Origin of the sequence: Cryobacterium sp. CAN_C2 (genome assembly GCF_015751745.1) — a bacterium.
Taxonomy (GTDB): Bacteria; Actinomycetota; Actinomycetes; order Actinomycetales; family Microbacteriaceae; genus Cryobacterium.
The window spans coordinates 285,995-332,291 of record NZ_JADOUX010000002.1 but is presented as its reverse complement, the minus strand read 5'-3'; the positions used below and the strand labels follow the sequence as shown (position 1 = coordinate 332,291).

Sequence of the window (46,297 nt, the reverse complement as noted above, 5' to 3'; positions counted from 1 at the left end):
GCCTGCGGGCGGTGTGCGGATCGATCGGCCCGTACCCTTCCAATTCGGCCGGCTCGTCGCTTCGACCGAGCAGGGTCAGCACCGGAACGGTCACGTTCACGGTCGCGCCGACACCCGCGCCGAGACCGGTCTCGGTGACGCCGCAAGCGAGCAGGTCAACGGCGACATCCGCCCGCAACTGGGCGAGGGTGCGCGACTCGCCGGGGCCCTGCAGGCTGCGGGCGGTGTCGGTGACGCGGTGGTAGATGGCGAGGAGGTCCTCGCCGGCGGCGCGCATCCACAGCGTGGCCATACCGTCGTTGTCGGGGTAGAGCATGACCGTGCGGTCGGCCAGGCACCGGGCGCGGCGGGTGGTGATGCTGTCGGGGTGGAAGCGTTCGCGGATCTTACGGGCCTTGTCATCGAACTGGGCAGTCGTGAGCTTCTTCGCGTGTAGCAGCAGCACCGCTTCAAGGTCGGTGTGGACGGATGTCGGCACGGAGTCGAGCTGGTCGAGTAGCCTCCGCACATGGCGGAGGGAGATCTGCCCGCGACGGAGGGCGTCGAGGGTGAGCGGGCGGGATTCAACCAGCGCCCGGCTCTGCTGGATCAGGCCGGATGCGGTGCCGGAGGGGATACGCAGCGCGCACGCCATCTCGGCGATGAGCCCCTGCTGGGCGGCGAAGGTGGCATCCCAATCGTGCTCCCGGCCAGGACCGGCCAGGGGACGACCGGTCTCGGCGATACTCGACGTGTAGTTCCAGGCGTCGGCGAGAACCTCCGCCTTGCTCGCTTGCGCCCACGCGATGACCCTCTCGAGATACACCACACGATCAACAAACTGCGCCTGACGGCGCTGCAGCAAATTCCCGTCACCGGCCCAGTCGGCGGCAAGGCCAGCGGCAAGGCCAGCGGCAAGGCCAGCGGCAAGGCCAGCGGCAAGGCCAGCGGCAAGGCCAGCGGCAAGGCCAGCGGCCACGTCGTCCGCCGCGTCGTCGGCCGCGTCGTCAGGAAGGTCATCGGCGAACCCAGGACCCGCCTCTTCGCGGTCGGTGAGCCCCGAATACTGCGCGGCATCAGCCGCGAACTCAGCCGCAAACTCAGCCGCGAGATCAGCGGCGAGATCAGCCGCGTCGTGGTGCCTCCAGTCGGTTTCACACTGGGCCCAAAATGTTTCGAACTCGAGGCGTTCCGCGACCGACACTGGCGAGCATCCGTACGCCGCAACGAACGGATCGACGAAGCCCGGCTCGGGGGTGTCGCCGCTCTGGCTCATGGTTTCATTCTACCAAAACCATGAGCCAGAGTCGAGGGATTCTCAGGTAAATTGCTCTTTTTGGGTGCAGGTGTGTTCGGTAGATGGCCCTGGGAGTGGCGCGACCCGCGGCTCCCGAGCAGGCGCTCGTCGGCGTCATGGCCGATCGCGGCGACCGACACCGACGACGAGCACGACGAGGCTCTGCACGACACCGGCCAGCACGACCCAGCCGAAGCCGATCATGGTCCCCAGTCGACGGTGAGCGCATCTCGATTTCCGAGGACTTTGAGCAGCGTATCCGGTGCGTGGTGGTGGTGCGTGGTCGCGATGGTGTCCGCGTTTGTTTCCGCTCGCGTCTACGCTGACGCGGGCGCAGATGGTGCACTGGCGGTGCTTGCCTGTCTTGAGTCCATCACCCTCACGGGCGGCAATCACTCGCGAGTCATCTGCCCGCGACCGACCCACCGATCCATCGACCGGTACACGCCGAAGACCCGACCGGCGACGGCGTCCCACGCCGACAGGGGTAGCACGCCGCGCAGCACCTTGGACAGGTTCACCGTCCAGGGCAGCAGCAGCTGCGGCGTGCCGGCGAGCATCGCCCGCCAGACCCGGTCAACCACGTATTCCGGGGTCATCAGTGGGGTGAACAACGGCCCCCGGGCTCCCTCGAACATGCCGGTGTCGATGTAGCTCGGGCACACCGTCGTCACCTTGACGTAACCGTGCCCCTGCTGCACGAGTTCGAGCCGCAGCGAATCGCTCCAGCCGATCAGGGCCGCTTTCGAGGCGGCGTAGACGCTCATTCGCGGGTTACTGAGGGTGCCGGCGGCCGACGCGATGTTCACGATGCGTGACTCGCGGTATGCGCTCGCAATCATCGCAGGCAGAAACTCTCGGGTGATGTACATCGGCGCGAGCGCGTTGATCTGCATGGTCGGGCGGGTGTCGGCGCCGTTGTCGTGCTCCCAGAAATACTTGCCACGAATGATTCCGGCATTGTTGATGACAACATCGGGGTCACCGATCTCGGTGCGCACCCGCTGGGCGGTCTGCGCGATCGCGCCGAGATCGGCAATATCAACGACGTAGGGGGCGACCTGCGTGCGCCCGTTGGAGCGTTCATTAAGATTGGCGCTGGTCGCGGCGAGCGCGGCGCTATCCCGATCCCAAAGAATCACGGCTTTCGCCCCCTCTGCGACGCATCGCTCGGCATACAGCCGGCCCATACCCATGGCGGCTCCGGTAATCAATACGCGGGCTCCCGCGACGCTTCGACTCATACCCCCATCATTGCAACATGCGCGCCCCAACGGGTACACGCACGGCGGTCTACGCTCACAACCATGACCTTCCAGACTCTCGCTGTCATCTCGGTGGTGGCGATGCTTGGCCCGCTTCTGGCGACGCCGCCGCGCTGGAACATTCCCGTCGTGATCGGCCAGCTCGTGGCTGGCATTCTAGTCGGCCGGGCCGGCCTGGGCCTGGTTGACTCGACCGATCCCACGCTGACACTGCTAGCGGATGTCGGCTTCGCGTTGATGATGTTCGTGGCCGGCACGCACGTGCCCATGCGCAGCACCGCCATACGGGCGGCCCTGGCGACCGGCCTGTCCCGGGCAGCCGTTGTCGTGATCTCGGCGGCCGGGCTCGGCATCGCCATCGCCCTGTTCTTTGGCACCCAGCACGCCCCGCTCTACATCGTGCTGCTCGCCTCGTCATCGGCCGCGCTCGTGCTGCCGATCCTCGGCTCGTTGCGGTTGCGCGGGCGCGGCGCGCTCGAGCTGACCGCGCAGGTGGCCATCGCCGACATTGCCGCCATTGTCGCGTTGCCGCTCGCGATTGACCCGCCGAATGCCGGGCGGGCCGCGCTCGGTGCCGGCCTGATCGCCCTGCTCGCCGTGGCGCTGTATTTCGTGCTGAACCACCTCGAGCAGAGTGGCGCAAGGTCTCGGCTGCACCGGCTCTCGGAGCGGCGCAAGTTCGCCCTCGAACTGCGCCTTCAGCTGGCGATTCTGTTTGCCCTGTCGGCGGTCGCCGAGTTCGCCCACGTCTCGGTCATGCTCGCCGGATTCTCCTTCGGGCTGGCCGTCGCCGCGGTCGGGGAGCCGCGCCGCCTCGCTCGGCAGCTCTTCGCCCTCGCCGACGGATTTCTGGGGCCGTTGTTCTTCGTCTGGCTCGGCGCCTCGCTGAGTATCGCCGAGCTGTGGGCCAACCCGCAGATGATTCTGCTGGGCTTAGTGCTCGGAGCGGCAACCCTGCTGACGCACGCCACCACGCGGGTCCTCGGCCTGCCGATCTCGCTCGGCCTGCTCTCGGCCGCCCAGCTCGGCATTCCCATCGCGGCCGCGACCATCGGCACCCAACTCGGATTACTGTTGCCCGGCGAGGCGGCCGCGCTCATTCTGGGGGCACTGGTCACGATCGCGGTGACGGCGCTTGCGAGCGGGCGCGTGGCCGCGCAGGAGACATTCGGGCCGCAGTCCGCGAGTTGAACGCTAGAGGAACATCAGCGCAATGCCGATGATGCCGGCCACGACACCCAGGCCGAGCAGCACGAGTCCGGTCAGGCGCAGCCCCTTGCCGTCGAGGTCGGGGTCGTGGGTCCGGCAGCGATCGGGCGTCCGCCGGCGAAACCACAGCACGACGTCGCTGCCGGGGGCGAGCTGATGGGTCTCCTGCGTGGCCGCCGGGCATTCATGAACGTCGCCGAGGTCGTCGAACCAGCGGATGACCGTGCCGGTTGCGGAGGCCGCGATCACGGCATCCGTTTTCACCCAGTGGCCACTGATGCCACGCACGGCCAGGCCGATGACAAAGAGGATGCCGCCGATGATCAAGCCGACAAGCGTGAGAATCTCGCTGAGGATGCCGACGAAGGAGTGCAGATCCACGGTGCCCCTCATGCTCTGTCTCGGCGGCCCGGCGAGTGCGGCCCTCTAGCTCGATCGTATCGTCCGGCTCCGGTTGAGGCTTCCCCCGTAGGCTGATCGCATGAGATTTGGACTATTCGTTCCCCAAGGATGGCGTCACGATCTAGTCGGTATTGACCCCGCCGAGCAGTGGGCCGCGATGAGCGGTCTCGCCGCCCACGCGGATGCCGGCCGTTGGGAGTCGATCTGGGTTTACGACCACTTTCACACCGTGCCGGTACCGAGCGAGCCGGCCACCCACGAGGCGTGGTCGCTGATTTCATCCTTCGCAGCCACCACGACCCGGGTGCGCCTTGGCCAGATGTGCACCTGCATGAGCTACCGCAACCCGGGCTACCTGGCCAAGGTCGCCACAACGGCCGACATCATCTCGGGCGGGCGCATCGAGATGGGCATCGGCGCCGGCTGGTACGAACACGAGTGGCGGGCCTATGGCCACGGGTTTCCCCGAGCGGGCGAGCGCCTCGCCCGCCTCGACGAGGACGTTCAAATCATGAAGCAGGCCTGGCGCGCGGGCACCGCCACCCTCGACGGGATGCATTATCAAATGCACGCATGGTGCCATTTTTCGGCCGCTCCCGTTGCAGCAGGGCGGCATCCCGATCTGGATCGCCGGGGGCGGCGAGAAATTCATGGCCGACTATCGCAGCGGCAGCGCCCAAGGGGTGGGCACCCCGAACAAGTCGTCGAACGCCTGACCGCGATGAAGAAGCGCGGCCTCGGCTATTCGATCCACTACTTTCCCGAGGCGGCCTACGACCGTTCCGGCATCGAGCTGTTCGAGCGCGAAGTTATTCCTGCCCTGAGCTAGCTGTCGCCGGATGGTCGAGCAAAGAAGATTGACGCTGGCAAATTACGGGGAACGATGCATACAGACAACGACGTGCCGGCCTGGTGGCGCGGCCTCGGCCTGCCCGGACTGGTAGACCTGCACACCCATTTCTTACCCGAGCGGATGCTGCGGCGCGTGTGGGCGCACTTCGACGAGATCGAGGCGTTGATCGGTCGGGAGTGGCCGATACAGTATCGCGACGACGAGAATGTGCGGCTGGCGACTATTCGTCGCCTCGGTGTGCGCCGCTTCACCGCGTTGTCCTATGCGCATCGCCCGGGGATGGCGGCATCCCTGACCGATTTCTCGCTCAATCTGGCCGCGGAGCACGCCGATTGCGTGCCGAGCGCCACGTTCTACCCGGAAGAGGGCGTGCTCGACCACGTGCAGTCCGCCCTCGACCGTGGCGCTCGGGTGTTCAAAGTTCACGCGCAGATCGGGGCGTTCGACCTCCGCGAACCCCTACTCGACCCGGTCTGGGGGCTGCTGGCCGACGCCGCGATCCCGGTGGTGATCCATGTCGGTAGCGGGCCGGTCGCACGGCCGGGAATCACCGGACCGGACAATCTTGCGGGAGTATTGGCAAGGCATCCGCTCCTGATGGCCGTCGTCGCTCACCTCGGCGCCCCGGAGTACGGCGAGTTTCTTGATCTCGCCGAGCGCTACCCCTGGGTGCATCTCGACACCACAATGGTGTTCACCGACTTTTTCGAGCAGCTTGCGCCGTTCGACCCCTCTCTGCTGCCACGGCTGGCCGATCTGCCCGACCGGGTGGTGTTGGGCAGCGACTTTCCCAACATCCCGTACCCGTACGCGCACCAGCTGGAGTCGCTCGAACGGCTGCGTGACAGGGAGCCGCGGCTTGACGACGACTGGCTGCGCGCGGTGTGCTGGTACAACGGTCTGCGCCTGATCGGCGAGTAGGGCATCTACCGTGAATCCGCGACCAAACGGCGATTCTCAGCGCTTAAACCCGGTTGGAGCCCTTATTCGTTGCGACAAATCGCAAGAAAACGCCGCGCACTGCCCGATATTCTGAAGGAACGCTTCGGCGTGCACGCCCGCCGCAACCGCGGCACTCACGAGAACGGGAGGTTCCCATGTCGATATCTGTTGAAAAAACACACGTAGCTAACGCTCTGGTCGGAGAGCCCGAGGTTCTCGAAGACGGCGGCACGACCCTCGCTCAGCATGCGTCCTGGCTGAGACTGAAGGCCGCGGCGACCACGCTGCAGGCCCTCCAGTCGCAAGACGGGTCGATTGCTGACGCCCAGCGGCACACGGAGGCCGCGGCATCCGTTTCGCTCATCACCACAGCGATCGTCGAGCTCACGCCGCAGTTCACGCACGATGCCGCGTATCTGGCGGCCGTGGTCCTGGACTTCGACCGCTGGGTGTCCGATGGATTCAGCGTGCCGGACTTCTACGATTCCCTGATGGCCTTTCAGCCGCAGCAACTCCGTGTGAACGGGCTGCGGCACCTGGTGGTGTTCCCGATGTACACCCAGAACGGCAGCGCCAATCGACTGGTCGAAGCCGTGCTGATCGAGGTCATCTGGCCGGAATTCATCGGCGAACTCGAAGCCGGCTATACGAACAAACTGTTCGTGCCGATTCGTTTTCTCGACTTCACCCCCGGCTACGACACCAACTCGGCCGTCTTGTTTCCCGAAACGGTCGCGATGCGCGAGATTCCGACGTTTACATGGGGGGCGATCTTCGCCGACCGCGAAGCCGCCCGTTTTCGTCGGGTGGTGCGCGCGGCCGCCCAGATCACCCGGCTTGAGCTGCCCAACGACGCGGCCCAGCTGCTCGACGACCAGCACCTGACCGAAGAGACCTTCGTGATGTGGGATCTCATTCACGACCGCACGCACATGCGAGGGGATCTGCCGTTCGATCCGTTCATGATCAAGCAGCGCATGCCGTACTTCCTCTATTCGCTCGAGGAGTTGCGCTGCGACCTGACCGCTTTTCGCGAGTCGGTCACGATCGAGCGCAGCGAACTGGCGAGCCCCGAGGCCCGCCGCCACGCCAAACTGGTGCAGTACACGGTCATCTTCGACCGTATCTTTCGGTTCGCGATAACCGGCAACCGGGTGCGCAACTATGACGGCCTCGGCGGTCAGCTGCTGTTCGCCTGGATGCACCAGCACAAAGTGCTGCACTGGACCGACACCCGGCTCACTTTTGATTGGGAAGCCGTGCCCGAGGTTGTCATTGCACTCGGAGCACAGATCGACGAGCTCTACTGGGCGTCGATCGACCGGCCCAAGAAGGCACACTGGCTCGCGGCCTACGAGATGATTGCGAAGACCCTCACGCCGAACCCGGCGTCGAGCTGGGCGCGTGGGCTGCCACTCGAGGTGCTCGCCGGAGCGCCCAAGGGCTACACAGACCAGGTTCTCGACGATGAGTTTCCGTTGTCGATGTTCTTCGAAGCGCTCGAGAAAAAGATGCGAGCGGTCATCGACTCGACGGCCGGCATCACCGGCAGCGCGGTCGACTAATGAGCGTCAGTCCGGCCGTCGCCGGCCGCACCGTGCTGATAGCCGGGGCGACCAGCACGGCCGGTCTGGCCGTCGCCTCATCGCTATCGGATGCCGGTGCGCGCGTCATCGCCGTCGGCTCCAACCTCGCCCGCCTCCAGTCGGTGCTCCAGGTCGCACCCGAAGCGGCGGTCTTCGAGTGCGACCTCGCCGACTTCGACGCGGTAACTGCTCTTGCGGCACAGGTATCGGCGTTGCACGGCCCCATTGACGGGCTGATTCATCTGGTGGGTGGATGGCGCGGCGGCGGCGGTCTCGCCGGCCAGACCGACGAGGACTGGGATTTTTTGCACGCGCACGTGATCTCCACGCTGCGCAACACGACCCGGGCATTCAACGCCGACCTGCTGGCCTCGTCGGCTGGGCGACTCGCAATCGTCTCGAGCGTCTCGGTCGACAACCCCACTGCGGGCGGTGCGAATTACGCCGCGGCGAAGTCCGCGGCCGAGACCTGGGTGCGCGCGATCGGGCACGGGTTTGCGAAAGCCGCCGTACCGGCCGCCGCAGTGATCTTCGTTGTGCGATCGCTCGCAGGGCTTGAAGGCGAGCTGGCTGGGCGTGTGGTGGGGCTGTGGACCGAGGCCGAGGCATCCGCTCATGACGCCCGAGTCGTGCTCGAGCCCGGTCCGGCAGATAATGCGGCCGGAGGCACGCCATCGCGTCGCACGCAGTAGTTGCTGGGGCCCGGCTGACAGGCCCGGCCACCACCACCGGTGAGGTCGGAGCAGGACAGGTATTGACCGGTGATGCGGGAACAAACCGGGACGCGGGAAGCACGTACACGTACCAGTGGAATCGTCTTGATGAGCCCAACACGACGGCTATCTCGATGGATGATCTCGTCGGCGCTGGAACGTCGGCGCTGGAACGTCGGCACAGCTGCCGTCGATCGCGCTAGCGTGAGACTACCGGCGACGAAGGGGCGGCAATGCTCGATATCAGGGGCGTCAACAAGCGCTACGGCATGAGGGAGGTGCTCACCGACGTGAGCTTCACCGTCGCCGACGGCCGCATGACCGGCTTCGTCGGCGCGAATGGCGCCGGCAAGACCACGACGATGCGCATCATTCTCGGTGTGCTCTCTCCCGATTCCGGCACCGTGCTCATCGACGGAGTGCCGGTAACCGCGAGCGACCGCCGCCGGTTCGGCTATATGCCCGAAGAGCGCGGCCTCTACCCAAAGATGAAGGTCGCCGAGCAGCTTGTGTACCTGGCCCGCCTGCATGGGCTGTCGCCGGCATCCGCTCGCCGCAACACCGCCGATCTGCTTGAGCGCCTCGGTCTCGGCGAGCGCGCCCGCGACACCGTCGAGTCCCTCTCGCTCGGCAATCAGCAGCGCGCCCAGATCGCCGCCGCACTCGTGCACGACCCCGAATTTCTCGTGCTCGACGAGCCGTTCTCCGGCCTCGACCCGCTCGCGGTGGAGGTTGTGATGAGCGTGCTCGCCGGCTTCGCGGCGCAGGGCGCACCCGTGCTGTTCTCCTCGCACCAGCTCGACATCGTCGAACGGCTCTGCGACGACCTCGTCATCATCGCCGACGGCGAGATCCGCGCGAACGGCTCCCGCGACGCCCTGCGCGAGCAGCACGGTAGCCCGCGCTTTGAGATTCGCACCGCCGGCGACACCGGCTGGATCCGCACGGTGCCCGGCATCACCGTCATAGACTTCGACGGCGACTTCGCTGTGTTCGAAGCTGAAACGGATACCGCCAGCCAGGACGTTCTGCACCGTGCGGTCGCGCTCGGCGCGGTACACACCTTCAGCCAGCAGAGGCCCACCCTCGCGACCATCTTCAAGGAGGTCACCTCGTGACCAACGCCACCCGCCCGGTGCACACCGCGCCCACCTTCGCCCAGGGCGTCTGGCTGATCTCCAACCGCGAGATTTCGGCACGACTGCGCAGTAGATCCTTTCTCATCGCCACCGGAATTCTGCTGCTCCTGTCCATGGCATCGGTCATCGTCGGCAGCATCGTCAGCCAGAACCCGAGCCTGACCAAGGTCGCGGTGGTGGGCACCGCCCTCGGCGTTGTCGAACAAACCGAAGCCTTCGACATCGTGGAGGCCGACACTGTCGCCGACGCCGAAGCGCTCGTGCGCGCCGGCACGGTCGATGCGGCCGTTGTGCCGTCGACGAATGCCGATTCCCGGCTCGGCATCACGGTGATCGCCCTGGATTCAGCGCCGCGCGAGGTGCTCGGCACGCTCAGTGTGAGCCCAGACCTGAAGATTCTCGACCCAGCCCAACAAGACGGCTTTCTCGCCTACCTCGTTGCCATCGGGTTCGGCATCATCTTTCTCATGTCGGCGACGACCTTCGGCGCGACGATCGCCCAGAGCGTGGTCGAAGAGAAGCAGACCCGCATCGTCGAGATTCTCATGTCGACCATCTCGGTGCGGGCTCTGCTCGCCGGCAAGGTGCTCGGCAACAGCCTGATGGCGTTCGGGCAGATCGTGTCCATCGGCCTGCTCGTGTCCATCGGCCTGGCGGTGACCGGTCAACGGGTGCTGCTGGCCGAAGTCGGCCCGGCCATCGTCTGGTTTGCCGTGTTCTTCGCCTTCGGATTTGTACTGCTCGCCGCACTCTACGCGGCCACGGCGTCGATGGTGTCCCGGCAGGAAGACGTGGGCTCGGCGACCTCGCCGGTGCTGTTCCTCGTGATGATCCCCTACTTTATGGTCGTCTTCTTCAACGACAACCCGTTCGTGCTGGCGATTATGTCGTACGTTCCGTTCTCGGCCCCGGTCGGCATGCCGGTGCGCATCTTCCTCGGCCAGGCCGAATGGTGGGAGCCCGTGCTTTCCCTGGTCGTGCTGGCCCTGTCGACAATGGTGGTGATTGTGATCGGGTCGCGCATCTACTCCAACGCGCTGCTGCGCATGGGCGCCCGCGTCTCGCTGCGCGAGGCCCTGCACCGCTGAGAGTTGCTCCTGCGCACGTCGGGCAGATGACCAGCCGAATGCGGGAGGATAGAGGCGTGACCCAACTCCATGATCTGACTTCTCGCGGTTTCGCCTCCGACAACTACTCCGGAATCCATCCGGAAATTCTGGAGGCCATGGCTGAGGCCAATGGCGCCCACCAGATCGCCTACGGCGAAGACGCCTACACGGCCCGCCTGCAGGAAGTCTTCGTCGAACAGTTCGGTGACGGCGTCGAAGCGTTCCCGGTGTTCAACGGTACCGGCGCCAACGTCACCGGCCTGCAGTCGATGCTGCCACGCTGGGGCGCCGTGATTTGCTCGGCCACCGCGCACATTCACAACGACGAGGGCGGCGCCCCCGAACACGTCGGCGGTTTCAAGCTGCTTCCGATAGCCACCCCCGACGGCAAACTCACCCCCGAACTCATCGACCAGGAGGCCTGGGGCTGGGGCGATGAGCACCGCGCCCAGCCGCTCGTCGTGGCCATCACGCAGACCACCGAGCTCGGCACCGCGTACACGGTCGACGAGGTGCGCGCCATCGCCGATCACGCCCACTCCAAGGGCATGACGCTGCACATGGACGGTGCCCGCATCAGCAACGCGGCCGCGAGCCTCGGGGTGCCGCTACGCGCGTTCACCCGGGATGCCGGCGTCGACGTGCTCAGCTTCGGCGGCACCAAGAACGGCATGATGCTCGGTGAGTGCATCGTGGTACTCAACCCGGCCGCATCCACTGGTTTGAAGTTTCTGCGCAAGTCGAACATGCAGCTCTCCAGCAAGATGCGTTTCGTTTCGGCGCAGCTCATCGCGCTGCTCGACGGCGACCTCTGGCTGCGGAACGCGACCCATTCCAACGCGATGGCCATCCGACTGCGCGGTGCGCTCGAGGGCGAACTCGCTCAAGGCACCATCAGGGGGCTGGCCTTCAGCCAGGCCACGCAGGCCAACGCCATTTTCGCCATCCTCCCCCCCGGCGTCGCCGACCGGTTGCGGGAGTCTTTTCGGTTCTACGATTGGGACGCCTCAAAGAACGAGGTGCGCTGGATGTGCGGCTTCGACACCACCGAAGACGACATCGATCAGTTCGTCGCCGCAATCACCCGAGAGTTGTCATGACCTTGAGGGATCAGCCGTGGCTGGCCTCCTACGCCCCCGGCGTTCCCGGCACGATCGCCGAAACCACCCAAACCCTCACCGACATGATGGAAACCTCGGCTGAGCAGTTTGCGCCGGCAATCGCCCTCGACTTCTTCGGCTCCACAACCACCTACGAGCAGCTCGGCGAGCAGATCTCCCGGGCCGCGAACGGACTGCGCAAGCTCGGCGTGAGCCCGGGCGACCGAGTGGCCCTCGTGCTGCCCAACTGCCCGCAGCACGTCGTCGCGTTCTATGCGGTGCTGCGCCTCGGCGCCATCGTGGTCGAGCACAACCCGCTCTACACGCCGCGGGAACTGCGCCACCAGTTCGAAGACCACGGCGCTCGTGTCGCGATCGTCTGGGACAAGGCCTACGAGGCCGTGCGTGCTTTTCCAAAAGACATGGGGGTGGCGGATGTCGTCACCGTTGACCTCACACGCGCGATGCCGCTCTCGAAACGGCTGGCCCTCAAGCTGCCGATCAAGAAGGCCCAGGAGGCTCGTGCAGCCCTGACCGGCGGGCCGGGAAAGGGTGCGATCACCTGGGAGTCGATCGTGGGAGCCCGGAAGCTGCACCCGTCACACCAACGCCCGCTACTGACCGACACCGCCGTGCTGCAATACACGAGCGGCACGACCGGCACCCCGAAGGGCGCGATTCTCAGCCACTACAACCTGCGCGCCAACGCTGCACAGGGCTCCGCCTGGGTTGCAGGCCTCCGACCAGGTGATGAAACGGTGTACGGCGTACTGCCCATGTTTCATGCCTACGGCCTCACCCTCTGCCTCACTTTCTCGATGAGCATCGGCGCCCGACTCGTGCTGTTTCCCAAGTTCGACGAGAAGCTCGTGCTCGATGCAACCAGGCACGCGCCACCCACCTTTCTGCCGGCGGTGCCGCCAATCTACGACCGCCTGGTCATGGCCGCGGCGAAGAAGAAGGTGAGCCTCGCGGGCATCCGCTTTGCCATCTCTGGCGCCATGAACTTGCCGGTGTTGATTGTGGAACGCTGGGAGAATGCCACCGGCGGACTGCTGGTCGAGGGCTATGGCATGACCGAGGCCTCACCGATCGTGGCCGGTAATCCGATCGGCCCGAGCCGTCGCCCCGGAACGGTCGGTGTGCCGTTTCCGAGCACCGACATTCGCGTGGTCGACCCGGAAGACCCGACGATCGAGCGCGGCTTCGAGGAGGAGGGCGAGCTGCTCGTAGCCGGCCCGCAGATCTTCTCGGGCTATTGGGACCGACCGACCGAGAGCGCCGCGGCGCTGCTACCCGGCGGATGGCTGCGCACCGGCGACATCGTGCGGGTCTCGGCCGATGGTTTCATCACCGTCGTCGACCGCATGAAAGAGCTCATCATCACCGGCGGTTTCAACGTGTCGCCCTCCGAGGTCGAAGAGGCGCTGCTCTCCCACCCCGACATTTCCGATGCGGCCGTAGTCGGGGTACCGAGCGCAAACGGTGGCGAAGACGTGGTCGCCGTCGTGGTACTCACCCCCGGCGCGGAACTAGACGTGAACGCGGTGCGCGAGTACTGCCGCACCCGATTGTCCGCCTACAAGGTGCCACGGCGCATCGTCGAGGTTGACGACCTGCCGCGCTCGTTGCTCGGCAAGGTGCTGCGCCGCGAAGTGCGCAATCGCCTCCAGGGCAAGTAGCTATCCGTGGTCGGGGCAGTAGCTGCTTAATTGCCTCTGATACCCCTCATCGGGAAAGCTAAAACCGCCGACGTTCGGGGCGTCGGTCGTAGGCTCGGGCGTCGGCTGGTCGTGCTCGCTGAGCGCTCCGCACAGCAGCATGGTCGCATTCAGTCCGTTCCCGCTCGTGGTGAGCAGCCCCGAACCCATCTCGCTCCCATTGCACGACACATCGAAGGCGACCTGAATCTGGTCGGTCTGAAAGCCCACGATCGTCGTTCCAACCAGCGGGACCGACGGTTTCGCCGCATCAAAATCAACGTGCGGATGGCCGAGATCGGTCATATCCGTCTGCCCCGTGTCCTCAAACTCCGACAGCAGAAAATTGATCCAGTCAGGAGCGAAATAGTCGCGCGACCGCAACTCGTCGCTCGTGAGGCTCGACGTATAAAGAAGTTCGGTATCGACCTTCGTCTCGGAGCCGTCCGCAGAAACCGTGATCTCCCGGTGGCCGAGTGCCGCGGGCTGAGCCTCCTGCATGCGCTGCCAGACCAGGTGCGCATCCGCGGTGCTGCAGGCTGCGGGCTCGGGAGACGCAACAGCGCCGGTGGGCGTCACCTCGTTGGGAAAGAACGCGCTGCATCCGCTCAGTGACAGCGCAAGCACGGCACCGACAGCGCTCAGCCGAGCGTGGAGCTGACGATGAATAACCGGCGTGCGAGCAACCATGCTGTGTTCCCCCGTTGTATGTCACCCTAGCGGTTGCCCACACCCAGCCGCCAAGATCGGCACGTTTGGCGGAATAGCCCAGCGCCGAATACGTTGAAGCAGATGGGTCAGAGTTGCCCCGCCTATCCGCTCGGCCACTTCTTCCAAAGGACCCGCCATGACTGACGCCCCGCTGACTGCAACTGCGCTGACTGCAACTACGCTGACTGCAACTATTCCGGCCGACCGCCACGCCAACACCCTGTCCCCCCTGCTGCCGAGCCTGGCCGCGCGCTGGAGCCCCCGCGCCTACGACCCGACCGCCGTCATCGACGAGGCGACCCTCACGACGGTGCTCGAAGCGGCTCGTTGGGCCCCCTCGGCGAGTAACATGCAGCCGTCGCGCTTCATCGTTGCCCGCCGCGGATCGGCGAGCTTCGCCACGATCAACGACGCGCTGATGGGGTTCAACAGGGCGTGGGCCGACACGGCATCCGTTTTGATTGTCAGCGTTGCGAAGCTCTCGATCGATGAAACGCGCGAAAACCCGTGGGCGCGCTACGACCTCGGCCAGGCCGTTGCCCACCTCACGATTCAAGCCCAGCACGACGGTCTGCACACTCACCAGATGGGTGGCTTCGACGGGCCGGCGATCGCGGCAGCGTTCAACCTCACCGAGGACCAAGCCGTCGTGACCGTCACCGCACTCGGCGTGCTCGGCAAGCTCGACGACCTCACCCCGGAGCTGCGCGAGCGCGAAGTTGCCCCGCGCACTCGCAAGCCCCTCACGGAGCTGCTGCTCGTCAACGACTGAGCGCAAGATAACAGCGTACGACTATCGAACAGCGAGTGGCCCACGGAGCAACAGGGTCGGAACCAACGAACCGACAATGATCACCGCCGTGAGCCAGGCGAGGTGCACCGAGAGCGGAAACGGCCAGTACATGGTCACGCCCACGCCGGCAAGGGTGACGACGAGGGCCGCGAGGGCCGGCCACCATACGCGCCGCCACGCCACCAACAGGGCGGCGGCGGGTACCCAGTACGCGATTTCGCTTCCAACGCCCATCAGGCGAACCATGTTCGCCGGTGCCTGCAGAAACGGCACTGCGTCGATCCAGGGTCCGAAGAACATTGCCGCGCAGTGAAACACGAGCGCAAGCCCGCTTGCAAACGCCACCGAGGCCCACACCCACCCCACGCGAACCGAACGTAGGCGAAGCAGAGGGCGCCCCACCACGAGCCTAAGAATTGCGACGGCACCGGTGAAAAACAGCAGCCCTCCCCAGAGGAACGGTTGATTCACGACTGTCCTTCCACAGCGGCCGGCCGGTCTTGGTCAATCCGTCCGGGTATTACGGGCGCAGAAGCACCTTGATGGCGCGGCGTTCATCCATCGCGGCGTAGGCCTCGGCGACTTCGCCGAGAGGCAGCTGCAGGTCGAACACCCTTCCCGGGTTGATCTGACCAGAGAGCACCTCGGGCAAAAGCTCCTCCACATAGCTGCGAACGGATGCGACGCCCCCGTTCACGCCGACGTTCGTTCCGAACAGGGTGCGAATCGGCAGTTCGGCGCCGCCGTTGGGCACGCCGACGTAGCCGACCATTCCCCCGGGGCGAGCCGAGCGGATGGCCTGATCCATGGATTCCTGGGTACCGACGCACTCCAGTACGAAATCGGCGCCCACACCGTCGAACAGGGCCTTGACGGCGGCGACGCCCTCGTCACCGCGCTCCTTGATGACATCGGTCGCACCGAATTCGCGGGCCACGGCCTGGCGGTCGGCGTGGCGTGACATGGCAACTATGCGGCTCGCACCGAGGCGCTTGCTCGCCAGAATGGCGCACAGCCCGACGGCTCCATCACCGACAACGACAACGGTGCTGCCCGGCGTCACCCCGGCCGAGACGGCCGCGTGATGTCCCGTGCCCATAACGTCGGCGAGGGTCAGCAGGCTCGGTACGAGGTCGTCATTTGGAACGGTCGGTGTGACAACGAGTGAACCGTCGGCGTGGGGAACGCGCACGCGCTCCCCCTGCGCGCCATCGGCGAATCCTCCGAGCTGGTCCTTCGCTCCCCACCAGCCGCCGTTGAGGCAGGAGGTGCTCACGCCGTTCTGGCAGTTGACGCAGGTTCCGTCACAGTCGTAGAACGGCGCGATGACGAAGTCGCCGACCGTGAGGGTCGACACGTCCGGACCGATGGCTTCGACGATGCCGACGAATTCGTGGCCGATCCGTTGCGGTTCATTGGTCGGTGTGACGCCGCGGTAGGGCCACAGGTCCGACCCGCAGACGCAGGCCGCGACCACGCGAACGATGGCGTCGCCCCCGGTCGAGAGTACGGGTTCGGGAACTTCTTCGAGGCGAACATCCCGTTCACCATAAATCACAGTTGCGAGCATTGTTTGAGCCTAACCGGACGAACCTGAGACCCACCTCCGTGTTCGCCCCACCCGGTAACGGCTACAGCAGCTCGTCTTTCAGCGAGGCCGTCAGCAGCGCCGGAGCGGAGGTGACGGTGAGAGAATTCCCGCCGACGGCCAGCGCGACGAGCACCGTGTCGCCGTCGCGAATGCTCCCGGCGAGCAGCGCCCGCGCGAGGCGGTCGTCGATCTCGCGCTGCATCAGGCGCCGTAGCGGACGTGCGCCGTAGATCGGGTCGTAACCGCGCTCGGCCAGCCACAGGCGGGCATCCGGTGTCACCGCAAGCTCCAGCCGGCGCTCGGCGAGACGCTTCTGCAACCGGTCGACGTCGAGCTCAACGATCTCACCCAGCTCCTCCGTCGTGAGCGAGGAGAACACCACGATGTCGTCGAGCCGGTTGACGAACTCGGGCTTGAAGGCCTGCCGCACGAGTGCCTGAACGGCCTCCTCCTTCTGCTCCACCGACAGGGTGGAATCGACCAGAAACTGCGAACCGAGGTTCGAGGTGAGCACGAGAATGGTGTTGCGAAAGTCCACCGTACGGCCCTGGCCGTCGGTAAGGCGGCCGTCGTCGAGCACCTGCAACAGCACGTCGAACACCTCAGGATGCGCCTTCTCCACCTCGTCGAACAGAATCACCGAGTAGGGGCGACGTCGCACGGCCTCGGTCAGCTGGCCGCCCTGCTCGTAGCCGACATAGCCCGGAGGCGCTCCGACCAGGCGGGACACCGAGAACTTCTCGCCGTACTCGCTCATATCGATGCGCACCATGGCTTTTTCATCGTCGAACAGAAACTCGGCGAGGGCCTTGGCCAGTTCGGTCTTGCCCACTCCGGTCGGGCCGAGAAACAGAAACGATCCGGTCGGCCGGTCGGGGTCAGAGATGCCGGCCCGGCTGCGTCGCACGGCGTCGGCGACCGAACGCACGGCCCGCTTCTGGCCGATCAGACGGTGGCCGAGCTCGTTTTCGAGGTTCAGCAGTTTTTCGGTCTCGCCCTGCAGCAGTCGACCCACCGGAATTCCCGTCCAGGCGGCGACCACGGCGGCAATGTCCTCGCTCGTGACCTGATCGTTGACCATGCGCGGGCCGACGGATTCTTCCTTCTCGGCGTCGGCGAGCGCCCGTTCCATCACCGGAATGTCCCCATAGAGCAGCCGTGAAGCTTTTTCGAGGTTGCCCTCGCGCTGGGCCCGGTCGGATTCGATCCGGGCGGCGTCGAGACGCTCGCGCAGCTCGCCGACCCGGTTGAGCGAGGCCCGCTCAGCGTCCCAGCGCGCCTGCAGCTCCTTCAGGTTGGCCTGCCGCTCATCGAGATCACTGCGCAGTTTCACCAGCCGCGCCTTCGACGCATCGTCCTTTTCCTTCTTCAACGCGAGTTCTTCGAGCTTCAGCCGGTCGACGCTGCGCCGCAGCTCGTCGATCTCGACCGGGGAGGAATCAATCTCCATGCGCAGCCGACTCGCGGCCTCGTCGATGAGGTCGATGGCCTTGTCGGGCAGCTGACGGGCGGTGATATAACGATTCGAGAGGGATGCCGCGGCCACGAGGGCAGAATCGGCGATCGTAACCTTGTGGTGGGCTTCGTAACGTTCTTTGAGCCCGCGCAGAATGGCAACGGTGTCCTCCACCGACGGTTCGTCGACAAGCACCGGCTGAAAGCGACGCTCGAGCGCCGCATCCTTTTCAATGAATTCGCGATACTCGTTGAGGGTTGTGGCACCGATCAGGCGCAGTTCACCGCGCGCGAGCATGGGCTTGAGCATGTTGCTGGCAGCGACGGAGCCTTCACCGCCGCCGGCACCCATCAGAGTGTGCAGTTCGTCAACAAAGGTGATGATCTGACCCTCGGCGTCGTTGATCTCCTTGAGCACGGCCTTGAGCCGCTCCTCGAACTCGCCGCGATACTTGGCGCCGGCCACGAGGGCCGCCAGATCGAGGGAGACCAGCTGCTTGCCCTTGAGGGAGTCGGCCACGTCGCCGGCCACGATGCGTTGGGCCAGGCCCTCCACCACCGCGGTCTTGCCCACGCCGGGTTCACCGATCAGCACCGGGTTGTTCTTGGTGCGCCGGGTGAGCACCTGGCTGATGCGGCGAATCTCGCCATCCCGCCCGATCACCGGGTCGAGCTTGCCGCTGCGGGCGATATCGGTGAGGTTCACCCCATACAGTTCGAGGGCCGTCTTGGCGTCTTGCTGCGGTGGTTGCTGACCGGCTTGCATCGCTGTCTCCTCCAAAGTTGAGCCTTACCGACTCAAGTTTAGTACCAGGTCGCGCAGCGCGCCAGCGGATAACTCCCGGCCACCAAATAGTCGAGAACCGAGCAACTTGTTCAACGAAGCTCGCCCAGCACCGGTCACATGATGCAGTTTGTGTCGTGCATACTGATCGAATTGTCAAACTTCTGCGCGATCACTACGCTCTGAATCAACCCGTCATCGCCGACGCTTTACTCGCCGAGCATGTCTGGAACAGGGTTCACGAGTGAGGTTGAGAAGTTATGGTGCACCAACGCGAAACCATCAGCAGGCTGCCCGCCTACAAGCAGGGCGCCGCTGCCGGCGATTCGCCAGCGTTCAAGCTGTCGTCCAACGAGAACCCGTTCGCGCCGCTTGCCTCGGTCACCGACGCCATCGCATCCGCTCTCGGTGAGATTCACCGGTACCCGAGCATGGCCGTGGCCGAGGTCGCCGACCGCATTGCGGCCCGGTTCGATGTCGCCGCCGAGAACGTGGCCTTCGGCGCCGGCTCGGTCGAGGTACTGTCGCAGCTCATCCACGCGAGCGCCGGGGCCGGCGACGAGGTCATCTTCGCCTGGCGCTCGTTCGAGGCCTACCCGATTCTGGTGCAGGTCGCGGGTGCAACACCCGTGCCGATCGCCCTCACCGGCGATGAGCGCCACGACCTCGACGCCATGGCCGACGCGATCACCGCCCAGACCCGGCTCATTGTGGTCTGCAACCCCAACAACCCGACCGGCGCTTTCGTCACCGCCGATGAACTGCACGCCTTCATGGCGCGGGTGCCCGAAGACGTGCTCGTCATCGTTGACGAGGCCTACCTGCACTTCAACCGCGACGCCGCCTCGGCCGTCGGCATCGACTTCTTTCGCCGTTACCCCAACGTGGCCGTGCTGCACACCTTCTCCAAGGCCTACGGCCTGGCTGGCCTACGCATCGGCTACGCCATCGCGCCCACCGCCGTCGCCGCCAACCTGCGCCGAGTCGCCCTGCCGTTCGGCGTGACCGCGCTCGCCCAGCGCGCCGCCCTCGCCTCACTCGACGCCGAAGCCGAGCTCGCCGTGCGCATCGACGACATCGTGGCCGAACGCACCCGCGTGCTGAGCGTCCTGCGGGAGAGCGGATGGCGCGTCACCGACTCGCAGGCAAACTTCGTCTGGCTGCGCACCGGCGACGACACCGACCGCGTGAATGCCGTCTTCATTGATGAAGGCATCCTCGGCCGCGCTTTTCCCGGCGAAGGACTGCGCGTGACGATCGGAACGACCCAGCAGAACGACCGCTTTCTGGTCGCCGCGGCAGCCGCACTCGCGCCCGCCACCGTCTGACACCCCATACCGTTCGGCCGCATGAGAACACTCGTTCCCGCGCGCGCCGCATCAGAACGTTCCCCAGCAGAGTTCAAAGGAGAATTCCCCAGCATGAAGCACACCACGTCTTTGTCAGCCCTCGCCCTGGTTACCGCGAGCACCTTCGCGCTGAGTGGATGCGCGGCCAGTGAGCCGACAGCGTCCGCTTCAGACGACATGATCACGATCGGCATCAGCCAGATCGTGCAGCACCAGGCGCTCGACGACGCCCGTGAGGGCTTCAAGAAGGCTTTTGTCGACGGCGGCTACGTGGAGGGCACCGACATCACCTTCGACGAGCAGAACGCACAGGGCGAGCAGGCCACCGCGAGCACCATCGCGGCCAAGTTCGCCGCCGACAAGGTCGACCTCGTGCTCGCCATCGCCACGCCCACGGCGCAGGCCGCCGCGCAGACGATCATTGACATTCCGCTGCTGTTCACCGCGGTGACCGAGCCGGAGGAAGCCGGACTGGTGGAGAGTTGGGAGAAGCCGGGCAGCAACGTCACCGGCACCAGCGACCTCAACCCGGTGAAGGAGCAGCTCGAACTGATCCAGGAGATTCTGCCGGACGCCAAGTCGGTCGGCGTCATCTACAGCTCGGGCGAAGTCAACTCCGACGTGCAGGTGGACCTGGCCAAGGAGGCAGCCAAGACCCTCGGCCTCACCATCAAGGAAGCCACCGTCACCAACTCGAGCGAGGTCGCCCAGGCCACCGAGTCGCTCGGCAACGTCGACGCCATCTATATCCCCACCGACAACCGCGTCACCGAGGGCCTCGAAGCCGTTATTCAGTACTCCGAGGCCAACCGGATTCCGCTGTTCGGCGCCGAAAACGGCCAGGTCGAGCGCGGTGCCATCGCCACCTACGGCATCAACTACACCGACCTCGGCTACCAGACCGGCCAGATGGCCATTCGCATCCTCAAAGACGGCGAGAAGCCGGCCGACATGCCGGTCGAGACCCTCGACACGATCGAGTTCATACTCAACCCGGCCGCCGCCAAGCGCATGGGCGTGACCCTCTCCGACGAGCTCATTGCCAAGGCCGACCGGCTCATCGACTAGAGCCGATACGAGCGAAGGAATAACCAGATGAATGCGGCTCTCGAACTCGGCCTGCTCTACGGAATCATGGCGTTGGGTGTCTACCTGACGTTTCGAATCCTCAACTTTCCCGACCTCACCGTCGACGGAAGCTTCACGACCGGGGCCGCAGTGGCCGCGTCGCTTATCATCAACGGAGTGCCAGCTCCCCTCGCCACCCTCGCCGGGGCGGCGTCGGGGGCGGTGGCCGGCTTGGTGACCGGTGTGCTCTACACCAAGGGCCGTATCGACGGCCTGCTCGCCGGTATCCTCACCATGATCGCCCTGTGGTCGATCAACCTGCGCATCATGGGCAAATCCAACCTGCCACTGTTGAGGGAGGACACCCTGATGACGCCGCTGCGTGACGCCGGCCTGCTCGGCGGGGCCTGGAGCATCCTGATCTTCGCTGGCGCCGCTCTCGTCATCAAGTTCGCCATCGACTGGTTCCTCAGCACGGACCTCGGCCTGTCGATTCAGGCGACCGGCAACAACGAGCAGATGATCCGCAGCCTCGGTGTCAATACACACCGCACAACGATTCTCACTCTCGCCATCTCGAACGGGCTCGTCGCCCTGTGCGGCGCGCTCATCGCGCAGTACCAGGGCTTCGCCGACGTCAGCATGGGCATCGGCCTCATTCTGGTCGGCCTCGCCTCGGTCATCGTCGGCCAGGCCGTTTTCGGGCGTCGCAACATCTTTCTCGCCTCGCTCGCCGTCATCGGCGGCGCCGTCATCTACCGCCTGGTGATCTTCTTCGCCCTCGGCGCCGGCCTCAACCCGAACGACATGAAGCTCATCTCGGCACTGCTCGTCGTGGCCGCACTGCTGCTGCCGCGCTGGGGCTTTCTCAAACGCATCCCCTCCCTGCGCCAGATGCGTTCCGCTGCCGCCGTGACAGCCAACTAGGAGTCTCATGCTGCTGATCGAGAACATCACCAAGACCTTCTTTCCCGGCACCGTCAACGAACGCGTCGCACTCAACGATGCGTCACTGCAGTTGAACACCGGCGACTTCGTCACCGTCATCGGCAGCAACGGCGCCGGCAAATCCACCCTGCTCAACATGATCAGCGGCAAGCTGCCGATCGATTCGGGCGACCTGGCGATCGATGGCAGTTCCGTCAAGCGGATGCCCGACTACGCACGCGCCGCCTACGTCGGCCGCGTGTTCCAGGATCCGATGGCCGGCACCGCGCCCGACCTGTCGATCGAGCAGAACCTCGCGCTCGCGCTGCGCCGCGGTCAGCGTCGCGGGCTGTCCTGGGGCGTCACCCACACGCGCCGTGCGTTCTTTCGCGACGAACTTCTCTCGCTCGAACTCGGCCTCGAAAACCGGCTCAAGGCCCGGGTCGGACTGCTCTCCGGCGGCCAACGCCAAGCGCTCTCACTGCTCATGGCGAGCTTCACCCAGCCGCGCATTTTGCTGCTCGACGAGCACACGGCCGCCCTCGACCCGCAGCGGGCCGAACTGGTCACAACGCTCACCGAGAGCATCGTCGAAAAGCACCACCTGACCACCCTCATGGTCACGCACAACATGGGCCAGGCGCTGCGCCTCGGCAACCGGCTCATCATGATGCATGAGGGGCGGATCATTCTCGACGTCGACGCCGAGCGCAAGGCCACGATGAGCGTGCCCGACCTGCTCGCCGAGTTCGCGAAGATCAAGGGCGCCAGCCTCGACGATCGAGCCCTGCTCGGTTAGGCAAAGCTCGGGAACCCAACGATCTCGCGCTACTGCGACAAACTCAACCTGCGGCAAACTCAGCAGAATTTTGTGACTTCCACGAGTGAGTGGCGGCAGTGGGTTGTTCGCGGGGTGTCGAGTTCGGGTGTGTGAGCTGAGGCGCGAATGACTTGCCGTGGCCGTGATCCGTCTCGAGCTGGTGGCGATCGCCGCCCACCAGCTTCTGCGTCACACACCATGAGCCCGCAGCCGTTTAGCCGCCGAGGAACGCGATCGCCGCCCGCTTGAAGGCCCGGGAACTGACGGCGTTGGTGTGGGTGCGGGCCGGCAGCCAGAGCACCTCGGTGTCGGCGGCGAGCGCCGCAAGCTTCGCCGTTCCGGTCGCGAGCACATCGCGGTCTCCGGTGACGAAAAGCATCGGCCGCTTGGGAACGGATGCGCCCGGCTCGAAGCGTTCCCGCTTGGTCGCAGCGACCAGCCGCAGCAGGGCCGGGGTGTTGGCACCCGGGGCGAGCTGCATGAGGGTCATGAGCGAGGCGGTGGACTCGTGGGCGATCGCACTCGAGTCGGCAAGAAACCGGGCGGCCGCGTCGAGGTCGAAGTCGGCGAGGGGGTCCTCGGCGCTCATACCGCCGAGCACCGCACGATTGATCAGATCGGGCCGCTCGGCGGCGACCTCCCAGACCAGGCGCGACCCGAGCGAATACCCGACCAGGTCGACGCCGGAGGCGGGGTTACCGGCGTCGCGGGGCCGGGCGCCGGCCAGCGTGAGCACCTCGAGAACACCGGCACGCAGGCGGCTGGGGGCGTAGGCATCCGTTTCGAGCGGTGCGTGGCTCGTGCCGTGGCCGAGAAGGTCGACGGTGAGCACACGCCGACCGGCGTTGGTCAGGTCTCGCACCCAACCGGTCGCCTCCCAATTGAGGGCGGTTGACGAGGCGAAACCGTGCACGAGCAGCACCGGGGCGCGGCCCGCGTCGAGAGCGGGTTCGTGCTGCTGCCAGCGCAGGGTGGTTGTGGTTGTGGTTGTGGTGAGCATCTCAGTCTTCGTCGAGCACGGCGGAGAGGCGCACGCGGCGTTTCGGCGCGGCCTCCTGCGGCACGGTGCCCACGATGCCAGCGGAATCGTCGGCTACCCGAAAGGTGATCAGCGGGGTGTCGACGAGCACGACATCGCCGGGCTCGCCGTGCAGCGTGAGCACGATGCCGGCGATCGGCGAGGGCAGTTCCACCGACGACTTGGTCGTTTCGACCTCGACGAACGGCTGGTTGCGTTCGACCTGGTCGCCGACGGCGACGAGCCATTCGAGCACGGTCGCCTCGAGCAGTCCCTCACCGAGGTCGGGCAGGGGAAAGGAGATTTCAGCCACGGCGGTACTCCAGTACTCGCTGAACTCCGAAGAGAATTCGATCAATGTTCGGGATGTACTCGTCCTCGAGATCACCCGAGGGGTACGGCACGTCGAAGCCGGTCACGCGTTCGACCGGTGCCCGCAGCACGTCGAAACAACTCTGTGAGACGAGCGCGGCCACCTCGGCACCGAGGCCCGCAGTGTGCGGCCCCTCGTGCACGACGATGGCGCGACGGGTGCGCGACACGGATGCCGCCAGAGCGGCTTCGTCGATCGGCTTCAACCAGCGCAGGTCGAGCACCTCGAGTTCGATGCCGTCTTCCGCGGCCAGCTCCGCGACCTGCAGGCAGCGGGACACCATGGCGCCCCACGCAATCAGGGTCGCATGCTTGCCGGGGCGGACAACCACCGAGCCCTCGAGGGAGGCGCTGCCCGCACCGACCACGTTGTCCGCCAGGTTGACCCCGGCCTTGTTCCAGTAGCGCGCCTTGGGTTCCATGAAGATGACCGGGTCGGGCATCGAGGCGGCGTGCTTGAGTAGGTGATAGGCCTGCTGCGGGCTCGACGGCGACACGACCTTGAGTCCGGGCACGTGCGCGAACAGCGACTCGAGACTTTCGCCGTGGTGTTCCGGCGCCCGAATGCCACCAAAGCTCGGCACGCGCAGCGTTACCGGCATCGGCAAAGTGCCGCGGCTGCGATAGTTCATGCGGGCGAGCTGGGTGATGATTTGGTTCACGGCCGGGTAGGCGAAGCCGTCGAACTGTACCTCCGGGATCGGGTGAAATCCGGCCATGGCCAGGCCGATCGCGGTGCCGAGAATGCCCGACTCCGCCAACGGGGTGTCGAACACGCGGTGCGCGCCGAAGCGCGCCTGCAGCCCGTCGGTGACTCGAAAGACACCGCCGAGCACACCGACGTCTTCACCGAAAACGAGGGCGCGGTCGTCGGCGTCAAGAATCTCACCGAGCGCCCGGTTGATGGCCTGCTGCATCGAGAGTTGCACGAGCGGCATCGGTAGGGTCTCCCGCATGGCTTCGAGGGTGTCAGACATGCTCGGATTCCTCTCTCCACTGGCGCGCCTGGGCGCCGAGCGTCGGGGTTGTTTCTTGAAAGACAAAGTCGAACATTTCGCTGCCGGGTCTACTGCAGAGTGCGACGACGCCGTCGCGGATATCATCGGCGTGCTGCTGCGCCTCGGCATCGACGCCTGCGAAGAAGGCCGCATCGGCCACGCCGCGCGCCGACAGCACCTTACGAAACCGGCTCAACGGGTCTTCGCCGCCGCCGATTTTCTCGTCGTCGAGGGTGCGATAGCGGCCGGGGTCGTCGCTCGTGGAGTGCGGACCGCGCCGGTAGGTCATGGCCTCGACGACGACCGGGCCGAGGCCCGCTCGGGAATGGGCGACGGCGCGCTGCGTGGCAGCGAGAACGGCGAGCACGTCGTTGCCGTCGACCCGCACGGCCGGCATGCCGTAGCCCGCGGCGCGTGCGGCCACCGAACCGCCTGCCACCTGCTGCTCGGTGGGCACCGAGATGGCCCAGCCGTTGTTTTGCACAAAGAAGACGACCGGCGCCTTCACGATCGCGGCGAAGTTCATCGCCTCGTGCACGTCACCCTGCGAGCTCGCGCCATCACCGAGAAACGCCAGGCCCACGCCGAGCCCCGCATAAACGGATGCCCCCGGCCCGTTCAGGGTCTGGCCGTGCGCCCACCCAACCGCGTGCAGAACAGATCCACCCACGACCGCCTGAAAGGGTGCGAAGTGGGTGGCGACGGGATCGTAGAGCCCGCCGTGCCAGATCGCTTTGTGCGTCGACATGTACTCGACCATGTTCACGCCGAGCGTGTAGGCCACGCCCATCTCGCGATAGGTCGGAAAGACGAAGTCCCGGTTCTTGTCAACGGCAGCGCCGGCGCCGACCTGGGCGGCCTCCTGGCCGAGCATCGGCGCGTAGCCGGGAATGAGGCCCTGCCGCTGCCACGCCACGGCGTCGCGGTCAAGCTGGCGCACGTTCGACAGCATCCGGTAGAGGTCGCGCAGCTGTGCTGGGTCGGGTGCGGAGGCATCCGCTTCTAGAAGCTGTGAGACGGGCGGGGGCAGGGTGTCGAGCGTGGCAGCGAGTGCGCGAGGCGCCATGCTGGCTCCTTCCATCGGTGGGCGGGTCACAGCAAATTTAGTGACTTTGCCAAGCGCTTGCCACACTGATTAATTGGAGTGCACATTCTGTGAATATTTGTGTGTATTTTCGGCCAAAAATCATACAGTTAGTACATTCACCGGTCGCGGCAACGCCGACCGGCCGACACGCGCGAAAGGCCACCCACATGGACATCGATTCCCTGGATTCCCGCATCGTCACCCTGTTCTGCGAGCGACCGAAGCTCTCGGTGCTCGAGGCCTCGCGCCGGCTCAAGGTAGCCCGAGCCACGGTGCAGGCCCGCATCGACCGTCTCATGAGGCGCGGGGTGATCAAGTCCTGGGCACCCATACTCAACCCGAACGCGTTCGGCTACCCGGTCACGGCTTACTGTTCACTCACCGTGCGACAGGACGCAGGCCACGCCGTCGTGGTCGCGGCCCTCGCCCGGATTCCCGAGATTCTCGAGTTGCACACGGTCTCGGGCGACAGCGACATGCTTGCCCGGGTCGTCGCCCGGTCGAACGCCGACGTGCAGCGCGTGCTCGATCTGATCGTCGCCACGCAGACGGTTGTGCGCTCCTCGAGCGTGATCGTGTTGCAGACCCACATCGAGGCGCAGGCCCTCGCTCTGCTGCAGGCCACCGCAGCTGCGGCCGACACGGCGGCACCCCCCGTGCCGGCCGTGCCGCCGGTCAGGCTCCCGTGAGACAATGAGGGTTGGTCCCTTGTTCGTACGGAGCTCCCACACCTATGGCCCATTCCCTCAGCACTCACGAGATCGCCCGCATCGTCGGCAGCCGGTCGTTCTCGCGCGGTGAACGATACGCCCGCAACGGGCACGTCACCGCACAGTCCTGGGCCGCGTCGGGAACGCACCTCACCGGTCGGGTCAGTGGCACCGGCCCCGAGCCGTACACCGTGCTCGTCTCGTTCACGCTGAATGCCGCCGGGCAGGCGGTGCGGGCCAGTGGAACCTGCACCTGCCCGATGGGCAGCAACTGCAAACACGTCGCCGCACTGTTGCTGGCCAGCCGCAGTGCCCCCGCTGAGTTGAACGCTGAACGCGCCGCCGCCACTGTGCGCGCGATCGGCGACCGCCGCACCCCCGTGTTCGAATCGACTTTCGTGCCGGCCGCGTACCAGCCGCCCACCCCGGCCTCCGTCACTCCGATCCGCCCACCGGTGCCCGCCTGGCGCGCCGCCCTGGCACCGATCGCCAGGCCGACCGGCGGCGACACGGCCACCAACACGGCCCTCGCGCTGCAGTTCGACCTGCTCGATCCCGCTTACAGCCCCAACCGACGTCAGGGACCCCGCCGTCTCGGCGCACGCCCCATGGTCATGGGCAAGAAAGGCAAGTGGATCCGCGGCTCCCTCACCTGGGACAACCTGTCCTGGACCCCTGGTACCTACAACCGCGGCCACCGCAAGATTCTCAACGCTCTCTATGCTCTCTCGGCCACCGGGCAGCGCTACTACAGCTACACCGACCATTGGCTCTACCTCGACAACTTCGAGAACAAGGCCCTCTGGGATCTGCTGCACGAAGCCCAGCTGATCGGTCTGCCGTTGGTCTGCGCAACGGATGCCCAGAATTCCGTTCTGCTCTCGCCCATGCCGGCCGTGCTCGAGGTCGACATTCGCCGTGACGATGCGGGCCTGCAACTGACCCCGCTACTCGTGCTGAACGAGCAGCTGCACCGCGGCGCCGAATTCGGTTTCATCGGCGACCCGGCGCACGGTGCGTACACCTGGACCAGCCCGGCCGACCCGCTCTCGAGCGGCCAACAGCTCACCCTCGCCCGGCTGAATGCCCCGGTCAGCTCCGAGATTCGCGCTCTCGCAGTCACCGATGGCTTCGACATTCCGGCCGACGACGAGGGCGCCTTCCTCGCCGACTACTATCCGTTCCTGCAGCAGAAACTGTCCGTGACCAGCCACGACGCTTCCTTCGAGCTGCCCAAGACCGCCCGGCCCCAGCTGGCCCTCACGATCACCCACCACACGGATGCCCGCATCACCCTGGCCTGGGAGTGGCAGTACGTAGCGCCCACCGATATAGGCCCGGCGGAGGCATCCGTTGCCGCCCAGGCCGACGCTGCCGACACCGCCGCCACCGACATCGCGGCCACCGCCGTCGCGATCGAACCCGCCGCGGTGCTTTACCACCACCCCCTGCGCCCGACGCCCGGTGACACCCGCTTTCGCGACCTGACCCGGGAGAGCGACATGCTGCACGCGGTCGAACGCGCGGCCGCCTCCTTCGCCACGCTGTGGCAGGCCGCCACTCCAATCAGCTCGGCCCAACTGCTCGAGCACTCCGAACTGCACGGCGCCGTCATGATCACCTTCCTCGGCCAGGCCGTGCCGCTGCTCACGGCGGCTGGCATCGTCGTGCAGGTCTCGGCCGACGCCCCGAGCTACCGAGAAGCCGACGAAGCGCCGGTGATCAGCCTCGCCACCACCGAAAGCACCAATACCCGGGACTGGTTCGACCTCGCCGTCACCGTGACGATCGAGGGCGAAGACATACCCTTCGACGACCTGTTTCGGGCGCTGGCCACCGACCAGGACCTCATGATCCTTGACAGCGGCACGTATTTTAGCCTCGACCGGCCCGAGCTGCAGCAGTTGCGCCGCCTGATCGAAGAGGCGAGGGGCCTGCAGGAGAGCAACGCCGGCTCACTCGGCCTCAGCCGTTTTCAGGCCGACCTCTGGGACGAACTGCAGCTGCTCGGTGTTGTCGCCGAACAGGCCGCCACCTGGCGCAGCGCCGTCGAGGGGTTGTCGGAAGCAGCGCCCATCACCGAACGCCCGCTTCCGCCTGCCGTGCACGCCACCCTGCGCGCCTACCAGCAGACCGGATTCGACTGGCTCAGCTTTCTCTACGACCACCAGCTCGGCGGCGTGCTCGCCGATGATATGGGACTCGGTAAAACGCTCCAGGCGATCGCCCTCATCGCCCACGCACGCGACAGCCAGGACGCCCGGCCCGGCGCCGCCCGCACGCCGTTTCTCGTGGTCGCGCCCACGAGCGTCGTCTCGAACTGGGCCAGCGAGTGCGCCCGTTTCGCGCCCGGCCTCCGCCCTGTCGCCATCACGCAGACCGCCGGCAAGCGCGGCTCCAGTCTGCGTGACGAAATGGGCCAAGCGGATGTCGTGATCACCTCCTACACGCTGTTCCGCCTCGACTTCGAGGAGTACAACGCACACGACTGGGCCGGGCTGCTGCTCGACGAAGCCCAGTTCGTGAAGAACCACCAGAGCAAGGCGCATGTCTGCGCCCGCCGCCTGCGCACCCCGTTCAAGCTCGCCATCACCGGCACGCCGATGGAAAACAACCTGATGGAGCTGTGGTCGCTGCTCTCCATCACCGCGCCCGGCCTGTTCCCCAGCCCCAGCCGCTTCGGCGACTACTACCGCAAGCCCATTGAAACGGATGCCGACACCGACCGGCTCGCGCAGCTGCGCCGCCGCATCCGTCCTTTCATGTTGCGGCGCACCAAGGCCGAGGTGGCCAGCGATCTTCCCGAGAAACAGGAGCAGGTGCTTGAACTCAACCTGCACCCGAAGCACCGCAAGGTGTACGACATGCATCTGGCCCGCGAGCGCCAGAAGGTGCTCGGCCTGATCGAGGACATGAACGCGAACCGGTTTGAGATCTTCCGCTCGCTCACCATGCTGCGCCAGCTCAGCCTCGACGCGAGCCTCTACGACGCGAAATACGACAGTGTGCCGTCGACCAAGCTCGACGCCCTGCTGGAACTGCTCGAAGACACCGTTGCCGAGGGTCATCGCACCCTCATCTTCAGCCAGTTCACGCAGTACCTCGGCAAGGCGCGCGACCGGCTCGACGCCGCCGGCATCAGTTACTCCTACCTCGACGGCAAGACCCGCAACCGGGCCAAGGCGATCAGTGATTTCAAAGAGGGCAACAGCTCCGTCTTTCTCATCAGCCTCAAAGCCGGCGGTTTCGGCCTCAACCTCACCGAGGCCGACTACGTCATTCTGCTCGACCCCTGGTGGAACCCGGCGACCGAGGCGCAGGCCGTCGACCGCGTGCACCGCATCGGCCAAACCAAGAACGTTATGGTCTACCGTCTCGTCTCCAAGGACACCATCGAAGAAAAGGTCATGGCCCTCAAGGCCACGAAGGCCCGCTTGTTCGAAAGTGTCATGACCGATGGCGCTCCGCAGGGCACCGCTCTGACGGCCGCCGACATTCGCGAGCTCCTCGCCTGAGCCGACACCGGACGTTCACCCAGCACCCCTATACTGCACGCGACGGCCTCACCTCGCACGCTGCAGAAACGGTCCCATGTCCACAATCTTCGATCGGGTCGACGCCCGCCTGGCCCGGGCCCTCACCCCGAGCCGCCGCCTCACCCTGCAACGCCCGCGCACCCTCGTACTCGGGTTTCTCAGCCTGCACACGGTGTTTCTGTTCGCCCTGCTGCCCACCATCCTCACCGGCAGGGCGCTCGGCGACCTTCCGCTCTACCGAACCTGGGCCGAACTCGGCCTGGAACACGGAGTCTGGCAGGGCATTGACACCGGGTGGGTGTACCCGATCGGCGCCATGCTGCCGATCGCCTTCGCGGGAGTCGCCGGGCCGCTGCTCTACCAACTGCTCTGGTTTCTTCTGACGACCACGCTCAACGCCGTCGCGGTGGGAGCCCTCACCGATTGGGGACGCCGCCGCAGCGGCTTCAAACCGGCCTGGTACTGGCTGTTCGCGTCGTTCTTGCTGAGCCCGGTCGGCCTGCTGCGCCTCGAAGGCATCACGGCGCCGCTCGTCATCGTCGGGCTCGTGCTACTCGCGCGGCGGCCGGTGGTCGCCGCGGTCATTCTGGCCCTCGCCACCTGGATCAAGGTCTGGCCGGCTGCCGTGTTCCTCGCCGTGGTCACCGCGTCGTCCCGACGACGCACGGTGGTGCTCACCGGGGCGGTCTTCTCGGTCGCGGTGGCGGCATCCGTTTGGCTGCTGGGTGGCCTGCACTATCTCACCGCATTCGTCACCGAACAATCCGACCGCGCCCTGCAACTCGAAGCACCGATCACGACCCCGTGGGTGTGGCTGGCCACGCTCGGCCACCATGGCACGGTCATCTACGAGAACTACTCGATAGCCACCCGCGAGGTCAGCGGCCCCGGCACCGATCTGGTCGCCTCCCTGATGACACCGGTCATGTTCGGCGCCATCGCGGCGATCTTCGTGCTGATGCTCGTTGCACAGCGTCGGCACGTGGATGACACCCAGCTACTGCTGCTCGGTTCCCTGGCCCTGATCAGCGTGTTCATCGTCTTCAACAAGGTCGGGTCGCCGCAATACATGCTCTGGCTGGTGCCGGTGGTCGCGGTCGGTGTCGGCCGCAGCTGGATGATGTGGCGCGTGCCCGGCGTGCTGATGCTGGCCATCTCCGGCCTGACAACACTGATCTTTCCAATTTTCTACCTGCCGCTCATTGACGGCGACCTGTTCCCACTGCTGCTGCTCACGGTGCGCAACGGGCTGCTCGTCGTGCTGTTGGGCTGGTCGGTCAATGACCTCGCTCGATTGGTCTGGGCGGCGCCGCGGCGAGAAGCCCTTCTGATGGCCCGGCGCACACTCCCAGTCGGTCAAGGCAGAATAGACGAGTGACTACGACGACGACCTTCGCCCTCATTCGCCACGGCCAGACCGATTGGAACGCCGCCGCGCGCATTCAGGGCGCCACCGACATTCCGCTCAACGACGTGGGGCGCGGCCAAGCAACGGATGCGGTCGCCCCGCTCTCCCGCTACGACTGGGATTTCATCGTCTCGTCCCCGCTCTGCCGTGCGGCCGAAACCGCCGACCTCATCGGCAAACAGCTCCGGCTCGACTCCGCCCGGCGCATTGCGGGCTTGATCGAGCGCAACTACGGGCCGGCCGAGGGACTCAGTGCCGGCGCCGAGCTCGACGCCCTGCGTTTCCCCGGTGGATTCCGCGGCGCCGAGACCGAGGCGGCTGTGGCCGCGCGCGGCATCGACGCCCTGCGTCAGCTCGCCCGCGAGCATCCCGGAGCCCGCATCATCGTCGTCGCGCACGGCACGCTCATCCGGTTGAGCCTGGCCCACGCTCTCGACCAACGCATCGGCAGCATCAGTAACGCCACGCTCAACCTCGTGCACCACCACCTTGCGCACGCCGATGGTATGACGACGTGGCAGCTCGAGATGCTGAACGGTGAGTCCCTCGTGCGCGTCTGACTCCGCCCAGCTTGCGTTAGCGGCCGGTGGAGACCGTCACGGTGAACTTGGTGTTGCGGCCGACCTGGCGGGTCGAGCCGACGATTCGGGTGAGCATCGGACGGTAGCCGAGGTGCGTATTCCACACCGTCCACAGCTCGCCGCCGGGTGTGAGCACCCGCGCCGCGTCATTGAACAGCTTCTCGGCGAGGCCCGCGTGCACGGACGCCCCGATGTGAAACGGCGGGTTGAGCAGAATCAGGTCAGCCGAGTCATCCGCTTGGCCAGAGAGGCCGTCGGCGCGCACCACGGTGATGCGATCGGCGAGCGCATTGGCGTCGACCGTCGCGCGAGCGGATGCGACGGCCACGGCCGACTGATCGGTCGCGAGCACCTGCAGCAGGGGACGCTGCGCGGCCAGGGCCGAGGCGAGTACGCCGGTGCCGCAGCCCAGGTCAATGGCGCGCTTCGCGTCGGGCTTCATGCGGTCGAGCACCTCGAGCAGTGCGCGCGTGCCGATGTCGATGCTGGTACCGGCGAACACGCCGCCGTGGCCGCGCACGGTCAGGTCAAAGTCCTCGTGGCGTTCGCTGTGCGGCCAGTCGGTCGTTGACGTGGCCAACGGCGAGGAGGCAATCAGCACGCGAGACTTCTGGCGAGCCGGGCGCACATTGAGGGCACCGAAGTGTCGGCGCAGCACCTCGTTCATGCTCACGGTCATGTGCTTGATACGGCCACCGGCGAAAACGATCACGTCGGGGGCGGCGTACGTGGCTATGGCGTCGGCAATCTCGTCGAGCGCTTCCAGGCTTTTCGGCAACTGCAACAACACCACGTGGGCGTCTTTCAGCAGCGCTTCGCCGAGCGGAAGGGAGCGGTAGGCATCCGTCAGGTTAACGCCGGAGGCATTGCTGTCGAGTGCGTATTCGCCCGAGAGCGCGTCCTGGTAGACACGGATGCCGCGGGCATTGTGCAGGGCGGCAGCGCCAAGGGTGAGGGCGCCGTAGCGGTCCTCGAGCACGACAACGCCACCGGAGCGGTAGGCGGCGAGCGCGCCAGCCGCCTCATCGAGAATGAGCCGGTCGCTCGCATCGACGGCGAACAGGTTCTCCGCCTCAATGTCAGGGCGACGGCGCAGACGATCGAAATCGAATTCGTTCACGTTCGGGGCGGCGCCTTTCACCCGCGTGTTCTCTGTGGTTCTGGTGTTCCGCGGCGCGGACTGGCTAAACGCGTCCGATTCGGACATGGTTCCCCCTGAAAGTGGTGCTGGTGCAACCAGTTCGAGCTGTGAAAGCGAAACGTGGAGCTGACTATGGTCTGAGCTGCCGCCAGATGACGACCTGGTTGCTGCGTCTGGTACGAGTGCCCGCCTTCATCGAAATGACGTCGCCGGCCGGGCCAGCCGCGAAAACGCGGCGGCCCGGACGGTTCAGTAATTCGTCGGCGAGCGTTGATTCCAACTCGCGCAGGCGATTTTCGAGCCCGCGCACATGATCCTCGAGTTCGAGGATACGACGAATGCCTTCCAGACTCACGCCTTCGGAGCCCAGTTCCGCAATCTCACGGAGCTTTGCCACGTCGAGCATGGAATAACGGCGGCTCTTGCCGGGGGTGCGTTCCGGGCTGACGAGGCCCAGGCGATCGTATTGGCGCAGGGTTTGCGGGTGCATTCCCGCAAGCTCTGCGGCCGTGGAAATCACGAAAACCCGGGTGGTCTCGTCCATGATTAGCCCTTCGCCCGCGCGATCAGCTCATCGCGCGGGTTCTCCTTGGGCAGGGCTTCGGCGAAAGCGGCGAGCTTCTCTTCCGCATCCTTCGACAGGTGCGAGGGCACCGCGACCTGCACGACCGCGAGCAGGTCGCCCGTGCCCTTGGTCGTGGTGACGCCGCGACCCTTGACCCGCAGCACGCGGCCACCGGGAGTGCCGGGGGCTACTCGCAGTTTGACCGGAGCGCCACCGAGGGTGGGCACCTCGATCGTCGCGCCGAGGCTCGCCTCGACGAAGGTCACCGGCACGGTCACGCGAAGGTTGAGGCCGTCACGTTCAAACACCGGGTGCTTGCGCACGGTGATCGTCAGCACGATATCGCCGGATTCTCCGCCGTCGGGGCTGGGCTGTCCCTTACCGCGCAGACGAATCTTCTGCCCGTCGGCGACTCCGGCCGGAATCTTCACCTTGATCGGACGGCCGTCCTGCGTCTGCAGACTGATCTGGTCGCCCTGGGTGGCCGTGATGAATTCGATGGTCGTGGACGCGATCACGTCACGGCCGCGGGTGGGCGCGCCCGACCCGCGGTAGCCGCCGGTGGGGTTGCCGAAGCCGGCACCGCCACCGCCACCTCTGCCGAACATACCCCCGAGGATATCGTCGAAGCCGCCCTGCTCGAAGGTATAGCTTTGCTGACGGCTTCCGCCGCCGAACATGCCACCGAAAGCGTCCTCGAATCCACCGCTCTGGGCCCGGCCGCCGGGCGCGGCGAACCGCGCCCCGCTGCCCATGGCACGTACGGCGTCATATTCCTTGCGCTGGGCCGCGTCGTTCAGCACCGAGTGCGCCTCGCTGAGTTCCTTGAACTTCGCCTCTGCGGCGGGGTTCCCCGGGTTGGAGTCCGGGTGGTATTTGCGAGCGAGCTTGCGGTACGCCTTCTTCAACTCGGCCGGAGTGACATCTTTCGGCACCCCGAGAACCTTGTAGAAGTCCTTGTCGAACCAGTCTTGGCTAGCCATCGCTCGGTACCTGAACCACGACCTTGGCCGCACGCAGCAGGGTGGAGCCGAGGTAGTACCCCGTCTCCGCGACGTCGCCGACGGTTTCGGTGTCGACGGCCGCACTCGGCTGCTGGAAGATCGCCTCGTGCATTGTCGGGTCGAAGGGGTCTCCGACCGTACCGAACGAGGTCAGGCCGAGGCGCTCAACGCTTGCGCGCAGCTTGGCCGCGATCGTCGCGAAGGCGGAGTCGGGCACGAGGTCGCCGTGCTTCTCAGCACGGTAGATGTCATCGAGTACTGGAATGAGCACCCTAACGATATCCCCGGTCACGCGCTCTTTCTCGATGGCACGGTTGGCTTCGGTGCGCCGACGGTAGTTGGCGTACTCGGCCGTCACGCGCTTGAGGTCGGCGAGGTGTTCGCTCGTCGGCTCCGCCACTTCACGCTCTGCCGCGTCCAGAATGTCCTGAACGGTCAGTTCGTCTTCTTCGATACCGTCCGCCGAATCGTCGGTTCCGGCTTCAGAAGCGGATACCGCGTCGGGCGCTGATTCTGCAGGCGCGGGCGCACCCGACGCGGTGCTGCCGTCTTCGGGCTCCCCCGCGGCGGAAGCATCGTTGTCTGGATGTTTCTTGTCAGCCATAGCTGCGGCCTACTTCTTCTTGTCGTCGTCGTCGTCGACAACCTCGGCGTCGACAACGTCTTCGTCCTTGTTCTCATCGGCAGGAGCCTCACCGGCGCCGGCTTCGTCAGCCCCGGCCGCAGCATCCGCTTGGCTGGACTTGTAGATGGCTTCGCCGAGCTTGCCCTGGCTGTCATTGAGCTTGTCGAACGCGGTCTTCACCGCGTCATCGTCGTCGCCGGCGAGAGCGGACTTGAGGGCGTCGACGTCAGCCTGCACCTCATTCTTCACGTCTTCGGGCAGTTTGTCGACGTTGTCCTTGATCAGCTTCTCGATCGAGTAGGCGAGCTGCTCGGCCGTGTTGCGGGTCTCGGCGACTTCGCGCAGGCGCTTGTCCTCGGCGGCATGCTCTTCACCCTCGCGCACCATGCGCTCGATGTCTTCCTTCGCGAGCGAGGATCCGCCCGTGATGGTCATCGACTGCTCGGTTCCGGTGCCCTTGTCCTTGGCGGACACGTGCACGATGCCGTTGGCGTCGATGTCGAAGGTGACCTCGACCTGCGGAATTCCGCGCGGCGCCGGCGCAATACCGGTGAGCTCGAAGGTTCCGAGGTTCTTGTTGTCGCGGGTGAACTCGCGCTCGCCCTGGAACACCTGAATCGCAACGGATGGCTGGTTGTCATCGGCCGTGGTGAAGGTTTCGCTGCGCTTGGTCGGGATGGCCGTGTTGCGCTCGATCAGGCGGGTCATGATGCCGCCCTTGGTCTCGATGCCAAGGCTCAACGGGGTGACGTCGATGAGCAGAACGTCTTTGCGCTCGCCCTTCAGCACACCGGCCTGGAGCGCGGCGCCGACGGCGACGACCTCGTCAGGGTTGACACCCTTGTTCGGGTCCTTGCCGCCGGTCTCGCTCTTGACGAGCTCGTAGACGGCGGGCATGCGGGTGGAACCACCAACGAGAACGACGTGGGCGATGTCGCCGACCTTGACGCCGGCCTCACGAATGACGTCTTGGAAGGGCTTCTTCGTGCGGTCGAGCAGGTCTTCGGTCATCTTCTCGAACTGGGCGCGGGTGAGTGTCTCGTCGAGGTTGGCCGGGCCGTTTTCGGTCAGGGACAGGTAGGGCAGCTGGATGCTCGTCGACATACTCGACGAGAGTTCCTTCTTGGCCTGCTCGGCGGCTTCCTTGAGGCGCTGCTTGGCGATCTTGTCCTTGGACACGTCGACGCCGGTGGTCTCCTTGAAACGCTTGATCAGGTGATCAACGATGCGCTGATCCCAGTCGTCGCCGCCGAGGCGGTTGTCGCCAGCGGTCGAGCGCACCTGGATCGTGGAGAAGTCGTCGTCCTTGCCCACCTCGAGCAGCGACACGTCGAAGGTTCCGCCACCGAGGTCGAAGACCAGAATGAGCTCGTCTTCCTTGCCCTTGTCGAGGCCGTAGGCCAGCGCGGCAGCGGTGGGCTCGTTGATGATGCGCAACACGTTGAGTCCCGCGATCTCGCCGGCCTCCTTGGTGGCCTGGCGCTCGGCGTCGTTGAAGTACGCGGGCACGGTCACGACGGCGTCGGTGACCTTTTCTCCCAGGTACTGCTCGGCGTCACGCTTGAGCTTGGCGAGAATACGCGCCGAAATCTCCTGCGGGGTGTACTTCTTGTCGTCGATGACCACGTTCCAGCCGGTGCCCATGTGGCGCTTGACGCTGGAAATGGTGCGGTCAACATTGGTGACGTTCTGGCGCTTGGCTGTCTCTCCGACGAGGACTTCGCCGTCCTTGGTGAACGCAACCACCGAGGGGGTGGTGCGCAAGCCTTCAGCGTTGGCGATGACGGTGGGTTCTCCACCTTCGAGCACGGCCACCACAGAGTTGGTGGTTCCGAGGTCAATACCTACTGCACGAGCCATGTGGGTTGTTCTCCTTCAATCATGTGCGAAACGAACGACAAAGTAATTTCAAGACTTGAGCCTCGATGACTCAAGTATTCCAGAACGACCAAACCAGTGTCAATTTTTGCAGCTGAAAGTTGAGTGTGAGTGACTCAACTTTGATTCGAGTGGATGCTGCGGGCCGGCGAATACCGCTGTTTACCCCGGGGTAGTAGATTGTGGACACGACCGAGACTGTCACCCGAGACGCGGAAGCCGTTCCAGCGCCCGGTCGGGTGGTGGCCTGGGCATTCCGGGACCAGGGGTCGGCTGCGTTCGACGCGGTCGTCACGACCTTCGTCTTGACCGGGTACATCACCGCGTACATCACCGCGTACATCACCGGCTCCTCCTTCGGTGACGAAGACGTCATTTCGGCCCAGCTCGGCTGGGCTCTGCCCATCGCCGCGCTGGTAATCGCCGCGCTGGTAATCGCCGCGCTGGTAATCGCCGCGCTGGCCCCGGTCGCTGGGCAATGCTCCGATATCTCGGGCCGCCGCACGTTCCGGCTCGGCGTCGATACCTTCGAGGTCGTCGCAATCACGGCCGCGATGTTCTTCGTGCAGGCTTCGCCGAACCACCTCGTGCTCGGCCTGTGTCTCGTCGCGGTCGGCGCGCCCGGTACCGGTCGGCGCGCCATTCATAGCTGGCGCGCCCACCCGCAGCTGGCGCGTAGAACACCGTCGCGCGGCTGGCTGGGCGCCAGCCCACCTTTGCCTGAGTATCCGCTGAAATGGGGCTATTCCCTCGCTTGGGGGGTAGATGCCGGTCAGACTGAAGTTCATGACACTGACCCAGCTCCAGAAGGCCGAACTCCTACTCTCGCTGCACGTACCGGGCGAGCCTCTCATCGTGACCAACGTGTGGGATGCCATCACCGCCAAAGTCGTGGCCGATGCCCCCGGCGTCAAAGCCCTCGCTACCGCGAGCCACTCCATGTCGAACGTGCGCGGCCTGCAAGACGGTGAAGGACTCTCGCTCGACGAGGCCATCCGTGCTGCCGCGATTATCGCGGGCGCCGTCGATCTGCCGGTCTCAGCCGACTTCGAGAAGGGATACGCACCGGATGCCGTGGGCGTGACCCGCAATGTGCGTCGCCTCATCGAGGAATCCGGCATCGTCGGCATCAATATTGAGGACTCGGTCGGCGCCCCGAAGGCCCCGCAGTTCGATATCGAGACCGCCGCCGCCCGTGTGGCCGCGGCCCGGGCCGGCGCCGACCAGAGCGGCATCCCGCTCGTGATCAACGCCCGCGTCGACACCCTCGCCGGTGGGGGCGCCTGGAACGAAGCCGTCGCACGCGCCAACGCTTACCTCAGTGCCGGCGCCGACGTCGTCTTCTTTCTCGGCTTGACCGACGAAGACAAGGTGGCGCGCGCGGTCGAGCAGGTCAACGGCCGCATCTCCGTAATCGGCGCCCCCGGACTCGTGCCTCTTGCGCGCCTCGCCGCGCTCGGCATCTCCCGGGTCAGCTTCGGCCCCGGTACCCTCGGCCTCACCCTCGCTGCTCTGCAGGCCGCAGCCACCAACCTCACCGCGCTCGGTGAGTACCCCGCCGACCTCGGCTTCACGTTCGCACTGTAAACAGCACTCGCACCGAGGCCATCAGCATCCGCTCGTCAACGGATGCGGGTGGCCTCGTTGTGTGCAATGAGTTGCCAGGTCGCGCCCTCGTCGGCGGAGACCCAGCCCTCCCAGTTGTAGCTGTCGGGGGTGATGGCGGTGAAGTTCCAGCGGATCGGGCGGCCGTCGGTGCGGGTGCCCTCCTGCCGCACACCGTGGCGATACGGCGTGGCCACGAGCTGGCAGTATTCGCCCTGGGCCGGGGCGAAGTAGCTCACCCGCCAGGCACCGGCGAGCGGGTCGTAGACACGCACGGTGGTGGCGACGGTTTCAAATCCAGACGGATGCGTCGTGCTCGCGACGACCTCGACGTCTTGCACGGCCCGGCCATCGAGAATGAATTCGACCATCCAGACAAAGTCGCGTTCGATCCATTCGCCCGTGGTCTCGTCGAGGCAAGAGCCCTTGGCGGCCCAGGATCCGACCATCTGGCCGAAGCGGTGCATGCGCCCGGGGTATTCCGGAGTGGGGCCGTGCGCGATGAGCGCTTCGTCGAATCGGGTGGGCATAGAGGTCATATCCAAATTTTACCCGACGCGAGGTTACGATCGGATTACCCGCAGGCATCCACGTGCGCAAAGCGGATGCGTCAGCGGTCGATGGTGGTGCGGTGAAAGTTTTGGAACGAGCGTGAGGCCGTCGGGCCGCGCTGGCCCTGGTAGCGGGAGCCGTATTCGCTCGAGCCGTAGGGCTTTTCGGCCGGGGAGCTGAGCTGAAAGAAGCAGAGCTGGCCGATCTTCATTCCGGGCCACAGTTTGATCGGCAGCGTCGCGACGTTGCTGAGCTCAAGCGTGACATGGCCCGAGAAGCCGGGGTCGATGAAACCGGCCGTGGAGTGCGTGAGCAAGCCGAGGCGACCGAGAGAACTCTTGCCCTCGAGCCGTGCGGCCACGTTGTCGGGGAGGGTGACCTGCTCGTAGGTGGCGCCGAGTACGAACTCGCCCGGGTGCAGAATGAACGGCTCGTCGGGCTTGGTCTCGATGAGGTGGGTCAGTTCGGGCTGGTCTTCGGCCGGATCAATGTAGGCGTATTTGTGGTTGTCGAACAGCCGAAACAGGCGGTCGAGGCGCACATCGATGCTCGATGGCTGAATCATTGCGGCATCGAGCGGCTCCAAACCGATTCGTCCAGAGTCGAGTTCAGCCTTGATATCGCGATCGGAGAGCAGCACGATGCCAGCCTAGCGGCGCTGGCTTGATATGCTGGCACGGTTCCGCTTGTTGTTCACTCACAGCGGTCGCGCGGATGTAGTTCAATGGTAGAACTTCAGCTTCCCAAGCTGATAGCGCGGGTTCGATTCCCGTCATCCGCTCTCCACGGTGCGCGTGTACTTGTGTGATTTGGGCAGCATGATGAGTCTTCTCGCACGGCTCATGAGCCTCGGACATCAGGGCTGAGCCACGGCTCAGGTTCGCCGGGTCGGCTTCGGGTGTCGGGTGAGCGCCGGTCGGTCCCTCCGCCCATTTGTCATGGTCAGACACATGTCGCGCAACTCAGGATTCGTCGCGCCAAGCCCAAGACTCTGCGACAGACTTCGAACATCCAGAAGCCGCCGAGTGCGGTAACTTGTCCGGCGGCAGACTTTCGCCACAGAGTTCGACATGCGTATTACGTGGTTGGCGTGTTGGGGTCGTCCCAGGGGCTCAGTCCCGGCGAGACGGCCATTGGCGCGCTGCCCATCACTGCGGCTCTGTATTACCTGGGGTTCGTCCTCTTGGCGGCGATCGATGCTGCCGGGTTCGGATGGATAGTCCGCGCCACGCGCCGACGGCGGGCCGGATCGCTTCCGTCCGATTCCTGACGCTCTGTCGCGGGGCTCCGGTGTGCCGCGCCGACCCGAAGCAGCGGCCGGGCGAGTATCAGACCGCTGATGAGTCCGGCGAGGGCGACCGGGAATGCGACCAGAGCGCTGAGGTGAGGCCGCAGGGAATTTCCGAATAGAAGGGTCAGCCCGCCAACGAAGACCACCGGGCTGAGAACGAGGATGCATGCCCAGATTGGGGTGTCCATCCGCCGCGCCCAGACTGCGGCGGCGAAGAGAGCGGCCGAGCCAGCGAGGATGAGGAGCTTCCCGACACGGTCGCGCTCACGGGCTTCCCCGGTTGGTTCAAACAAGAAGGTCTTGTCGAGACCCGCGCCTAACACCGCGAGCGCCAGCGCGATGAGGGCGGCCCAGACGACGAGGATTCCGGCCCACACGACGCCGCGAAGCCAGCGAGATGTCATCGCTCCTCGCCCTGATGCTTCGTCCGTAGGTGCGGGCGCCCCGCGCCGACGCGAAGCAGAGGGCGGGCAAGAGTCAGACCGCTGATGAGCCCGGCAACCGCGACCGGAAAAGTAACCAGGGCGCTGAGGTGAGGAAGGTAGGAATTGTCGAAGATGAGGGTCTTCCCAGCACGATCTTGAGCGAGTGCCGCACCGGTCGGGGCGACGTGGTCGCAGAGGGTTGCCTCATGACACACGCCCCCGACAGCGGATGCCGGCTTGGACCCGACCCGAATCTGCGTCGTTAGAGGTCCCGGTATCGGGCGGGTCATCCTGCCCCTGCCCTGGGCATCAACTGTGCAATGATTCGCTTGTGATAAAACTTGGCCAACGTCTACGTTCGTCGTTTCGTTGGGTGGGTGACCGAACCGATCCTGACTATCGCGCAGACGTGACCGGATGGTGGCGTGACGCCGAAATCCTGGAAGAGCTTGGGGACGCCCTCGGCGGTTTGCACGGCACGCGCACACCTAGCGTTGTTATCGGCACACAATCGCGCGGCAGCCTCTTAGGAGTACTTACGGCAAAGGCGCTGAAAGTTAAATTTGCAAAAGTCCGCAAAAATCCTTCCCGCGGCTCGGACAGCGACTCATGGTGGGAAACGTCAACGTCGCCCGACTACCGCGACCGCCACCTCGATCTGGGCCTCCGGCGTTCGCTGTTGAAGTCGGGTGATCGTGTCCTGTTCGTCGACGACTGGATCGCCACAGGCGCTCAGGCTACTGCTGCGAAACGGTTGGTCGAGATGAGTGGCGCAACGTGGATCGGTGCCTCCGTCGTGGTCGATGGTCTTGAAGAGTCTGCACTCAGACGGCAGCTCAACTTGCGTTCCCTGGTCCATATTCGGGAGCTGTGAGAAGCCCCGTTTTAGGCAGGAACCGTGCGTATCGACGCACGGTCAGGGTCCGTTCTGCGGGCGCACGCCCAGAGCGCTCGCCCATGACCCACGTTTGCGTAGCTAGAGGGCGTGCGTCGTTCCGCGACCACCTCGCCGCGACCCACACGACGCCACAATCGCTCGGTTTTGGCGGCGAATTTTAAAGTATCCCTGGCGGGCCACGCGATGTACTCCTCGTGAGTCGATTGAAGGGGTGAAGAAGAGGGCAAGTTTGAAGTCCGGCAGGTGCTTGTCGACGTTCCGGTCAACGACAAGAATGGAAGGCCCCTCCCCGTCGACCGGCTGAGCTCGGGCGGCGCCCGGGACCCCGGCGGATACCTCAGCGCTCAGTACCGCAACCCGAGGCTTCCGGAATCGGCTCCGACCCCATTTCGCCGCGACAAGGCCATTCAAGCGCCAGCGCCACGTGCGGACCCAGCCACCGAGGGCCCGCAGGTAAGCGACGAAGAGGCCCCTCGCGCGGTCGAACTTCCCGGTGTCAGTGTCGCTGAAGGTGTCCGGATAGACGATTATCGAGACCGGCGGTCCGCCTGAGCCATGTCAAGAGCGTTCAGAATCATCGCCAGCTCTTCGACATCATCGGCTCCATACTCCAGTGTGCCGGGCGAAGAGTTCTCGCGGAGCGAGCAGGTTCGGACGGCTCCCGTTGTTGATCCACTGACGTCGAGAGGGGTGAAGAACCTCGAAGGGCGCGGCGACCGGCAGTCGACAAAGCTCCCGAGTGAACCGTCGGGCGAAACCTCCGCACGGCACGACCACGAAGTCAGCATCCAGAGTTAGCGCGTCGACTCTCGCCTGAAGTCCGCGAAGGAGGATGCTGCGCGCCGCGTTTGCCTCGGCACACTGAGCCCCCGTGACGAACTTCGCTGTCGACGTCCGTCCCCGATCGATGACCATCCAGCCACGGGCGGACAACGCTGGTGTGGTCCCACCCTCACCGAAAACCTTCTCCTGCAGGGGAACGCTGGAGACGTGCAGTATCCCGACCCGGTAGTCCCCGGCGTCGTGCTTCGCGCGGACATAGCTGCCCAGGCTCTCGGCGGGGTGTGCCGGCAGTAGGTACTCGAGCGCGCTCATCCCGGCTTGCCGCTTCGCTCACGTAGTCCGTGACGCTCATGCCCAGCCCTCCGCCTCTCTGCCGGTACCTCGCACCAATTTAACGGGCGGCGTCCGGGCGCCGCTCGTTACTTGTTCCGGCTCAAGAAGCCAATCCCCCGCCACCACTCCTCAATGGCCACGTTGAGCCTCAGAACCGGGTACGTCCAGTCCTCCTGTTTGCCGTCGCGTGAGACGCGGATGATGAGCTGCGCTTCATCCGGAAGGACCACCGCGGCGGGTAGCTCCTGAATCTGCAGCGCCTCTGCGCCCTGCTTCGAGAAGGAGTAGAGCGTAATGCCCTGACCGTACGTGAGCGCGGCAAAGTCCTGCTTGAACCCAATGAGCGAAAAATCCCGGGCCCGCCCTTGCCGCCGGCGTGGTGGAGCATGTCGTCCACGTCGGTGGCGCGCACCTTCACGAGACACGGAGGGCGGTACCAGGAAGAGAACAGCGACATCCCCGAGGGCTTGGGCACACGGGCCGAGTACCAGCCCGGTACAGCGTCAACCACAACGCACCACCCTTACGACGTCCTCGTTGACCCGGCGACCGAGCACACCCGTGAGCGGGAACAGAATCACCATCATGACAGCAACTCCCTCGGGGCGCGGTCGTGCTGCCCGCGCTGACACTCGTCCTTCACGCTACGAACGTCGCCTGCGAACCGTCAGGCCTGCGACCAAGGACTCCATGGCCGTCGCGAACGTCAGTATTCAAAGCATGAAGTTCGCACAACGACTTGAGGTTCCAAGCTCGGCCGCGAATCCGCGCACCATACTTCGACTGCCCACTAAGGAATCGGCGGGCTCAATCGGTCGTTGCAACGCCCCGTTGTGCTCGAGATCTGGGCCTGATCACGTTTTCGCGAGTGCTTGCAATAGCGTCCGCTGATGATCCGTGCGCGGAACAGGTGGCACGACGTTCCCTCAGATGTATTCCCGCACGGACTCGCCATTCCGGCAATCCCGGCTGACCTCCCCGCATCGGCTGCTCGCCCGACAGCCGACGGAAGTCGGAGGGTTGCAATTGCCCGATCAAGAAGATAACCGTCAGAACCCCGATCTCCAGAGACGGGCCCGTGTGGTCGTGTCCGCAGAGCTCGATGAAGCGGCAAGGGCCAAGGATGTGACCGATGTAGCCGTTTCGCCTGACCCGACAACGCTACCGGACCATATTGCTGTGAGGACGTCCGCCCGGGAGAACGAGCGCCGAGGAGGGCAGGTGTACTTGTGCCATCGATGAGTACTCTGATGGATGAGGTCTCGGGGCTGTACCTGGTCCATACCGAGTCCGGCTCGACGTACTCGATTGATCTCGACCGACAAGAGCTGTGCCGCATGTCCACGCCGGATGATCCCGCGCGAGTGCACGGTCTGCGGCGCGATGGTTCCACTGTCACCCTTTTGGACGTTCTCGAGTGCACGGTCGGCCGGCCAATGCACTTGCTGATCGACCTTGCGGTCCCAGGTGTGCTCGCCACGACGCGCCGAACCACCCCAGTGACGGGAATCGAGCGCGTAACCGGAGTCGTCGAGTCCCTCGCCCGTGTGGGTGCGTGAATTTTTTGAATTCATAGGCGAAAAAGACTCGCTGGATGGCGTTCTCCGCAGTTTGCTCAAACCTTCCTTGCCGTTCGTCCCAATAAACCGGAGCAGGACTAATTGGATCGTACCAGTACGGACCAATAGCCGAAAGTGGTCCTATGCTGGAGAGCGACCGACGAACAAAGGGGACACGATGACGAAATTCCTGAATGGGCACCCGTCACTCGACGCCGGCCCGGTGCCCAAGCATGCACAGCTGCGGGCGATCCTGCTGGAGCTCATCGAGCATGCGCTGGCTCCGCACGCGGCGATCCCCGCCGAACGAAAGCTAATGACCCAGTACGGCGTCAGCCGGTCCACGGTGCGTGAGGCGATCCGCCAGCTCGTCGAAGAGGGCCGCCTCTACGGCGTGCAGGGCAAGGGCACCTTCGTGGCCGGCGAACGCGTGCAGAGCGACCTGCACCTGGCCTCTTTCACGGAGGACATGCGCCGGCGCGGACTCATCCCAGCGACGATCGTGAACTCTCTCACCCTGGTCGATGCGCCGCTCGAGGTGCGGGCAGCACTCGGCCTCGGCGCAAATGCCAGGGTCTACGAGATCGACCGTATCCGGCTCGCCGGCGGCATCCCGATGGCGATTGAACGCGGTTACTACAAGGCCGAGCTGCTTCCAGACCTCGAGAGTAAGGACTTGACCCGTTCGCTCTACACGATTTTCGCGACCGAATACGGGCTGCGGATCGACAGAGCGGAACAGACCGTCTGGGCCGAGACCGCGGACGCGGGTGCCGCCAAGGTCCTCGGCGTCACCGAGGGCGCACCCCTGATCGTGTTCCGCCGCACCTCGGCGGCGGCCTCGGTATCCGTTGAGTACGTCACCTCGTCGTACCGCGGCGACCGCTACCAGGTACACATGACCCTGAATCTGCAACACGCTACTGCGCGATCTGCTACTTCCTCTTCCGCTTCGTCATCCGTCAGTGGAACCTGAAGACCCCAGGCCGTGGCGACGACGAGATCCAGGACCCGGCAGCGGCGGACTCCGCGGGAACGACCGTCTAGCCCGATCGCCCCGTGCCGCCGGCACGACCCGAAGCACCATGCAATTCGAATTTGGAGTACACCATGGCCGAAGTTGTTTTTGTTGACAG

At 65.4% G+C, this 46,297-nt stretch carries 46 protein-coding genes and 1 tRNA gene (1 of these 47 only partly in view); 24 read left to right on the top strand and 23 right to left on the bottom strand.

Annotated elements, in window-relative coordinates; translation table 11 throughout:
* Together IWX77_RS03140 and IWX77_RS03135 are read right to left on the bottom strand one after the other, a co-directional pair.
* Positions 1-1,255: DUF222 domain-containing protein (locus IWX77_RS03140; protein WP_196843029.1), on the bottom strand; the 1,255-nt coding region annotated here is incomplete at its 3' end.
* Between the two features lie 413 nt (positions 1,256-1,668).
* A complete protein-coding gene (locus IWX77_RS03135; protein WP_196843028.1) occupies positions 1,669-2,520 on the bottom strand; it encodes an SDR family oxidoreductase in 852 nt (283 codons plus the stop codon).
* 63 nt (positions 2,521-2,583) lie between these two features.
* Between IWX77_RS03135 and IWX77_RS03130 the strand changes: the two genes are divergently transcribed.
* Positions 2,584-3,732 carry a cation:proton antiporter gene (locus IWX77_RS03130; RefSeq protein WP_196843027.1) on the top strand — a complete coding sequence of 383 codons (1,149 nt, stop codon included), beginning with the start codon at positions 2,584-2,586 and terminating at the stop codon, positions 3,730-3,732.
* A 3-nt stretch (positions 3,733-3,735) separates the two neighbouring features.
* On the opposite strand, the gene IWX77_RS03125 is transcribed toward IWX77_RS03130, so the two are convergent.
* Positions 3,736-4,143: a DUF3592 domain-containing protein gene (locus IWX77_RS03125; protein ID WP_196843026.1), complete on the bottom strand. Its 408-nt coding sequence runs from the start codon at positions 4,141-4,143 to the stop codon at positions 3,736-3,738.
* A gap of 88 nt (positions 4,144-4,231) precedes the next feature.
* Here IWX77_RS03125 and IWX77_RS03120 point away from each other — a divergent pair, with 88 nt between their 5' ends.
* The 8 genes from IWX77_RS03120 (at position 4,232) to IWX77_RS03085 (ending at position 13,276) form a co-directional block, all read left to right on the top strand.
* Positions 4,232-4,981: an LLM class flavin-dependent oxidoreductase gene (locus tag IWX77_RS03120; RefSeq protein WP_297413433.1), complete on the top strand. Its 750-nt coding sequence runs from the start codon at positions 4,232-4,234 to the stop codon at positions 4,979-4,981.
* Positions 4,982-5,035: 54 nt separating this feature from the next.
* Positions 5,036-5,926, top strand: coding sequence for an amidohydrolase family protein (locus tag IWX77_RS03115; RefSeq protein ID WP_196843025.1), 891 nt, complete (start codon positions 5,036-5,038; stop codon positions 5,924-5,926).
* A gap of 176 nt (positions 5,927-6,102) precedes the next feature.
* The gene (locus IWX77_RS03110) at positions 6,103-7,512 is read left to right on the top strand and encodes a DUF6421 family protein (RefSeq protein ID WP_196843024.1); all 1,410 of its coding nucleotides are present in this window, start codon (positions 6,103-6,105) and stop codon (positions 7,510-7,512) included.
* On the top strand, positions 7,512-8,225 hold the full coding sequence (locus tag IWX77_RS03105; RefSeq protein WP_196843023.1) for an SDR family NAD(P)-dependent oxidoreductase: 714 nt from the start codon (positions 7,512-7,514) through the stop codon (positions 8,223-8,225). The genes IWX77_RS03110 and IWX77_RS03105 overlap by 1 nt, the downstream gene beginning before the upstream one ends.
* Positions 8,226-8,479: 254 nt before the next feature.
* Positions 8,480-9,364, top strand: a complete 885-nt coding sequence (locus tag IWX77_RS03100; RefSeq protein ID WP_196843022.1) for an ABC transporter ATP-binding protein — start codon at positions 8,480-8,482, stop codon at positions 9,362-9,364.
* Positions 9,361-10,473, top strand: a complete 1,113-nt coding sequence (locus tag IWX77_RS03095) for an ABC transporter permease (protein WP_196843021.1) — start codon at positions 9,361-9,363, stop codon at positions 10,471-10,473. Before IWX77_RS03100 ends, IWX77_RS03095 begins: the two co-directional genes overlap by 4 nt.
* Positions 10,474-10,529: 56 nt before the next feature.
* Positions 10,530-11,594 (top strand): threonine aldolase family protein, encoded by a 1,065-nt coding sequence (locus tag IWX77_RS03090; RefSeq protein ID WP_297413426.1) that lies wholly within the window; start codon positions 10,530-10,532, stop codon positions 11,592-11,594.
* Entirely contained in the window at positions 11,591-13,276 is a 1,686-nt protein-coding gene (locus tag IWX77_RS03085; RefSeq protein WP_196843019.1) for a long-chain-fatty-acid--CoA ligase, read from the top strand. The genes IWX77_RS03090 and IWX77_RS03085 overlap by 4 nt, the downstream gene beginning before the upstream one ends.
* Here IWX77_RS03085 and IWX77_RS03080 read toward each other — a convergent pair whose 3' ends face one another.
* A complete protein-coding gene (locus IWX77_RS03080; protein WP_196843018.1) occupies positions 13,277-13,984 on the bottom strand; it encodes a hypothetical protein in 708 nt (235 codons plus the stop codon).
* A gap of 157 nt (positions 13,985-14,141) precedes the next feature.
* Here IWX77_RS03080 and IWX77_RS03075 point away from each other — a divergent pair, with 157 nt between their 5' ends.
* The gene (locus IWX77_RS03075; RefSeq protein ID WP_196843017.1) at positions 14,142-14,777 is read left to right on the top strand and encodes a nitroreductase family protein; all 636 of its coding nucleotides are present in this window, start codon (positions 14,142-14,144) and stop codon (positions 14,775-14,777) included.
* A gap of 21 nt (positions 14,778-14,798) precedes the next feature.
* Here IWX77_RS03075 and IWX77_RS03070 read toward each other — a convergent pair whose 3' ends face one another.
* The 3 genes from IWX77_RS03070 to IWX77_RS03060 all read right to left on the bottom strand — a co-directional run bounded on the left by IWX77_RS03070 (position 14,799) and on the right by IWX77_RS03060 (position 18,610).
* Positions 14,799-15,143: a hypothetical protein gene (locus IWX77_RS03070; RefSeq protein WP_196843016.1), complete on the bottom strand. Its 345-nt coding sequence runs from the start codon at positions 15,141-15,143 to the stop codon at positions 14,799-14,801.
* Between the two features lie 175 nt (positions 15,144-15,318).
* A complete protein-coding gene (locus IWX77_RS03065; protein ID WP_196843015.1) occupies positions 15,319-16,368 on the bottom strand; it encodes a zinc-dependent alcohol dehydrogenase family protein in 1,050 nt (349 codons plus the stop codon).
* Between the two features lie 61 nt (positions 16,369-16,429).
* Positions 16,430-18,610: an ATP-dependent Clp protease ATP-binding subunit gene (locus IWX77_RS03060; protein WP_196843014.1), complete on the bottom strand. Its 2,181-nt coding sequence runs from the start codon at positions 18,608-18,610 to the stop codon at positions 16,430-16,432.
* A 278-nt stretch (positions 18,611-18,888) separates the two neighbouring features.
* Between IWX77_RS03060 and hisC the strand changes: the two genes are divergently transcribed.
* The 4 genes from hisC (at position 18,889) to IWX77_RS03040 (ending at position 22,771) form a co-directional block, all read left to right on the top strand.
* The gene (gene hisC, locus IWX77_RS03055; RefSeq protein ID WP_196843013.1) at positions 18,889-19,956 is read left to right on the top strand and encodes a histidinol-phosphate transaminase; all 1,068 of its coding nucleotides are present in this window, start codon (positions 18,889-18,891) and stop codon (positions 19,954-19,956) included.
* A gap of 93 nt (positions 19,957-20,049) precedes the next feature.
* The gene (locus IWX77_RS03050) at positions 20,050-21,045 is read left to right on the top strand and encodes an ABC transporter substrate-binding protein (RefSeq protein WP_196843012.1); all 996 of its coding nucleotides are present in this window, start codon (positions 20,050-20,052) and stop codon (positions 21,043-21,045) included.
* Positions 21,046-21,072: 27 nt separating this feature from the next.
* Complete coding sequence (locus tag IWX77_RS03045) at positions 21,073-21,972, top strand: ABC transporter permease (protein WP_196843011.1); 900 nt, start codon at positions 21,073-21,075, stop codon at positions 21,970-21,972.
* A 7-nt stretch (positions 21,973-21,979) separates the two neighbouring features.
* Positions 21,980-22,771: an ABC transporter ATP-binding protein gene (locus tag IWX77_RS03040; protein ID WP_196843010.1), complete on the top strand. Its 792-nt coding sequence runs from the start codon at positions 21,980-21,982 to the stop codon at positions 22,769-22,771.
* Between the two features lie 235 nt (positions 22,772-23,006).
* Here IWX77_RS03040 and IWX77_RS03035 read toward each other — a convergent pair whose 3' ends face one another.
* From IWX77_RS03035 to IWX77_RS03020, 4 genes are read right to left on the bottom strand one after another with little or no spacing between them, the layout of a single operon-like run.
* Positions 23,007-23,792, bottom strand: coding sequence for an alpha/beta fold hydrolase (locus tag IWX77_RS03035; RefSeq protein WP_196843009.1), 786 nt, complete (start codon positions 23,790-23,792; stop codon positions 23,007-23,009).
* A 1-nt stretch (position 23,793) separates the two neighbouring features.
* Entirely contained in the window at positions 23,794-24,123 is a 330-nt protein-coding gene (locus tag IWX77_RS03030) for a biotin/lipoyl-containing protein (protein WP_196843008.1), read from the bottom strand.
* A complete protein-coding gene (locus IWX77_RS03025) occupies positions 24,116-25,159 on the bottom strand; it encodes an alpha-ketoacid dehydrogenase subunit beta (protein ID WP_327012101.1) in 1,044 nt (347 codons plus the stop codon). The genes IWX77_RS03030 and IWX77_RS03025 overlap by 8 nt, the downstream gene beginning before the upstream one ends.
* Positions 25,152-26,246 (bottom strand): thiamine pyrophosphate-dependent enzyme, encoded by a 1,095-nt coding sequence (locus IWX77_RS03020; RefSeq protein ID WP_196843007.1) that lies wholly within the window; start codon positions 26,244-26,246, stop codon positions 25,152-25,154. The genes IWX77_RS03025 and IWX77_RS03020 overlap by 8 nt, the downstream gene beginning before the upstream one ends.
* Positions 26,247-26,434: 188 nt before the next feature.
* Here IWX77_RS03020 and IWX77_RS03015 point away from each other — a divergent pair, with 188 nt between their 5' ends.
* From IWX77_RS03015 to IWX77_RS03000, 4 genes are all read left to right on the top strand, one after another.
* On the top strand, positions 26,435-26,956 hold the full coding sequence (locus tag IWX77_RS03015; protein ID WP_196843006.1) for an Lrp/AsnC family transcriptional regulator: 522 nt from the start codon (positions 26,435-26,437) through the stop codon (positions 26,954-26,956).
* 44 nt (positions 26,957-27,000) lie between these two features.
* Positions 27,001-30,492, top strand: a complete 3,492-nt coding sequence (locus IWX77_RS03010; protein WP_327012100.1) for a DEAD/DEAH box helicase — start codon at positions 27,001-27,003, stop codon at positions 30,490-30,492.
* Positions 30,493-30,568: 76 nt separating this feature from the next.
* Entirely contained in the window at positions 30,569-31,891 is a 1,323-nt protein-coding gene (locus tag IWX77_RS03005; RefSeq protein WP_196843005.1) for a glycosyltransferase 87 family protein, read from the top strand.
* The gene (locus tag IWX77_RS03000) at positions 31,888-32,481 is read left to right on the top strand and encodes a histidine phosphatase family protein (RefSeq protein WP_196843004.1); all 594 of its coding nucleotides are present in this window, start codon (positions 31,888-31,890) and stop codon (positions 32,479-32,481) included. Before IWX77_RS03005 ends, IWX77_RS03000 begins: the two co-directional genes overlap by 4 nt.
* Positions 32,482-32,497: 16 nt before the next feature.
* Here the strand turns inward: IWX77_RS03000 and IWX77_RS02995 are convergent, their stop codons facing one another.
* From IWX77_RS02995 to IWX77_RS02970, 6 genes are all read right to left on the bottom strand, one after another.
* On the bottom strand, positions 32,498-33,622 hold the full coding sequence (locus tag IWX77_RS02995; protein ID WP_297413400.1) for a class I SAM-dependent methyltransferase: 1,125 nt from the start codon (positions 33,620-33,622) through the stop codon (positions 32,498-32,500).
* Positions 33,623-33,773: 151 nt separating this feature from the next.
* Positions 33,774-34,187 (bottom strand): heat shock protein transcriptional repressor HspR, encoded by a 414-nt coding sequence (locus tag IWX77_RS02990; RefSeq protein WP_196843002.1) that lies wholly within the window; start codon positions 34,185-34,187, stop codon positions 33,774-33,776.
* A 2-nt stretch (positions 34,188-34,189) separates the two neighbouring features.
* Positions 34,190-35,191, bottom strand: coding sequence for a DnaJ C-terminal domain-containing protein (locus IWX77_RS02985; protein WP_196843001.1), 1,002 nt, complete (start codon positions 35,189-35,191; stop codon positions 34,190-34,192).
* The gene (locus IWX77_RS02980; protein ID WP_196843000.1) at positions 35,184-35,816 is read right to left on the bottom strand and encodes a nucleotide exchange factor GrpE; all 633 of its coding nucleotides are present in this window, start codon (positions 35,814-35,816) and stop codon (positions 35,184-35,186) included. Before IWX77_RS02980 ends, IWX77_RS02985 begins: the two co-directional genes overlap by 8 nt.
* Before the next feature lie 9 nt (positions 35,817-35,825).
* Complete coding sequence (dnaK, locus tag IWX77_RS02975; RefSeq protein WP_196842999.1) at positions 35,826-37,697, bottom strand: molecular chaperone DnaK; 1,872 nt, start codon at positions 37,695-37,697, stop codon at positions 35,826-35,828.
* A gap of 134 nt (positions 37,698-37,831) precedes the next feature.
* Entirely contained in the window at positions 37,832-38,362 is a 531-nt protein-coding gene (locus IWX77_RS02970; RefSeq protein ID WP_196842998.1) for a hypothetical protein, read from the bottom strand.
* Between the two features lie 139 nt (positions 38,363-38,501).
* Between IWX77_RS02970 and IWX77_RS02965 the strand changes: the two genes are divergently transcribed.
* Positions 38,502-39,302, top strand: a complete 801-nt coding sequence (locus IWX77_RS02965; protein ID WP_297412631.1) for an isocitrate lyase/PEP mutase family protein — start codon at positions 38,502-38,504, stop codon at positions 39,300-39,302.
* A 35-nt stretch (positions 39,303-39,337) separates the two neighbouring features.
* Here the strand turns inward: IWX77_RS02965 and IWX77_RS02960 are convergent, their stop codons facing one another.
* Positions 39,338-39,859, bottom strand: a complete 522-nt coding sequence (locus IWX77_RS02960; RefSeq protein WP_196842996.1) for a hypothetical protein — start codon at positions 39,857-39,859, stop codon at positions 39,338-39,340.
* A 71-nt stretch (positions 39,860-39,930) separates the two neighbouring features.
* Complete coding sequence (gene dcd, locus IWX77_RS02955) at positions 39,931-40,512, bottom strand: dCTP deaminase (protein WP_196842995.1); 582 nt, start codon at positions 40,510-40,512, stop codon at positions 39,931-39,933.
* A 70-nt stretch (positions 40,513-40,582) separates the two neighbouring features.
* On the opposite strand from dcd, the gene IWX77_RS02950 reads away from it, so the two are divergent.
* Positions 40,583-40,653 (top strand) — tRNA-Gly (locus IWX77_RS02950).
* Positions 40,654-41,036: 383 nt separating this feature from the next.
* On the opposite strand, the gene IWX77_RS02945 is transcribed toward IWX77_RS02950, so the two are convergent.
* Positions 41,037-41,567 (bottom strand): hypothetical protein, encoded by a 531-nt coding sequence (locus tag IWX77_RS02945; protein WP_196842994.1) that lies wholly within the window; start codon positions 41,565-41,567, stop codon positions 41,037-41,039.
* Complete coding sequence (locus IWX77_RS02940; protein ID WP_196843074.1) at positions 41,564-41,878, bottom strand: hypothetical protein; 315 nt, start codon at positions 41,876-41,878, stop codon at positions 41,564-41,566. The genes IWX77_RS02945 and IWX77_RS02940 overlap by 4 nt, the downstream gene beginning before the upstream one ends.
* Positions 41,879-41,961: 83 nt before the next feature.
* Between IWX77_RS02940 and IWX77_RS02935 the strand changes: the two genes are divergently transcribed.
* Positions 41,962-42,462 carry a phosphoribosyltransferase family protein gene (locus tag IWX77_RS02935; protein WP_327012099.1) on the top strand — a complete coding sequence of 167 codons (501 nt, stop codon included), beginning with the start codon at positions 41,962-41,964 and terminating at the stop codon, positions 42,460-42,462.
* Between the two features lie 618 nt (positions 42,463-43,080).
* On the opposite strand, the gene IWX77_RS02930 is transcribed toward IWX77_RS02935, so the two are convergent.
* The gene (locus IWX77_RS02930; protein WP_196842992.1) at positions 43,081-43,581 is read right to left on the bottom strand and encodes a hypothetical protein; all 501 of its coding nucleotides are present in this window, start codon (positions 43,579-43,581) and stop codon (positions 43,081-43,083) included.
* Positions 43,582-43,688: 107 nt separating this feature from the next.
* Entirely contained in the window at positions 43,689-44,027 is a 339-nt protein-coding gene (locus IWX77_RS02925) for a hypothetical protein (RefSeq protein ID WP_196842991.1), read from the bottom strand.
* Between the two features lie 813 nt (positions 44,028-44,840).
* On the opposite strand from IWX77_RS02925, the gene IWX77_RS02920 reads away from it, so the two are divergent.
* The 3 genes from IWX77_RS02920 to IWX77_RS02910 all read left to right on the top strand — a co-directional run.
* On the top strand, positions 44,841-45,161 hold the full coding sequence (locus IWX77_RS02920; RefSeq protein WP_196842990.1) for a hypothetical protein: 321 nt from the start codon (positions 44,841-44,843) through the stop codon (positions 45,159-45,161).
* Positions 45,162-45,339: 178 nt separating this feature from the next.
* Complete coding sequence (locus IWX77_RS02915) at positions 45,340-46,137, top strand: GntR family transcriptional regulator (protein WP_196842989.1); 798 nt, start codon at positions 45,340-45,342, stop codon at positions 46,135-46,137.
* 134 nt (positions 46,138-46,271) lie between these two features.
* A protein-coding gene (locus tag IWX77_RS02910; protein WP_196842988.1) for a glucosamine-6-phosphate deaminase crosses the window boundary here: on the top strand, positions 46,272-46,297 show its beginning. It continues 757 nt past the right edge of the window; 26 of the gene's 783 nt are visible here — the first part of the coding sequence; its start codon is at positions 46,272-46,274; the stop codon falls past the right edge of the window.

What these genes read in the sequence shown, in the direction of transcription:
- IWX77_RS03045 (WP_196843011.1), top strand. Translation starts at nt 21,073, where the DNA reads ATGAATGCGGCTCTCGAACTCGGCCTGCTCTACGGAATCATGGCGTTG.
- IWX77_RS03125 (WP_196843026.1), bottom strand. Translation starts at nt 4,143, where the DNA reads ATGAGGGGCACCGTGGATCTGCACTCCTTCGTCGGCATCCTCAGCGAG.
- IWX77_RS03105 (WP_196843023.1), top strand. Translation starts at nt 7,512, where the DNA reads ATGAGCGTCAGTCCGGCCGTCGCCGGCCGCACCGTGCTGATAGCCGGG.
- IWX77_RS02980 (WP_196843000.1), bottom strand. Translation starts at nt 35,816, where the DNA reads ATGGCTGACAAGAAACATCCAGACAACGATGCTTCCGCCGCGGGGGAG.
- IWX77_RS03005 (WP_196843005.1), top strand. Translation starts at nt 30,569, where the DNA reads ATGTCCACAATCTTCGATCGGGTCGACGCCCGCCTGGCCCGGGCCCTC.
- IWX77_RS03100 (WP_196843022.1), top strand. Translation starts at nt 8,480, where the DNA reads ATGCTCGATATCAGGGGCGTCAACAAGCGCTACGGCATGAGGGAGGTG.
- IWX77_RS02990 (WP_196843002.1), bottom strand. Translation starts at nt 34,187, where the DNA reads ATGGACGAGACCACCCGGGTTTTCGTGATTTCCACGGCCGCAGAGCTT.
- IWX77_RS03020 (WP_196843007.1), bottom strand. Translation starts at nt 26,246, where the DNA reads ATGGCGCCTCGCGCACTCGCTGCCACGCTCGACACCCTGCCCCCGCCC.
- IWX77_RS03075 (WP_196843017.1), top strand. Translation starts at nt 14,142, where the DNA reads ATGACTGACGCCCCGCTGACTGCAACTGCGCTGACTGCAACTACGCTG.
- IWX77_RS03065 (WP_196843015.1), bottom strand. Translation starts at nt 16,368, where the DNA reads ATGCTCGCAACTGTGATTTATGGTGAACGGGATGTTCGCCTCGAAGAA.
- IWX77_RS02965 (WP_297412631.1), top strand. Translation starts at nt 38,502, where the DNA reads ATGACACTGACCCAGCTCCAGAAGGCCGAACTCCTACTCTCGCTGCAC.
- dnaK (WP_196842999.1), bottom strand. Translation starts at nt 37,697, where the DNA reads ATGGCTCGTGCAGTAGGTATTGACCTCGGAACCACCAACTCTGTGGTG.
- IWX77_RS03040 (WP_196843010.1), top strand. Translation starts at nt 21,980, where the DNA reads ATGCTGCTGATCGAGAACATCACCAAGACCTTCTTTCCCGGCACCGTC.
- IWX77_RS02940 (WP_196843074.1), bottom strand. Translation starts at nt 41,878, where the DNA reads ATGACCCGCCCGATACCGGGACCTCTAACGACGCAGATTCGGGTCGGG.
- IWX77_RS02920 (WP_196842990.1), top strand. Translation starts at nt 44,841, where the DNA reads ATGAGTACTCTGATGGATGAGGTCTCGGGGCTGTACCTGGTCCATACC.
- IWX77_RS02915 (WP_196842989.1), top strand. Translation starts at nt 45,340, where the DNA reads ATGACGAAATTCCTGAATGGGCACCCGTCACTCGACGCCGGCCCGGTG.
- IWX77_RS02960 (WP_196842996.1), bottom strand. Translation starts at nt 39,859, where the DNA reads ATGACCTCTATGCCCACCCGATTCGACGAAGCGCTCATCGCGCACGGC.
- IWX77_RS03060 (WP_196843014.1), bottom strand. Translation starts at nt 18,610, where the DNA reads ATGCAAGCCGGTCAGCAACCACCGCAGCAAGACGCCAAGACGGCCCTC.
- IWX77_RS03035 (WP_196843009.1), bottom strand. Translation starts at nt 23,792, where the DNA reads ATGCTCACCACAACCACAACCACAACCACCCTGCGCTGGCAGCAGCAC.
- IWX77_RS03010 (WP_327012100.1), top strand. Translation starts at nt 27,001, where the DNA reads ATGGCCCATTCCCTCAGCACTCACGAGATCGCCCGCATCGTCGGCAGC.
- IWX77_RS03135 (WP_196843028.1), bottom strand. Translation starts at nt 2,520, where the DNA reads ATGAGTCGAAGCGTCGCGGGAGCCCGCGTATTGATTACCGGAGCCGCC.
- hisC (WP_196843013.1), top strand. Translation starts at nt 18,889, where the DNA reads ATGGTGCACCAACGCGAAACCATCAGCAGGCTGCCCGCCTACAAGCAG.
- IWX77_RS03115 (WP_196843025.1), top strand. Translation starts at nt 5,036, where the DNA reads ATGCATACAGACAACGACGTGCCGGCCTGGTGGCGCGGCCTCGGCCTG.
- IWX77_RS03120 (WP_297413433.1), top strand. Translation starts at nt 4,232, where the DNA reads ATGAGATTTGGACTATTCGTTCCCCAAGGATGGCGTCACGATCTAGTC.
- IWX77_RS02930 (WP_196842992.1), bottom strand. Translation starts at nt 43,581, where the DNA reads ATGAGCGCGCTCGAGTACCTACTGCCGGCACACCCCGCCGAGAGCCTG.
- IWX77_RS03025 (WP_327012101.1), bottom strand. Translation starts at nt 25,159, where the DNA reads ATGTCTGACACCCTCGAAGCCATGCGGGAGACCCTACCGATGCCGCTC.
- IWX77_RS03015 (WP_196843006.1), top strand. Translation starts at nt 26,435, where the DNA reads ATGGACATCGATTCCCTGGATTCCCGCATCGTCACCCTGTTCTGCGAG.
- IWX77_RS03130 (WP_196843027.1), top strand. Translation starts at nt 2,584, where the DNA reads ATGACCTTCCAGACTCTCGCTGTCATCTCGGTGGTGGCGATGCTTGGC.
- IWX77_RS02985 (WP_196843001.1), bottom strand. Translation starts at nt 35,191, where the DNA reads ATGGCTAGCCAAGACTGGTTCGACAAGGACTTCTACAAGGTTCTCGGG.
- IWX77_RS02945 (WP_196842994.1), bottom strand. Translation starts at nt 41,567, where the DNA reads ATGACATCTCGCTGGCTTCGCGGCGTCGTGTGGGCCGGAATCCTCGTC.
- IWX77_RS03110 (WP_196843024.1), top strand. Translation starts at nt 6,103, where the DNA reads ATGTCGATATCTGTTGAAAAAACACACGTAGCTAACGCTCTGGTCGGA.
- IWX77_RS03085 (WP_196843019.1), top strand. Translation starts at nt 11,591, where the DNA reads ATGACCTTGAGGGATCAGCCGTGGCTGGCCTCCTACGCCCCCGGCGTT.
- IWX77_RS03050 (WP_196843012.1), top strand. Translation starts at nt 20,050, where the DNA reads ATGAAGCACACCACGTCTTTGTCAGCCCTCGCCCTGGTTACCGCGAGC.
- IWX77_RS02970 (WP_196842998.1), bottom strand. Translation starts at nt 38,362, where the DNA reads ATGAATGGCGCGCCGACCGGTACCGGGCGCGCCGACCGCGACGAGACA.
- IWX77_RS03080 (WP_196843018.1), bottom strand. Translation starts at nt 13,984, where the DNA reads ATGGTTGCTCGCACGCCGGTTATTCATCGTCAGCTCCACGCTCGGCTG.